The sequence below is a fragment of the Mycobacterium sp. NGS50 genome (assembly GCF_059812545.1).
Map to the genome: position 1 here is coordinate 1 of NZ_JCALCW010000018.1, position 57,671 is coordinate 57,671.

The 57,671-nt window shown below is 67.8% G+C and carries 56 protein-coding genes (1 of these 56 running past the window's edge); 40 read left to right on the plus strand and 16 right to left on the minus strand.

All coding sequences use genetic code 11. The annotated features are described in order from the left end of the window. Positions 1-32: 32 nt before the first annotated feature. Complete coding sequence (locus AC5Y36_RS14125; protein ID WP_500041649.1) at positions 33-710, minus strand: TIGR03089 family protein; 678 nt, start codon at positions 708-710, stop codon at positions 33-35. Between the two features lie 42 nt (positions 711-752). Beyond that, positions 753-2,216: an LCP family protein gene (locus AC5Y36_RS14130; RefSeq protein WP_500041549.1), complete on the minus strand. Its 1,464-nt coding sequence runs from the start codon at positions 2,214-2,216 to the stop codon at positions 753-755. Between the two features lie 63 nt (positions 2,217-2,279). Between AC5Y36_RS14130 and rfbD the strand changes: the two genes are divergently transcribed. The 3 genes from rfbD to manB are packed head-to-tail and all read left to right on the plus strand — an operon-like array spanning position 2,280 to position 5,096. Further along, positions 2,280-3,161 carry a dTDP-4-dehydrorhamnose reductase gene (gene rfbD / locus AC5Y36_RS14135; RefSeq protein WP_500041550.1) on the plus strand — a complete coding sequence of 294 codons (882 nt, stop codon included), beginning with the start codon at positions 2,280-2,282 and terminating at the stop codon, positions 3,159-3,161. Beyond that, positions 3,154-4,029, plus strand: a complete 876-nt coding sequence (locus AC5Y36_RS14140; protein WP_500041551.1) for a glycosyltransferase family 2 protein — start codon at positions 3,154-3,156, stop codon at positions 4,027-4,029. The genes rfbD and AC5Y36_RS14140 overlap by 8 nt, the downstream gene beginning before the upstream one ends. After that, the gene (manB, locus tag AC5Y36_RS14145) at positions 4,026-5,096 is read left to right on the plus strand and encodes a mannose-1-phosphate guanylyltransferase (protein ID WP_500041552.1); all 1,071 of its coding nucleotides are present in this window, start codon (positions 4,026-4,028) and stop codon (positions 5,094-5,096) included. The genes AC5Y36_RS14140 and manB overlap by 4 nt, the downstream gene beginning before the upstream one ends. Here the strand turns inward: manB and AC5Y36_RS14150 are convergent. The 3 genes from AC5Y36_RS14150 to cofD are packed head-to-tail and all read right to left on the minus strand — an operon-like array spanning position 5,093 to position 7,964. Beyond that, positions 5,093-5,632, minus strand: coding sequence for an NUDIX hydrolase (locus tag AC5Y36_RS14150; protein ID WP_500041553.1), 540 nt, complete (start codon positions 5,630-5,632; stop codon positions 5,093-5,095). The two genes, manB and AC5Y36_RS14150, sit on opposite strands and share 4 nt — an antisense overlap. Next, positions 5,629-6,981: a coenzyme F420-0:L-glutamate ligase gene (locus AC5Y36_RS14155; protein ID WP_500041554.1), complete on the minus strand. Its 1,353-nt coding sequence runs from the start codon at positions 6,979-6,981 to the stop codon at positions 5,629-5,631. Before AC5Y36_RS14155 ends, AC5Y36_RS14150 begins: the two co-directional genes overlap by 4 nt. Then, positions 6,978-7,964, minus strand: coding sequence for a 2-phospho-L-lactate transferase (gene cofD, locus AC5Y36_RS14160; RefSeq protein WP_500041555.1), 987 nt, complete (start codon positions 7,962-7,964; stop codon positions 6,978-6,980). Before cofD ends, AC5Y36_RS14155 begins: the two co-directional genes overlap by 4 nt. A gap of 328 nt (positions 7,965-8,292) precedes the next feature. On the opposite strand from cofD, the gene AC5Y36_RS14165 reads away from it, so the two are divergent. Further along, positions 8,293-8,664: a WhiB family transcriptional regulator gene (locus AC5Y36_RS14165; protein WP_500041650.1), complete on the plus strand. Its 372-nt coding sequence runs from the start codon at positions 8,293-8,295 to the stop codon at positions 8,662-8,664. A 147-nt stretch (positions 8,665-8,811) separates the two neighbouring features. Here the strand turns inward: AC5Y36_RS14165 and AC5Y36_RS14170 are convergent, their stop codons facing one another. Further along, the gene (locus AC5Y36_RS14170) at positions 8,812-9,234 is read right to left on the minus strand and encodes a metallopeptidase family protein (protein ID WP_500041651.1); all 423 of its coding nucleotides are present in this window, start codon (positions 9,232-9,234) and stop codon (positions 8,812-8,814) included. Positions 9,235-9,395: 161 nt separating this feature from the next. Between AC5Y36_RS14170 and AC5Y36_RS14175 the strand changes: the two genes are divergently transcribed. The 22 genes from AC5Y36_RS14175 (at position 9,396) to mddA (ending at position 33,365) form a co-directional block, all read left to right on the plus strand. Next, on the plus strand, positions 9,396-9,824 hold the full coding sequence (locus AC5Y36_RS14175) for a DUF3499 domain-containing protein (protein ID WP_500041556.1): 429 nt from the start codon (positions 9,396-9,398) through the stop codon (positions 9,822-9,824). Positions 9,825-9,979: 155 nt separating this feature from the next. After that, positions 9,980-11,380, plus strand: a complete 1,401-nt coding sequence (locus tag AC5Y36_RS14180) for a phosphomannomutase/phosphoglucomutase (protein ID WP_500041557.1) — start codon at positions 9,980-9,982, stop codon at positions 11,378-11,380. Continuing rightward, positions 11,377-12,453, plus strand: a complete 1,077-nt coding sequence (locus AC5Y36_RS14185; RefSeq protein ID WP_500041558.1) for a TobH protein — start codon at positions 11,377-11,379, stop codon at positions 12,451-12,453. Before AC5Y36_RS14180 ends, AC5Y36_RS14185 begins: the two co-directional genes overlap by 4 nt. Before the next feature lie 9 nt (positions 12,454-12,462). Beyond that, on the plus strand, positions 12,463-13,701 hold the full coding sequence (gene manA, locus AC5Y36_RS14190; protein ID WP_500041559.1) for a mannose-6-phosphate isomerase, class I: 1,239 nt from the start codon (positions 12,463-12,465) through the stop codon (positions 13,699-13,701). Positions 13,702-13,778: 77 nt separating this feature from the next. Further along, on the plus strand, positions 13,779-14,663 hold the full coding sequence (locus tag AC5Y36_RS14195; protein WP_500041652.1) for a cation diffusion facilitator family transporter: 885 nt from the start codon (positions 13,779-13,781) through the stop codon (positions 14,661-14,663). A 4-nt stretch (positions 14,664-14,667) separates the two neighbouring features. Beyond that, on the plus strand, positions 14,668-16,164 hold the full coding sequence (locus AC5Y36_RS14200; RefSeq protein ID WP_500041560.1) for an amino acid permease: 1,497 nt from the start codon (positions 14,668-14,670) through the stop codon (positions 16,162-16,164). Between the two features lie 104 nt (positions 16,165-16,268). Further along, positions 16,269-17,480, plus strand: a complete 1,212-nt coding sequence (locus AC5Y36_RS14205; RefSeq protein ID WP_500041561.1) for an alkane 1-monooxygenase — start codon at positions 16,269-16,271, stop codon at positions 17,478-17,480. Next, on the plus strand, positions 17,480-17,653 hold the full coding sequence (locus tag AC5Y36_RS14210; protein ID WP_500041562.1) for a rubredoxin: 174 nt from the start codon (positions 17,480-17,482) through the stop codon (positions 17,651-17,653). The genes AC5Y36_RS14205 and AC5Y36_RS14210 overlap by 1 nt, the downstream gene beginning before the upstream one ends. After that, positions 17,650-17,832, plus strand: a complete 183-nt coding sequence (locus tag AC5Y36_RS14215; protein ID WP_500041563.1) for a rubredoxin — start codon at positions 17,650-17,652, stop codon at positions 17,830-17,832. Before AC5Y36_RS14210 ends, AC5Y36_RS14215 begins: the two co-directional genes overlap by 4 nt. Then, complete coding sequence (gene alkX / locus AC5Y36_RS14220; protein WP_500041564.1) at positions 17,829-18,458, plus strand: TetR family transcriptional regulator AlkX; 630 nt, start codon at positions 17,829-17,831, stop codon at positions 18,456-18,458. The genes AC5Y36_RS14215 and alkX overlap by 4 nt, the downstream gene beginning before the upstream one ends. A gap of 325 nt (positions 18,459-18,783) precedes the next feature. Beyond that, a complete protein-coding gene (locus tag AC5Y36_RS14225; protein WP_500041565.1) occupies positions 18,784-19,848 on the plus strand; it encodes a hypothetical protein in 1,065 nt (354 codons plus the stop codon). Positions 19,849-19,863: 15 nt separating this feature from the next. Continuing rightward, complete coding sequence (locus AC5Y36_RS14230; protein ID WP_500041566.1) at positions 19,864-20,475, plus strand: hypothetical protein; 612 nt, start codon at positions 19,864-19,866, stop codon at positions 20,473-20,475. A gap of 58 nt (positions 20,476-20,533) precedes the next feature. Continuing rightward, on the plus strand, positions 20,534-21,298 hold the full coding sequence (locus AC5Y36_RS14235; protein ID WP_500041567.1) for a hypothetical protein: 765 nt from the start codon (positions 20,534-20,536) through the stop codon (positions 21,296-21,298). A 100-nt stretch (positions 21,299-21,398) separates the two neighbouring features. Beyond that, positions 21,399-22,856, plus strand: a complete 1,458-nt coding sequence (gene ahcY / locus AC5Y36_RS14240; RefSeq protein ID WP_500041568.1) for an adenosylhomocysteinase — start codon at positions 21,399-21,401, stop codon at positions 22,854-22,856. A 69-nt stretch (positions 22,857-22,925) separates the two neighbouring features. Then, entirely contained in the window at positions 22,926-23,555 is a 630-nt protein-coding gene (locus tag AC5Y36_RS14245) for a dTMP kinase (protein ID WP_500041569.1), read from the plus strand. Between the two features lie 48 nt (positions 23,556-23,603). Next, on the plus strand, positions 23,604-24,290 hold the full coding sequence (gene mtrA / locus AC5Y36_RS14250) for a two-component system response regulator MtrA (RefSeq protein WP_500041570.1): 687 nt from the start codon (positions 23,604-23,606) through the stop codon (positions 24,288-24,290). 69 nt (positions 24,291-24,359) lie between these two features. Beyond that, positions 24,360-26,018 (plus strand): MtrAB system histidine kinase MtrB, encoded by a 1,659-nt coding sequence (gene mtrB, locus AC5Y36_RS14255; protein WP_500041571.1) that lies wholly within the window; start codon positions 24,360-24,362, stop codon positions 26,016-26,018. Further along, a complete protein-coding gene (gene lpqB, locus AC5Y36_RS14260) occupies positions 26,018-27,772 on the plus strand; it encodes an MtrAB system accessory lipoprotein LpqB (RefSeq protein ID WP_500041572.1) in 1,755 nt (584 codons plus the stop codon). The genes mtrB and lpqB overlap by 1 nt, the downstream gene beginning before the upstream one ends. Before the next feature lie 111 nt (positions 27,773-27,883). Further along, a complete protein-coding gene (locus tag AC5Y36_RS14265; protein ID WP_500041573.1) occupies positions 27,884-28,522 on the plus strand; it encodes a ComF family protein in 639 nt (212 codons plus the stop codon). A gap of 227 nt (positions 28,523-28,749) precedes the next feature. Next, entirely contained in the window at positions 28,750-29,445 is a 696-nt protein-coding gene (gene hpf, locus AC5Y36_RS14270; protein WP_500041574.1) for a ribosome hibernation-promoting factor, HPF/YfiA family, read from the plus strand. Between the two features lie 202 nt (positions 29,446-29,647). Next, positions 29,648-32,494: a preprotein translocase subunit SecA gene (gene secA, locus AC5Y36_RS14275; RefSeq protein WP_500041575.1), complete on the plus strand. Its 2,847-nt coding sequence runs from the start codon at positions 29,648-29,650 to the stop codon at positions 32,492-32,494. 115 nt (positions 32,495-32,609) lie between these two features. After that, the gene (mddA, locus tag AC5Y36_RS14280) at positions 32,610-33,365 is read left to right on the plus strand and encodes a methanethiol S-methyltransferase (RefSeq protein WP_500041576.1); all 756 of its coding nucleotides are present in this window, start codon (positions 32,610-32,612) and stop codon (positions 33,363-33,365) included. A gap of 8 nt (positions 33,366-33,373) precedes the next feature. On the opposite strand, the gene AC5Y36_RS14285 is transcribed toward mddA, so the two are convergent. Further along, positions 33,374-33,865 carry an Rv3235 family protein gene (locus AC5Y36_RS14285; RefSeq protein ID WP_500041577.1) on the minus strand — a complete coding sequence of 164 codons (492 nt, stop codon included), beginning with the start codon at positions 33,863-33,865 and terminating at the stop codon, positions 33,374-33,376. Positions 33,866-34,006: 141 nt separating this feature from the next. On the opposite strand from AC5Y36_RS14285, the gene AC5Y36_RS14290 reads away from it, so the two are divergent. From AC5Y36_RS14290 to AC5Y36_RS14310, 5 genes are all read left to right on the plus strand, one after another. After that, on the plus strand, positions 34,007-35,413 hold the full coding sequence (locus tag AC5Y36_RS14290) for a WS/DGAT/MGAT family O-acyltransferase (RefSeq protein ID WP_500041653.1): 1,407 nt from the start codon (positions 34,007-34,009) through the stop codon (positions 35,411-35,413). Between the two features lie 50 nt (positions 35,414-35,463). Continuing rightward, the gene (gene ppk2 / locus AC5Y36_RS14295) at positions 35,464-36,333 is read left to right on the plus strand and encodes a polyphosphate kinase 2 (protein ID WP_500041578.1); all 870 of its coding nucleotides are present in this window, start codon (positions 35,464-35,466) and stop codon (positions 36,331-36,333) included. Positions 36,334-36,351: 18 nt separating this feature from the next. Next, positions 36,352-36,867, plus strand: a complete 516-nt coding sequence (locus tag AC5Y36_RS14300; RefSeq protein ID WP_500041579.1) for a DUF6912 family protein — start codon at positions 36,352-36,354, stop codon at positions 36,865-36,867. Positions 36,868-36,953: 86 nt separating this feature from the next. Then, entirely contained in the window at positions 36,954-38,102 is a 1,149-nt protein-coding gene (locus tag AC5Y36_RS14305; RefSeq protein WP_500041580.1) for a ferredoxin reductase, read from the plus strand. Positions 38,103-38,181: 79 nt separating this feature from the next. Beyond that, complete coding sequence (locus tag AC5Y36_RS14310; RefSeq protein WP_500041581.1) at positions 38,182-39,471, plus strand: fatty acid desaturase family protein; 1,290 nt, start codon at positions 38,182-38,184, stop codon at positions 39,469-39,471. Between the two features lie 78 nt (positions 39,472-39,549). Here the strand turns inward: AC5Y36_RS14310 and rsgA are convergent, their stop codons facing one another. Further along, a complete protein-coding gene (gene rsgA / locus AC5Y36_RS14315) occupies positions 39,550-40,524 on the minus strand; it encodes a ribosome small subunit-dependent GTPase A (protein ID WP_500041582.1) in 975 nt (324 codons plus the stop codon). After that, complete coding sequence (aroA, locus tag AC5Y36_RS14320; protein ID WP_500041583.1) at positions 40,521-41,813, minus strand: 3-phosphoshikimate 1-carboxyvinyltransferase; 1,293 nt, start codon at positions 41,811-41,813, stop codon at positions 40,521-40,523. Before aroA ends, rsgA begins: the two co-directional genes overlap by 4 nt. A gap of 40 nt (positions 41,814-41,853) precedes the next feature. On the opposite strand from aroA, the gene AC5Y36_RS14325 reads away from it, so the two are divergent. Together AC5Y36_RS14325 and AC5Y36_RS14330 are read left to right on the plus strand one after the other, a co-directional pair. Then, the gene (locus AC5Y36_RS14325) at positions 41,854-42,636 is read left to right on the plus strand and encodes an SOS response-associated peptidase (protein WP_500041584.1); all 783 of its coding nucleotides are present in this window, start codon (positions 41,854-41,856) and stop codon (positions 42,634-42,636) included. A 92-nt stretch (positions 42,637-42,728) separates the two neighbouring features. Then, on the plus strand, positions 42,729-43,601 hold the full coding sequence (locus AC5Y36_RS14330) for a 3-hydroxyacyl-CoA dehydrogenase family protein (RefSeq protein WP_500041585.1): 873 nt from the start codon (positions 42,729-42,731) through the stop codon (positions 43,599-43,601). Here AC5Y36_RS14330 and AC5Y36_RS14335 read toward each other — a convergent pair. Together AC5Y36_RS14335 and AC5Y36_RS14340 are read right to left on the minus strand one after the other, a co-directional pair. After that, on the minus strand, positions 43,567-45,006 hold the full coding sequence (locus tag AC5Y36_RS14335) for a phytoene desaturase family protein (protein ID WP_500041586.1): 1,440 nt from the start codon (positions 45,004-45,006) through the stop codon (positions 43,567-43,569). The genes AC5Y36_RS14330 and AC5Y36_RS14335 overlap by 35 nt on opposite strands. Further along, complete coding sequence (locus AC5Y36_RS14340) at positions 45,003-46,778, minus strand: DUF3556 domain-containing protein (protein ID WP_500041587.1); 1,776 nt, start codon at positions 46,776-46,778, stop codon at positions 45,003-45,005. Before AC5Y36_RS14340 ends, AC5Y36_RS14335 begins: the two co-directional genes overlap by 4 nt. Before the next feature lie 130 nt (positions 46,779-46,908). On the opposite strand from AC5Y36_RS14340, the gene AC5Y36_RS14345 reads away from it, so the two are divergent. Beyond that, the gene (locus tag AC5Y36_RS14345; RefSeq protein WP_500041588.1) at positions 46,909-48,189 is read left to right on the plus strand and encodes a PucR family transcriptional regulator; all 1,281 of its coding nucleotides are present in this window, start codon (positions 46,909-46,911) and stop codon (positions 48,187-48,189) included. 102 nt (positions 48,190-48,291) lie between these two features. Here AC5Y36_RS14345 and AC5Y36_RS14350 read toward each other — a convergent pair whose 3' ends face one another. The 5 genes from AC5Y36_RS14350 to AC5Y36_RS14370 all read right to left on the minus strand — a co-directional run bounded on the left by AC5Y36_RS14350 (position 48,292) and on the right by AC5Y36_RS14370 (position 51,677). Next, positions 48,292-48,474 carry a rubredoxin gene (locus tag AC5Y36_RS14350; protein ID WP_500041589.1) on the minus strand — a complete coding sequence of 61 codons (183 nt, stop codon included), beginning with the start codon at positions 48,472-48,474 and terminating at the stop codon, positions 48,292-48,294. Positions 48,475-48,505: 31 nt separating this feature from the next. Then, positions 48,506-48,667 (minus strand): rubredoxin, encoded by a 162-nt coding sequence (locus AC5Y36_RS14355; protein ID WP_500041590.1) that lies wholly within the window; start codon positions 48,665-48,667, stop codon positions 48,506-48,508. Beyond that, complete coding sequence (locus AC5Y36_RS14360) at positions 48,667-49,911, minus strand: alkane 1-monooxygenase (protein WP_500041591.1); 1,245 nt, start codon at positions 49,909-49,911, stop codon at positions 48,667-48,669. The genes AC5Y36_RS14355 and AC5Y36_RS14360 overlap by 1 nt, the downstream gene beginning before the upstream one ends. Positions 49,912-50,110: 199 nt before the next feature. Then, positions 50,111-50,302, minus strand: a complete 192-nt coding sequence (locus tag AC5Y36_RS14365; RefSeq protein WP_500041592.1) for a hypothetical protein — start codon at positions 50,300-50,302, stop codon at positions 50,111-50,113. A gap of 193 nt (positions 50,303-50,495) precedes the next feature. Beyond that, positions 50,496-51,677 carry a PucR family transcriptional regulator gene (locus tag AC5Y36_RS14370; protein WP_500041593.1) on the minus strand — a complete coding sequence of 394 codons (1,182 nt, stop codon included), beginning with the start codon at positions 51,675-51,677 and terminating at the stop codon, positions 50,496-50,498. A 103-nt stretch (positions 51,678-51,780) separates the two neighbouring features. Here AC5Y36_RS14370 and AC5Y36_RS14375 point away from each other — a divergent pair, with 103 nt between their 5' ends. The 6 genes in view from AC5Y36_RS14375 to AC5Y36_RS14400 are tightly spaced (at most 51 nt apart) and all read left to right on the plus strand, a layout consistent with a single transcriptional unit that may run on beyond the window. Next, the gene (locus AC5Y36_RS14375) at positions 51,781-53,292 is read left to right on the plus strand and encodes a long-chain-fatty-acid--CoA ligase (protein WP_500041594.1); all 1,512 of its coding nucleotides are present in this window, start codon (positions 51,781-51,783) and stop codon (positions 53,290-53,292) included. Positions 53,293-53,294: 2 nt separating this feature from the next. Then, positions 53,295-54,986, plus strand: a complete 1,692-nt coding sequence (locus tag AC5Y36_RS14380; protein WP_500041595.1) for a PHA/PHB synthase family protein — start codon at positions 53,295-53,297, stop codon at positions 54,984-54,986. A gap of 35 nt (positions 54,987-55,021) precedes the next feature. Beyond that, the gene (locus tag AC5Y36_RS14385) at positions 55,022-55,858 is read left to right on the plus strand and encodes an alpha/beta fold hydrolase (protein ID WP_500041654.1); all 837 of its coding nucleotides are present in this window, start codon (positions 55,022-55,024) and stop codon (positions 55,856-55,858) included. 18 nt (positions 55,859-55,876) lie between these two features. After that, entirely contained in the window at positions 55,877-56,962 is a 1,086-nt protein-coding gene (locus tag AC5Y36_RS14390; protein WP_500041596.1) for a class I SAM-dependent methyltransferase, read from the plus strand. Between the two features lie 51 nt (positions 56,963-57,013). Continuing rightward, a complete protein-coding gene (locus AC5Y36_RS14395; protein WP_500041597.1) occupies positions 57,014-57,607 on the plus strand; it encodes a TetR/AcrR family transcriptional regulator in 594 nt (197 codons plus the stop codon). After that, positions 57,604-57,671 carry the 5' portion of an enoyl-CoA hydratase/isomerase family protein gene (locus AC5Y36_RS14400; RefSeq protein ID WP_500041598.1) on the plus strand. 772 nt of this gene lie beyond the right edge of the window, so only the first 68 of its 840 coding nucleotides appear in the window; it begins with the start codon at positions 57,604-57,606; the stop codon falls past the right edge of the window. Before AC5Y36_RS14395 ends, AC5Y36_RS14400 begins: the two co-directional genes overlap by 4 nt.

Below are 57,671 nucleotides of genomic sequence, written 5' to 3' on the forward strand. Positions count from 1 at the left end.
AGACGCGTCGCGAGATTCCGTCTCGCGAACGGCTACAGCTCGCGGGTGACCTTCTCGGTCTGCATGCGGCGCTGCAGCGCCGACGGGTCGAGGTTGGCGACCTGGACCAATGACGCGCCGGTTGCCAGTGGGGCCAGCAGGGCGTCCACCAGTTGGGTGGCGGTGCTCCACGGCGTCGTCGACAGAATCCGGTCGGCCGATGTCAAACCGCGTGCCGCCGCTGACTTCTCGGCCGTGGCCAGCACCTGATCGACCGACTGCCCGTCCAGCGCCGCACCGGGGTGGCGCTCGGCGTCGATCTGATCGCCGTGCACCCGTACCGCGGTCGCGTAGTCGGTGACCCCGATCGGCAGATCGGCGGCGGGCTTGCCGAACGGGTCCAGCGACAGCACCGCCAGCTCGCCGGCCGCCCGGTCGGCCTCATCGAAGCGGTCGGCGGTGCACAGCGCCAGGTCGGCCGCGATGTCGGGACCGTCGAGCACCACCTCGGCGCCGATCCACCACACCCCGAACAGCACCGCGGCGGTCTGCCAGTGTGCGGGCAGCAGCACCGCGACCCGGCTGTGCGGCCCGGCGCCCAACTCGTCGCGCAGCAGATTGCCGGTCTTGGCTGCCCAATTCGCCAGGGTTGCGGCGGACAGCTCGATGCGTTCCCCGGTGGCGTCGTCGTAATAGGTGATGCGCGGGCCGACCGGGTCGCTGCGCAGCATCGGATCAAGAACGGCGGCGCTCAGGTTGGTCACGCCGCAACGCTAATTGACGCACTGCGGGTCGTCGGAACCCGCGGTGATGATCTGCGAGGGCGCCGGGGGTGAGGCGACATCGGCATTGGATGAAACACCCTGCGCCACCACCGTGCCACCGCCGAAACCCGAGCCCGGGCCGGTGTAGTCGTTGGCCAACACCACCCGCACCGACCCCGGCGGCACCGATGCCGTCGCGACGACCGGCAGGCCGCCGAGTTCCTGCGACACCGCCTTGGCGCCCAGGTCATCGGCCTTGTCGGCCTGCACCTGGCTGCCGGACACGTGCGCGGCGTCGTTGTTGGCCACCGTGCCCACACCGAAACCCTTGGCGGCCAACACGTTGGACACCGCCGCGGCCAGACCGTTGATGTCGGTGTCGTTGAGCACGCTGGCGGTGGTGTGCTCCGGGGCGTAGGCCATCTCCTCGGTCTTGCCCTCGTCCTGCCCGTGCAAAAGGCCGGCCACGTAACTCTGCACCTGCGTCGGGTCGACCCGAACCACGCTGTGCATGCCGTCGTCGCTCCAGCCGGCTTCGTCGAGCACCGGGATGGTGGCGAAGGCGACTTTCCCGGCGGCCAGATCCTGTAGCCGGGTGATGAAATCCATCACATCCCACCCGGAGGACAGCACCACCGAGCGCTGGACGGCCTGCTGCAGCCGCGACATGGTGGCCGGGCTGGACAAGGTGCGCCCGGAGATCACCTTGTGGGCCAGCGACGCCATCACCGTCTGCTGGCGCTTGACCCGGTCCAGGTCGCCGTGCGGCAGTTCATGGCGTTGGCGCACGAAGCTCAAGGCCTGAGGCCCATCCAGCTTCTGCCAGCCGGCCGGGAAGTCCGCCCCCGAAAGCGGTTCGAAGACCTGCTCTTTGAGGCAGACGTCGACACCGCCCAGGGCATCGGTGATCAGCGAGAAGCCGAGCAGCCCGATCTCGGCGTAGTGGTCGACGGTGACGCCCGTCAGGTTGGCGACGGTGGAGATCAGCGCCTCGCGCCCGGCCTCGGTGCCGCGGGCCTGCGCCTCCAATGGTCCGATGCCGGTGGCGACCAGCGAGTCGGCGGTTTCCAGCCTGGTCGCGCCGTAGACCCCGTTGATCTTGGTCTTGGTCCCGTCCGGCGCGGCGACGTAAGAATCCCGCGGAATCGAGATGGCGGTGGCCGACTTCCCGTTGTTGGGGATCCGGACCAGGATGATCGTGTCGGTGTTGGTGGCGTCCTCGTCGCCGGCGCGCAGGGTCGCCAACTCCTCGGGGGTCAGCGGGTTGCCGTGGGCGTCGGTGCGGCTGTCGGAGCCGACCAGCAGAATGTCGACCGCACCGTCATCGCCGCCCTGGCCGAGCGCGGCGGCCGACACGTGGAAGATGCCGTCCTCGAAGGAGCGGATCTTGCTCCAGGCCACCCCGGTGCACAGCACCACCGAGACGGCGGCGACCGTGGCAACAACACGGACCACACGTTCCACAGGCATCACTTCAGGTTACTGGCGACACAGGCGTATCACGGGTAGCTCACCTCGGCGTGCCAGACTCTGACCGTGCCGCAACGGATCGTGATCACCGGCGCCGGCGGACAGGTCGGCCGTTTCCTGGCTGTGCAGGCCGTACGCGAGGGCCGCGAGGTGCTGGCCCTGACCTCGTCGCAGTGGGATATCACCGACCCGGCGGCAGCCCGGCGGATCGTGCAGGCCGGCGACGTGGTGATCAACTGTGCGGCCTACACCCGCGTCGACGACGCCGAAACCGACGCGCAGACCGCCCATGCCGTCAACGCCGCCGGGCCGGGTCACCTGGCGCGGGTCTGCGCGGAAGCCGGCGCGGGTCTGATCCACATCTCCACGGACTACGTGTTCAGCGGGGATTTCGGCGGGTCAGAACCCCGTCCGTACCGCCCGGACGACGAGGTCGGGCCGCTGTCCGTGTACGGCCATACCAAACTTGCCGGTGAGCGCGCGGTGCTCGACGCGCTGCCGGCTGCGACGGTGGTGCGCACCGCCTGGGTGTACACCGGAGCCACCGGAACCGATTTCGTCGCGGTGATGCGCAGGCGGGCCACCGACCCGGCCCAGGGCAGCATCGACGTCGTCGACGACCAGATCGGGTCGCCGACCTACGTCGCCGACCTGGCCGGCGCATTGCTGGCGTTGGCCGACGCGCCGTGCGGCGGGATCGTGCACGCCGCCAACCAGGGCGCGGTCAGCCGCTACCAGCAGGCTCGCGCGGTTTTCGCCGGCGTCGGGGAAGATCCGCAGCGGGTGCGCCCGGTCGCCAGCGCCGACAATCCGCGTCCCGCGGCGCGCCCGGCCTACTCGGCGCTGGCGACCGCAGGTGTGGCCCCGTTACGTGACTGGCACGACGCGCTGATCGATGCGCTGCGGACCGGCCAGGGACCGTCGTCGATAATCTCTAGCCGTGATTGAGGCCCTGCCGGTCGTGACGGTGACCTATTCGCCGGGTCCGCACCTGGACCGGTTCCTGGCGTCGCTGTCGCTGGCCACCGAGCGTCCGGTGCGGGTGTTGATGGCCGACAACGGGTCCACCGACGGGGCGCCGCAGGCGGCCGTGCAGCGCTACCCCGACGTTCAGCTGATCGACATGGGCGCCAACCTGGGCTACGGCAGCGCGGTCAACCGCGCGGTGTCCCGGATCGACGCGGCCGGCGATTTCCTGATCATCGTCAATCCGGATGTGCAGTGGGGGCCGGGCAGTATCGATGCCCTGCTGGAGGCCGCCGAGCGCTGGCCGCAGGCCGCGGCGCTGGGCCCGCTGATCCGCGACCCCGACGGCTCGGTGTACCCCTCAGCGCGACAACTGCCCAGCCTGATCCGCGGCGGCATGCACGCGGTGATCGGCCCGGTCTGGCCCGGCAATCCGTGGACACGCGCCTACCGCCAGGAGCGGATGGAACCCAGCGAACGGCCGGTTGGTTGGCTGTCCGGGGCGTGTCTGTTGGTCCGCCGCGCGGCGTTCGATCAGGTCGGCGGCTTCGACGAGCGCTACTTCATGTACATGGAGGACGTCGACCTCGGTGACCGGTTGGGCAGGGCCGGCTGGCTCAACGTCTACGTGCCGTCTGCGGAAGTGCTGCACGACAAGGGGCACTCCACCGGACGGGATCCGGCACGCAATCTCGCCGCACATCACCAGAGCACCTACACCTATCTCGCTGACCGCCACGCCGGATGGTCGCGGGCGCCGCTGCGCTGGGCGATGCGCAGTGCGCTGGCCGCCCGCGCCCGCCTGGTGGTGCGCAGTTCGCGACGGAAACTGGCGAAAGGGCAGCCGTGAAATCAGACGTCGATGCCGTCATCTTGGTGGGCGGTAAGGGAACTCGGTTGCGACCGCTGACACTGTCGGCGCCCAAGCCGATGCTGCCCACGGCCGGCCTGCCGTTCGTGACCCACCTGCTGTCGCGGATCGCGGCGGCCGGGATCGAACACGTCGTGATGAGCACGTCGTATCAGCCTGGGGTGTTCGAGACGGAATTCGGCGACGGCTCGGAGCTGGGCCTGCAGATCGAGTACGTGACCGAGGACGAGCCGCTGGGCACCGGAGGTGGCATCGCCAACGTCGCGTCGCGGCTGCGTCACGACACCACGATGGTGTTCAACGGCGACGTGCTCTCCGGGGCGGACTTGGGCCAGCTGCTGGACTACCACCATGAGCAGCGGGCGGATCTGACGTTGCATCTGGTGCGGGTCGGCGACCCCCGGGCGTTCGGCTGTGTGCCCACCGAAAACGGCCGCGTGACAGCGTTTTTGGAGAAGACCCAGGATCCGCCGACCGACCAGATCAACGCCGGCTGCTACGTGTTCAACCGTGAGGTGATCGATCGGATCCCGCGCGGTCGGGCGGTTTCGGTCGAGCGTGAGGTGTTCCCGGCGCTGCTGTCCGACGGCGTGGCGGTGTGCGGCTACGTCGACTCCAGCTATTGGCGCGACATGGGCACACCGGAGGACTTCGTCCGTGGCTCAGCGGATCTGGTCCGCGGCATCGCGCCGTCCCCGGCGCTGGGCGGGCATCGCGGCGAGCAGCTGGTGCATGACGGCGCGGCAATCGCGCCCGGCGCGGTCCTCATCGGCGGCACCGTGGTCGGGCGCGGCGCCGAGATCGGCGCGGGCGTGCGGCTCGACGGTGCGGTGATCTTCGACGGGGTGAAGGTCGAGGCAGGCAGCGTCATCGAGCGCTCCATCATCGGGTTCGGCGCCCGCATCGGGCCGCGGGCGCTGATCCGCGACGGCGTGATCGGCGACGGCGCCGACATCGGGGCGCGTTGCGAGTTGTTGCGCGGCGCCCGGGTCTGGCCGGGGGTGGCGATTCCGGACGGCGGAATCCGCTACTCGTCGGACGTTTAGGGCTGCCGCAGCCGCCGCGACACCAGATAGGCCAATGCGGCATCGGCGTCGGGCGGCAGCGCGTCGACCGGCCACCAGCGCAGGTCCAACGACTCGTCACTGATCCCGATCTGTGCATCCGGTGGGGCGGTCACCAGGAACTGCAGATCCAGGTGCCGGGTCGGCACACCCAGCGAGCAGGTCACCGGATGCACGTGCACCGCAGCCAGATCCGGATCGATCCGCAGGCCGGTGATCCCGGATTCCTCGGTGGCCTCGCGCAGCGCGGCGGCCACGATGTCGGGATCGGTGTCGTCGCAGTGACCGCCCAACTGCACCCAGCGGCCCACCCGGGGATGCAGGGTCAACAGCACCTGGGTGCCGGTGTGATCGAGCACCAGCGCCGACGCGGTGATGTGTCCCGCGGCGCATTCGCGCACGCACGCGTCGGGCCGGGCGGCCAGGAACGCCAGCACCGCGTGCCGCAGCGTGTCCTGGGTCGGATCCGGTGCCGCCCAGCCGGTCAGCAACCCCACCGCGGAGTCGTGCACGCTCATTTGCGCACCAACAGCGAGCCCGCCTCGGCCTGGGGCCGGGGTCCGGTTGCCGGTTCGAGGGGATAGCCGATCGCGATGGCACCCAGGGGTTCCCAGTCATCGGGTAGATCCAGCTCGGCGCGCACCAGGTCGGCGGCGAAAATGGTGGAGCCGATCCAGCAGCTGCCTACTCCGCGTACGGCCAGCGCCACCAGCAGCGCCTGCACGGCCGCTCCGACGGCCACGGTGAACATCGTGTGTTCCGCATTGGTGCGGGAGGTGTCCGGGTAGTGGTGCGCGCCGTCAGGCACCATGACCGGGATGACGACTTCGGGTGCGTCGTAGAGGATCTGCCCGCGCGACACCCGGCGTTCGACATCCTCCGGCGACTTGCCGTCACCGGCGAGATCGGCGCGCCACCTGTCGCGCAGCGCATCCAGCAGGCGGATGCGCAGCGCGCCGGTCTGCAGCCAGACGAAGCGCACCGGCCGGGTGTGATGCGGGGCCGGTGCGGTCAGGGCTTCGGCGACGGCGTCCTCCACCAGCTGTGGCGGTACCGACTGATCGCTGAACCGGCGTACCGACCGGCGCAGCAATTGAGCTTGCTGGCGGCCCAATTCGATCGCCTCGTCGGCACCGAGCCAGAACAGGTCCTCGGTGCCGGCCCGCACCAACGTGCGTGCCGTTGAGCCGTCGGCGGCGGTGGCCAGGCCGCGCACCACGGCCACCGGGATCGCGGTGAGCTTGCCCTTGACCAGGTCCGCGGCCGCGGCCACCTCGTCGGCGACCGCGATCTCGGTGACCACCAACTCGTTGCCGTGCGCGTCGATGGCCCCGGCATAGCCTTGCAGCACGGCCAGGCCCGCGGCGCCGATCGCGACGTCGGTCTGGCCGGTACGCCAGGCCCGTCCCATGGTGTCAGTGATGACCACCCCGACGGTGACCCCGGTGCGCGTTTGTAGCGCGGTGCGCAGCGCGGCGGCGCTGGCATCGGGATCGACTGGCAACAGCGCCAATTCGTCGGCGCCGATGTTGGAGCCGTCCACCCCGGCGGCGGCCTGTACCAACCCGATCCGGTTCTCGGTGATCCAGGTGCGCCCCTTGCGTGCCAGTACCCGCACCGCTTCACTCTCGATCAGTTTGCGACGCAGCGCATCCCGTTCTTCAACGCCGCGGGGGGCGGGGACGATCCGTCCCTCGCATTTGGACACCACCTTGCTGGTAACCACGACGATGTCACCGTCTTGCAGCCAGGGGGCCGCGGTAGCGATGGCCTCGGCCAGATCGTCACCCGGCCGGAACTCGGGAAGCCCCGGCACCGGAATGATCTCGACGGTCGATCCGGTGCCGTGCTCAGTCACGGGGTTCACCTGACACCGGCCAGCTCCAGGCCGGCACGAACCATCTCGGCGGTCGCCTGCGGGTCGGTCATCAGCAGCGGGACGGCTCGCACCGCAACGCCGTCGACGTCTGCGTCATCGCCCTCGTGGACCAGCCAGGCGTCGAGGATTCCGGTCCCGCTGCGCGCCCCGTAATGTCGGCCCACCGCCTCGGACGTACTGGCCACCCCGATCACGGACAGGCACTCGTCTGCCATGCCGCGCAACGGCTTACCAGCCACTATGGGGGAGTAGCCGATGACCGGGGCGGGTGTGGAACGCAGTGCGGCGCGGATGCCCGGGATCGCCAGCAGCGCACCGATGCTCACCACCGGATTCGACGGCGCCAGCAGGACCGCGTCGGCCTCGGCGATAGCCTCGGTGACTCCCGGTGCCGGACCGGCATTTTCGGACCCGACGAAGGCAAAGCTGTGGGTGGGGACCTGAGCGCGGTAGCGTACCCACCACTCCTGGAAGTGGATCGCCCGCTGCGTATCGTCGGCCGGGTCGGTGATGACCACGTGGGTTTCGCATCGGTCGTCGCTGACCGGCAGCAGCCGCGCACCCGGATTCCAGCGGTGACACAGTGCTTCGGTGACGTCCGACAGCGGATAGCCGGCCCGCAACATCTGGCTACGCACCAAATGCGTGGCCAGGTCACGATCGCCCAGTCCGAACCAGTCCGGTTGCACCCCGTATCGGGCCAGTTCCTCCTTAGCGTGCCACGTTTCGTCACGGTGACCCCAGCCGCGGTCCGGATCGACGCCGCCACCCAGGGTGTACATGCAGGTGTCCAGGTCCGGACAGATCCGCACGCCGTGCATCCACGCGTCGTCGCCGATGTTGACCACGGCGGTCAGGTCCGCCCCGCCATCGGCGCCGTCAGCAGCGAACTGGCCCAGGCCGAGCAATTGCTGCACACCCAGCAGGAATCGGGCGCCGCCGACCCCGCCGACCAGAACGGTGACCTTCACATTGCACGACAGTACTGCCCCGCCATTACGGGGGTTCGAGGCGGCGGTGTGGCCGACGCAACACGGACTCGCCGGTCACGAACACGCCGAAATCCGGTCACGAGGTGGTAAGGAATCGCCGCGGAACGCTTGACCTGGGCAACGCGGGCGTGTCTAATCACACCAGTGTCATTTCCTGGTTGGCCGGCCGGTTTCGGTGTCGCAGACCGAGATTCGATCACATGTTCGAATCGGGATGGCCGCACATGACAATAGCGGGCGAATTTTTGACGATCAACGAAACCAGGTAAGGAGGCGGAGCATGCCCTACGAGCACCTTCGGGGCGTTATGGGAGGCACACCGCACACCACTACCGGCTCGGCGATGATGGGGGCGACGGGGGTGACGGGGTTGCCAGCACGGCCCCACTTGAGTTTGGTGCCGGACGCATCGGATGCCGTGGTGGCGTTCGAGTCCGCACCGCTGAGTCCGGATTTGACGCCGGATCAGTGGCAGGAGCGCGCATTGTGCGCGCAGACCGACCCCGAGGCCTTCTTCCCGGAGAAGGGCGGGTCGACTCGCGAAGCCAAGAAGATCTGCTTGGGCTGCGAGGTGCGTACCGAATGCCTGGAGTACGCACTGGCGCACGACGAGCGCTTCGGCATCTGGGGCGGACTCTCCGAACGGGAGCGCCGTCGCCTCAAGCGCGGCGTGATCTAAACGGATTCACGCGGGGCCCTTTCGTCCCACCAGCATCACCAGTCCCAGCTTGGCGTTGAGATCGCGTCTGGGGTTGTGCTTCTCGCGGATTCGCAACCCCAGACCCGATCTCAACGGCTTTCTCCCGGGTGACCGGGGAACCGCGGGCTAGTCGTCTTCGATCGTCGGGTCGATGACCGAGGGATCCACGTCGAGATAGGTAGCCACCTGGGCCACCAGGATTTCGTGCAGCAAATCGCCGAGGTCGATGCTGTCGGTAGCGCGACGTTCGATTGGCTTGCGGAACAACACGATTCGTGCACGAGTAGCATTGCCGCGCACGTCGACACCCGCAGGAATCAACCGCGCCAAGGGGATCGGCCCGTCGGCGATCACCTCCGGCGGCCACTGCACGTTCTCGGGATCCTTGGCCGAAATCCGGGGAATCTCGTCGACCGCGATATCGAGTTCGGCCACCCGCTGCTGCCAGCGGCGTTCGATGGGCTCATAAGCTTCCAGCGCCGCCATGTCGAACCGCTCGGCGCGGCTGCGCCAGCCCGGCACCGTCGGCGGCAGCAGCGGCCCCCGCATCTCGCGGCCCCGGCGGGACCCGGTGGTACCTGCCGATCTGGCGCCGCGCCGGGAACTGCGCGAATCGGACACCCGCCGATGGTAACGGTTGGACATAGCGTCTCGGCCGTATGCGCGTGTCCGCTGCGGCAGAGGTGTTCGGCCGCGATAGCCTCGCAGGCGTGAATGTTCCCCGCCGCTGCTGCCGGCCCGGGTGTCCGCATTACGCGGTGGCGACGTTGACGTTCGTCTACTCGGATTCGACGGCTGTGATCGGTCCGCTGGCGACCGCGCGGGATCCGCACGCCTGGGATCTGTGCGTCAGCCACGCCAGTCGAATCACCGCCCCGCGTGGCTGGGAGTTGGTTCGCCACGCCGGGCCGCTACCGACCCATCCCGACGACGACGACCTGATCGCCCTCGCCGACGCGGTGCGCGAGGCTCCCGAAGCGGTGCTGGCCGGTCCGGTGCGGGGGTTCTCCGACACCGAGGCGGATCCGGCGGCGCGTGCCGGCGCTCCGGGTGGGGTGTTGGCCCCGCCGGTGCACCGCCCGGTGAGCAACGGTCGCAGGCGTGGTCATCTGCGGGTGCTGCCCGATCCCGAGTCCTAAACGCGACGGCGTTGACGGCGAAGTAATACCCGGTGTCGGCTGCTGTTTTTGTTGGCCGGTGTTGGGTGAGCGGCGATGTCGGACCGTTGGCTAACAACGACCAACACCAGTTGCAACGGTTAGGCTGACGGTCAAGATTCAACGTCAGGAGCCCCATGTCTCGGCCCGCTGAGGCTGTTCACCGTGTGATCAAGGCGTACGACGTACGCGGACTGGTCGGCCTCGAGATCGACGAGTCGTTCATCGCCGACGTCGGCGCGGCGTTCGCTCGGCTGATGCGCGCAGAGGGCGCGCAGCGGGTGGTGATCGGCCACGACATGCGGGACAGCTCGCCGCCGCTGGCATCCGCGTTCGCCGCCGCGGTGCGCAGCCACGGTCTCGACGTCGTCGCGATCGGGCTGGCCTCCACCGATCAGCTTTACTTCGCGTCGGGCTTGCTGGATTGCCCGGGCGCGATGTTCACCGCGAGCCACAACCCGGCCGCCTACAACGGCATCAAGTTGTGCCGGGCCGGCGCCAAACCGGTCGGAGCCGACACCGGGCTGCGCACCATCGCCGACGAGGTCATCGCGGGGGTGCCGGTCTCCGATCAGCCGCCCGGCAGCATCACCGAGCGGGACGTGCTGGCCGACTACGGGGACTTCCTGCGCTCGTTGGTGGACACCTCCGGGCTGCGGCCGCTGCGGGTGGTGGTGGACGCCGGCAACGGCATGGCCGGGCACACCGCGCCGGCGGTGTTCGGCGCGATCGAGTCGGTCACGTTGCTGCCGCTGTACTTCGAACTCGACGGCACGTTTCCCAACCATGAGGCCAACCCGCTGGACCCGGCGAACCTGGTCGATCTGCAGCAGCAGGTGCGGGCCGTCGGCGCCGATATCGGGCTGGCTTTCGACGGCGACGCGGACCGCTGCTTCGTCGTCGATGAGCGCGGGGAGCCGGTGTCGCCGTCCGCGGTGACGGCGCTGGTCGCCGCCCGCGAGCTCAACCGGGAAATCGGTGCGACCGTGATCCACAACCTGATCACCTCGCGGGCAGTGCCGGAACTGGTGGTCGAACGCGGCGGAACCCCCGTGCGCTCCCGGGTCGGGCACTCCTACATCAAGGCGCTGATGGCCGAGACCGGCGCCATCTTCGGCGGCGAACACTCGGCGCACTACTACTTCCGCGATTTCTGGGGTGCCGACTCGGGCATGCTGGCCGCGCTGTATGTGCTGGTGGCGTTGGGGGAACAGCAGCGCCCGCTGTCGGAGCTGACCGCCGACTACCAGCGCTACGAAGCCTCCGGCGAGATCAACTTCACGCTGAACGGCAGCGTGGACGCGTCCGTGTATGTCGACGCCGTGCTGAAGTCGTTCGGCTCGCGGATCCACTCCATCGACCACCTCGACGGGGTGACCGTGGATCTGGGCGACGGCAGCTGGTTCAACCTGCGCACCTCCAACACCGAGCCGCTGCTGCGGCTCAATGTGGAGGCCCGCACCGTCGACGACGTCCACGCGCTGGTCGAACAGGTCGGCTCCGGAATCAAGACCGCGCAGGCGGGCCCGGCGAGGTGAACGCCACCCGCGCCGCCATCGACCTCGACGACACCGAGGCTTTGATCGGCGCTGACCACGGCAACCTGCTGTGGGCGGCGTCGATGGCGGGTGCCCAGGTGCGCGCCGTGGCGGCCGCGGTCGAGGAGGGGGCGCTGGAGGCACTCGGTGACCGGGACCGTCCACGCACGGTGATCTGGGTCGCCGGCCCGGGGGTGGCCGAGACCGCGGGTGCGATGCTGGCCGCCGCGACGGGCGGTGTCGCCGTCGAGCCGATCGTGACGGCCACCGAGGTGCCCCCCTGGATCGGGGCGCTCGACGTCCTCGTCGTCGCCGGTGACGATCCGGGCGATCCCGCGTTGGTGACCGCGGCGGCCACCGGAGTGCGTCGGGGTGCGCGCGTGGTGGTTGTCGCACCCTATGAGGGGCCACTGCGCGACAGTACGGCCGGGCGCGTGTCGGTGCTGGAACCGCGGCTGGCTGTTCCCGACGGCTTCGGGCTGTGTCGTTATCTGGCGGCCGGGTTGGCCGTGATGAGCCGCCTGGATGCCGGGCTCAATACCGATCTGGCGGCGCTGGCCGATGAACTGGACGCCGAGGCGCTGCGCAACAGCGCCGGCCGCGATGTGTTCACCAACGCGGCCAAGACGCTGGCGGAACGCATCGCGGGCCGCCGGGTGGTGCTGGCCGGTAACTGTGCGGCGACGCTGGCGCTGGCCCGCCACGGCACCACGGTGCTGTTGCGTGCCGCGCAGACGGTGGCGGCGGCCGCCGGGCTGGCCGACGCACTGGTGGCGGTGCACGCCCAGGGTGCCCCGGACACCGCCGCCGACATCTTTCACGACCCGGAGATCGACGGGCCGTTGCCCGATCGGTTGCGGGTGCTGGCGTTGACGTTGGCCGCCGAGCGCACGGTGGTCGCCGCCCGGACCGCCCGGCTTGCCGATATCGACCTCGTCGGGGTCCAAGACGTGCCCGATGCGCCCATGGAGCCAGGTGGCGTCGGTGCAGCCGAAGAGCAGCTGGCAGTATTAGCTGTCCGGTTGGAGATGGCCGCGGTATATGTGCGGCTGATGGCAGAACAACAGGAATAAGTCAGAACAGTGGAACTGCTACGCGGAGCGATACGGACCTACGCTTGGGGATCGCGGACCGCCATCGCCGAATTCACCGGACGCGCGGTGCCGACCACGCATCCCGAAGCCGAGCTCTGGTTCGGTGCGCATCCGGGTGACCCCGCCTGGCTGCAGACCCCCGACGGCGAGGTCTCCTTGCTGGACGGGCTGGTCGCAGATCCCGGGCAGCTGGGTGCGGCCACGCGGGCTCGGTTCGGGGACACGCTGCCGTTCCTGGTGAAGGTGCTGGCCGCCGACGAACCGCTGTCGCTGCAGGCCCATCCCAGCGTCGAGCAAGCCGTCGAGGGGTATCAGCGCGAGGAACGGCAAGGCGTCCCGGTGACCTCGCCGATCCGCAACTACCGCGACACCAGCCACAAACCGGAGCTGCTGGTGGCGTTGCAGCCGTTCGAGGTGCTGGCCGGGTTCCGCGCGGCGGCCCGCAGCGTCGAGTTGCTGCGGTCGCTGGCGGTCTCGGATCTGGACCCGTTCATCGACCTGCTCGGTGCACTTCCAGACGGCGACCAGTCCGACGCCGACGGGCTGCGTGCGCTGTTCACCACCTGGATCACCGCACCGCAACCCGACCTCGACGTGCTGGTGCCCGCGGTGCTCGAGGGCGCCATTCACTACGTCACCTCCGGTGCCCGGGAATTCGCGGCCGAGGCCCGCACGGTGCTGGAACTGGGGGAGCGCTACCCGGGTGATGCCGGTGTGCTGGCGGCGCTGCTGCTCAACCGCATCACGTTGGCTCCCGGCGAGGCGATCTTCTTGCCGGCCGGCAATCTGCACACCTATCTGCGCGGTGTCGGGCTGGAGGTGATGGCCAACTCCGACAACGTGCTCCGGGGTGGCCTGACCCCCAAGCACGTCGACGTCCCCGAGCTACTGCGGGTGCTGGATTTCACGCCCACCACCGAGCAGGCACTGCGCGCGCCCATCCACCGGGACGGGCTGGAACAGGTCTATGAGACGCCGGCTGAAGAGTTCGCGGTGTCGATGCTGACGCTGGACGGCGAGCAGCTGGGCCACGAGGTGGATGCGCCGTGCCAGTTCGACGGCCCGCAGCTGCTGGTGTGCACGCAGGGGTCGACGACGGTGTACGGAAAGTCCGGGGCGCTGACGTTGGACCGCGGGATGGCCGCCTGGGTCGCCGCCGACGACGGGCCGATCCGGCTGATGGCCGCCAAGCCCAGCACCCTGTTCCGCGCGACAGTGGGTCTGTGAGCGACGCCACGGGGCGATCGCAAGCGCCGCGAGGCGGGGCGCAGCGGGTCGACCCACACACCAGCAGCACACGCGCCATCCTGGCGGCGTTGGCGGCGAACGCCGGGATCGCCATCGCCAAGTTCATCGGGTTCCTGATCACCGGCAGCTCGTCGATGGCCGCCGAGGCGGTGCACTCGGTGGCCGACACCTCCAACCAGGCACTGCTACTGCACGGCCAGCGCGCCGCGGCCAAGGAGGCCGACCGGCTCCATCCGTTCGGCTACGGCCGCAGCCGCTACTTCTGGTCGTTCGTGGTGGCGCTGGTGCTGTTCACCCTGGGCTCGGTGTTCGCGATCTATGAGGGCTACCACAAGATCATCCACCCCGAGGAACTGAGCTCTCCGGTGGTGGCGATCGCCATCCTGGCCGTGGCCATCGGATTGGAGTCCTACAGCTTTCACACCGCGGTGACCGAGTCGCGACCGCTCAAGGGCGCCCAATCCTGGTGGCGGTTCATTCGCAACTCCCGCAACCCCGAACTGCCGGTGGTTCTGCTGGAGGACACCGCCGCGCTGGTCGGCCTGCTTTTCGCGCTGACCGGCGTCGGTCTGGCGATGCTCACCGACGATCCGGTGTGGGACGGCATCGGCACCGTGGCCATCGGCGTGCTGCTCGGCGTCATCGCGATCATCCTGATGGTGGAGATGCACAGCCTGCTGATCGGTGAGGGGGCCACCGCCACCGAGGAACGGGCGATCCGCGCCGCGTTGGAATCCACCGCACACGTCGAACGACTGATCCACATCCGCACCCTTTACCTGGGCCCGGACGAGATGCTGGTCGCCGCCAAGGTCGCATTCGCCCCGCAGACGAACCTGGCCACCGTCGCGGCCAGCATCGACGCCGCCGAAGCACACGTGCGGGCCGCCGTTCCGGCGGCCCGGGTGATCTACCTCGAGCCCGACCTGGATCGGGGCTGACCGGATGTCGGCGCGCACGGCGCAATGGCGCATCAAGTCGGTGGAGCAGTCGATCGCCGACACCGACGACCCGGACACCCGGCTGCGCAAGGACCTGACTTGGTGGGACCTGACCGTGTTCGGGGTGTCGGTGGTGATCGGCGCCGGCATCTTCACCGTTACCGCGTCCACGGCGGGCAACATCACCGGCCCCGCGATCTGGATCTCGTTTCTGATCGCCGCCGTCACCTGCGGGCTGGCCGCCGTGTGCTACGCCGAGTTCTCCTCGACGCTGCCGGTGGCGGGAAGCGCCTACACCTTCTCCTACGCCACCTTCGGCGAGGGCATGGCCTGGATCATCGGCTGGAACGTGGTGCTGGAGCTGGCGGTCGGTGCCGCGGTGGTGGCCAAAGGCTGGTCGACCTACCTGGGCACGGTGCTCGGATTCGGCGGCGGCACCGTCGTTCTGGGCGGATTCCCGCTGGACTGGGGGGCGCTGGTGATCGTCACGCTGGTCGCGATCCTGCTGGGGATGGGCACCAAGCTGTCGTCACGGTTCTCCGCGGTCGTCACCGCGATCAAGGTGGCGGTGGTGCTGCTGGTGGTTGTCATCGGTGCCTTCTACGTCAAGGCCGCCAACTACTCGCCGTTCATCCCCCCGTCCGAAACCGGGCGCCGCGGCGACGGTGTCGACCAGTCGGTGCTGTCGCTGTTGACAGGTGCGCCCTCCAGCCACTACGGCGGTTACGGCGTGCTGGCCGGGGCGGCCATCGTGTTCTTCGCGTTCATCGGATTCGACATCGTGGCCACCATGGCCGAGGAGACCAAACACCCGCAGCGCGACGTGCCGCGCGGCATCCTGGCCTCGCTGGGTGTGGTGACCGTGCTCTATGTCGCCGTCTCGGTCGTACTGTCCGGCATGGTGCCCTACACCGACCTGCGGGACCGCTCGGACGGCAGCCACGCCAACCTGGCCACCGCCTTCGTGGCCAACGGGGTGCACTGGGCGTCGGCGGTCATCTCGGTCGGCGCCCTGGCCGGACTGACCACCGTCGTGATGGTGCTGATGCTAGGGCAGTGCCGGGTGCTGTTCGCCATGGCTCGCGACGGCCTGCTGCCCCGGCGACTGGCCCGTACCGGCGAGCACGGCACACCGGTGCGGATCACCGCGCTGGTCGCGGTGGTGGTGGCAGCGACCGCCGCGGTGTTCCCGATGGGCAAGCTCGAAGAGATGGTCAACGTGGGCACGCTGTTCGCCTTCATCCTGGTGTCGGCGGGGGTGATCATCCTGCGTCGTACGCGGCCCGACCTGCCCCGCGGCTTCAGCGCGCCGTGGGTACCGGCGCTGCCGATCGCCTCGATCCTGGCCTGTCTGTGGCTGATGGTGAACCTGACCGCGATGACCTGGATCCGGTTCGGCGTGTGGATGGTGCTGGGGATGGCCATCTACGCCGGCTACGGCTACCGGCATTCACAGCTGGCGCGTCGAACCGCCGTTCCGACGGACATCGGGGCACCCTAAGACCACGACTTTTACAAAAGATACATCTTTGTCTAGACAGCCGACTTGCTAGTCAGTATTGTCAACTGTCAGGTGGTAGAACTCACAACTGACAAGGAGGTCTGATGGCGATGAATACCCAGGCGGCCGCCGCGACATGGCGGGACCGGAAGCGTTATCTGTGGCTATTGGGCCTGATCGCGCCGACCGCACTGTTCATCGTGTTGCCCGTGGTGTGGGCGATGAATCACGCCGGCTGGCAGACCGCGTCGCAGGCGCTGTTCTGGATCGGCCCGTTCCTGGTGTACGTTCTGCTGCCGCTGCTGGACCTGCGATTCGGCCCGGACGGGCAGAACGCGCCCGATGAGGTGATGGAGCGGCTGGAAAACGACCGCTACTACCGCTACTGCACCTACGTCTACATCCCGTTCCAGTACGCGAGCGTCGTCCTGGGCGCATACCTGTTCACCGCGTCGGACCTGAGCTGGCTGGGCTTCGAGGGGTCGCTCAGCTGGCCGGCCAAGATCGGGCTGGCATTGTCGGTCGGTGCGCTGGGCGGGATCGGGATCAACACCGCCCACGAGATGGGGCACAAGAAGGAAGACCTGGAGCGCTGGCTGGCCAAGATCACCCTGGCCCAGACCGGTTACGGGCACTTCTACATCGAGCACAACCGCGGACACCACGTGCGGGTGGCCACTCCCGAGGACCCGGCGTCGGCCCGGTTCGGCGAAACGTTCTGGGAGTTCTTCCCGCGCAGCGTGATCGGCAGCTTGCGCTCGGCGTGGCGCCTGGAGGCGACCCGGCTGCGCCGGCTGGACAAGAGCCCCTGGCATCTGAGCAACGACGTGCTCAACGCCTGGCTGATGTCGGTGGTGCTGTTCGGCGGGTTGATCGCGGTGTTCGGGCCGGCGCTGATCCCGTTCCTGGTCATTCAGGCGGTGTACGGCTTCTCGTTGCTGGAATCGGTGAACTACCTGGAGCATTACGGTCTGCTGCGGCAGAAGCTCGACAGCGGCCGCTACGAGCGCTGCACCCCGGAACACAGCTGGAACTCCGACCACATCGTCACCAACCTGTTCCTGTACCACCTGCAGCGCCACAGCGACCACCACGCCAACCCGACCCGCCGCTACCAGACGCTGCGCAGCATGGACGGCGCGCCGAATCTGCCCAGCGGCTACGCATCCCTGATCGGGCTGACCTACATCCCGCCGCTGTGGCGCAAGCTGATGGACCACCGGGTGCTCGAGCACTACGACGGCGACATCACCCGGGCCAACATCCAGCCGCGCCTGCGCAACAAGGTGCTGGCCCGCTACGGAGTGGCCGCCTGATGGCCGCCTTCCGCTGCCCGGGTTGCGGATACGTCTACGACGAGGCTAACGGCGCACCGCGGGAAGGCTTTCCGGCCGGCACATCCTGGGATCAGGTTCCCGACGACTGGTGCTGCCCGGACTGTGCGGTACGTGAAAAGGTCGACTTCGAGCTGATAGGAGCGAACACATGACCGACTACAAGCTGTTCGTCTGCGTGCAGTGCGGCTTCGAATACGACGAAGCCAAGGGCTGGCCCGAGGACGGCATCGCACCCGGCACCCGCTGGGCCGAGATCCCCGAGGACTGGAGTTGCCCGGACTGCGGGGCGGCCAAATCCGACTTCGAGATGGTGGAGGTCGCGCGGCCGTGACAGCCCCGGCTAGTGTCGCCGGTGTGACACGGGTCCCCTACGCCGAGGCGTCGCGAGCCCTGCTGCGCGACTCGGTACTCGACGCGATGCGGGACCTGTTACTCACCCGCGACTGGTCGGCGATCACCCTGTCGGACGTGGCCCGTGCCGCCGGGATCAGCCGCCAGACGATCTACAACGAGTTCGGCTCCCGGCAGGGTCTGGCGCAGGGGTACGCGCTGCGACTGGCCGATCGGCTGGTGGACGCGGTGGACAGCGCGATCTATAACAACGTCGGCGAGGTGGAAGCCGCGTTCCTGGAAGGCTTCCGGGCGTTCTTCACCGAGTCGGCCGCCGACCCGCTGGTGATCTCGCTGCTCACCGGGGTGGCCAAACCCGACCTGCTGCAGATCATCACCACGGACAGCGGCCCCATCATCACCCGCTGCTCGCAGCGGCTGACCGAGACCTTCATGCACAGCTGGGTGCAGGCCAGTGAGGACGACGCCGGCATTCTGTCGCGGGCGATCGTGCGGCTGGCCATGAGCTACGTCTCGATGCCGCCGGAGGCCGACCACGACGTCGCCGCCGATCTGGCCCGGTTGTTCACCCCGGCCGCCGAACGCTACGGAGTGATCGAGCCGTAGCGACCCAGTGCCGGATGATGGGCTGATAGTTTCGTCGGACAAGCACGCTTGTCGGAGGTGGTTGCGGTTACTGACCTTGTGATCAGTGAAGACGTGGGGAAGGTGCCCGTCGCGCTGAGCGACGTGGGCGACTCGCTATCCACGGTCGACCTGTCGCAGCTATCGGCTGGTTGGCAGAGCCCGTCGTTGGTTGCCGCACTGTGGCTGACCAACGATGTCCTTCCGCAGCTGAATAGCGCGCACGCGACGCGGATATACGCAGTGGGTGATGCGACCGACCATGCTCATCGAACGTTGGTGAACGCAGACCGGCACGGAACGCAGATTGTCTGAGGACGCTGCTACGCCGACGAGAAGCCACCTCGAAGCGGATAACCCACAGCTGGTACTCGCCTTGATCGAGAGCTGGCCGAAATCCGCTGAACGCTTGGCCGACCACGGTGACAGCTATGAGGCCGCGGTGCGCGCGCCTGAGTGGGAGGGCCATACCGCGGGTGGTGTCATCACGACCGCGGCTCGCCACAACGCCGTGATCGGGGACCACCGCGCGACGATCACCACGATGGCCGACACGGCGCGCGCCGCGATGGGTCCCGTCATTTCACATCGCAACCACACCCTCGGCCTGATCGAAGACGCAGAGCGAGACGGTCAGTTCGTCGTCAATGACGATTTGACGGTCGACACCGACCGACTTGCCCAACGCCCGGCAGCTGATCAGCTGCAGGTGCAGATCCGCCAGTCCGCCCAAAATTGGTGGGCCGCCCAAACGGCAGCAGCGGATCAGATGTATGCATCGGGCCGAGGCCTAAGCGAAAGCGCCGGGATTCAACTTGTTGACCACCAGATCCCGCTGTCTCCCGGTAGCCCATTTCCGCAAGACCCGGGTCGCCCCCCTCCGGACCCGGACCACATGACCCGTGCCCAAGCCGCAGCCGGTTTGAAGGATGTAAACAACAGGATCGCTGAGCACAATGCAGATATACCTGTAATTTCCGCGTTGCCGCCGAACGATCCGCGTCGAGCGGACTTCACTTATGAAACGAATTTACTCAACCAGGAGAAACAACATTATCTGAACGTTTTGCCGCCGCAACATCCGCCCCGCGTGGTGGCCAGCCCTAACGGTGTAGATCTTCCTGGTGTGCCGCCTGGGGTTACTTCGCAATTGCCGGCAAACTCTGGTCAGGGTTGGATATATCCCGTAACGCCCAGTCAGCCGGGGATCGACCCACGCGTAGTCTCGATCCGGGTAATGGAGCCGACATCGACATATCCGAACGGTTACGTTAACTATCTGAATGCTCAAGGGCAAGAAGTCGACCCAACTACGGGGCGCACAATTGCACCCTCGAATGATTACGCTCATATCCCGCTGCCACCATCGTGATGATAGGATTCTCGTATGGGTAGTTACTCGATTAATGAACTTTACGAGTTTGCGCCGGAATTGTCGTCTGACCTGGCTGTGCGACGCAATCCACTTACTGAGTTCGGAGCGCTGGGAGAATCGGAGTTCATTGATTTGCGCCTTTCGGCGCAGCGTTCACGCGCCGGTGTCATCATTGACGTTCGTGGTCTCGGTTTCGGGGAGTCTAATACTGCGCTCTTGGTATTGACCGGGGTCGGGAACATTGCTTGGTCCAACGATGACCGGCAACTTCCGTGGCACGCCCGCCGTGGAGGTTGGGAACCGGCCACCTCCCCGTGGACGCAGTTGCCCGGAGTGCGGATGGCCAACGCAGAGCAATGGGCATCGGATACTGCACGGGATGCTGATTTTGACGGTGTCGCGCCTGCAATATCCAATGCTGCGAACAACGAGGTCCTTGAGTATATCTTGAGATTCGAGTCGTTAACTGTCTCTAGTTTGAGTGCTCAAATTTACCTCGGGCAGGTGGAAGGGATGGACGGACCGCCACCGGATATGGGGGAAATGTCAGATCGTGACTTGATTGCCGGGTTTCCGCAATGGTCGTCGATCATGGTGGTTCAGCATCACCACAAATTCCCGTGACCACACTACGCGCAGGCGCGCAGTGTGGTGACGCACGTGCCGTACTGGTGAGGTAGCAATGGCTACGGTGGCGCTGCGCACGGTGGGCAGCATCGAGTTGGCTGATCTGGCCGCGATCTGCGAACTGCAAGGACTGGAATACCTGCCGCATCCGTTCTTTACCCGGGTGTGGCTGCCACGGGGGGACACCAGCGGGACAACCGCGGGGGAGCGCTTCGTCGATGGGGATTTGAGGGTCTTTCAGCGCTGGATCGATGGCTATCGAAACGCTGACATCTGGGTCGAATCCACAGTGTATTTCGCCTCCCGAGAGACCCCGGCTGTGCGAATCCTGGCGTACCGCGCGGGGGAGTCGGGGTTTTTTGCATCCCAACGACCCGGCGAGGACATGATCGATGTGTTCACCCTGTCGCCTTACGAGATAGGCACGGCGGTCGCGGCCTCAGTCGGGTTGACCACACCTGGCAAGCATGCTCGCATTGTTGTTCCCGGTTTTCTCCCGAATCGCGATCGTGCCGCTGTGGACCGCGGATTCACTTTTCCTGACCCAGGTCGCGGCGGCCAAAGCCGCGCCGTGCTGGCCGAAGCCGATGTGACGGCGTTTGGGGTGATCCAATCGCGCTGCCAACCCGCGCGCGAATGGGGGCTCGACTGGGGCACAAGGTACGCGGCGTGGGTTCGGGTCGGCGACGACGGCGAATATGTCTACAGTCCGGATTCCAGTCATGCGACCCCCGTGACGCCAGCTGCTCTGAGCAGGCGGATCGATCAGCTGATCGTTGGCGATGTCGCGGTCTTGCGCCAACGGCGCGAAATCACCTGAGCTGCTGCCTGAGCAGGCTGGTCCGAACCGCTCGCGGGGCCGTGGCCATGCCCGACTACTGTGTACGCGAGCTTGTACGTGAACTGACGAGGGGACCCTAATGACTTTGACCGCGGACGTTGCCAACGGCATCGACTACAAGGTCGCCGACCTGTCGCTGGCCGAGTTCGGCCGCAAGGAGATCCGGCTGGCCGAGCACGAAATGCCGGGCCTGATGTCGCTGCGGCGCGAGTACGCCGACGTCGCCCCGCTCAAGGGCGCCCGCATCACCGGTTCGCTGCACATGACCATCCAGACCGCGGTCCTCATCGAGACCCTCGTCAGCCTCGGCGCCGAGGTCCGATGGGCGTCCTGCAACATCTTCTCCACCCAGGACCACGCCGCCGCCGCGGTCGTCGTCGGCCCGCACGGCACCGTCGAGGAGCCCAAGGGCACCCCGGTCTTCGCCTGGAAGGGCGAGTCGCTGGAGGAGTACTGGTGGTGCGCTGAGCAGGCCCTGACCTGGGACGGCGAGCCGGCAAACATGATCCTCGACGACGGCGGCGACGCCACCATGATGGTGCTGCGCGGCGCCCAGTACGAGAAGGCCGGCGTGGTGCCGCCCGCCGAGGACGGCGACTCTCACGAGTGGAAGGTCTTCCTGGGGACGCTGCGCGACCGGTTCGAGACCGACAAGACCAAGTGGACGACGATCGCCGAGTCGGTGCGTGGCGTGACCGAGGAGACCACCACCGGTGTGTTGCGGCTGTACCAGCTGGCCGCCGCCGGCGAGCTGAGCTTCCCCGCCATCAACGTCAACGACTCGGTCACCAAGTCCAAGTTCGACAACAAGTACGGCTGCCGGCACTCGCTGATCGACGGCATCAACCGCGGCACCGACGCCCTGATCGGCGGCAAGAAGGCCCTGGTCTGCGGCTACGGCGACGTCGGCAAGGGTTCCGCGGAATCGCTCAAGGGTCAGGGTGCGCGGGTCACCGTCACCGAGATCGACCCGATCAACGCCCTGCAGGCATTGATGGAGGGCTACGACGTCGCGACCGTCGAGCAGGCGATCGGTGAGGCCGACATCGTCGTCACCACCACCGGCAACAAGGACATCATCACCCTCGAGCACATGAAGGCGATGAAGAACCAGGCCATCCTGGGCAACATCGGCCACTTCGACAACGAGATCGACATGGCGGCGCTGGAGACCTCCGGCGCCACCCGGATGAACGTCAAGCCGCAGGTCGACGTGTGGACGTTCGGTGACACCGGCAAGTCGATCATCGTGCTGTCCGAGGGCCGGCTGCTGAACCTCGGCAACGCCACCGGGCACCCGTCGTTCGTGATGAGCAACAGCTTCTCCAACCAGGTGATCGCCCAGATCGAGCTGTGGACCAAGAACGACGAGTACGACAACGAGGTCTACCGGCTGCCCAAGCACCTCGACGAGAAGGTGGCCCGCATCCACGTCGAGGCGCTCGGCGGCACGCTGACCAAGCTGACCAAGGACCAGGCCGAGTACATCGGCGTCGACGTCGAGGGCCCCTACAAGCCCGACCACTACCGGTACTGATCCCATGCCGAACGTGCGGTTTCATACGCGACACGCCGTAGGTCGCGTACGAAACCGCACACTCGCGCCGTGCTGATCGCGATCGAGGGTGTCGACGGGGCCGGCAAGCACACCCTGACCACCGGGTTACGGGCGGCGTTCGAGGGTGCCGGCAAGTCGGTGGCGACGCTGGGCTTCCCGCGCTATGGACAGTCGGTGACCGCCGACGTGGCCGCGGAGGCCCTGCACGGTGAGCACGGTGACCTGGCCGGCTCGGTGTATGCGATGGCGATGCTGTTCGCGTTGGACCGCGCCGCGGCAACCGACGCGATCGCCGAACTGTGCGACGGCCACCACGTGGTGATCCTGGATCGCTATGTGGCCTCCAACGCCGCCTACAGTGCTGCCCGCCTGGAGCAGGACGCCGCCGGGGAGGTGGTGGCCTGGGTCGAGGAGCTCGAGTACGGCCGCCTGGCGTTGCCGCGCCCCGATTGGCAACTGCTGCTCGATGTCTCGACCGAGCTGGCCGCCGCACGGGCCCAACACCGGGAGAAGCAGGACGCGCGGCGCACCCGCGACGTCTACGAGCGTGACGACGGACTGCAACGCCGCACCGGTGCGGTGTATCGCGGACTGGCGCAGAATGGTTTCGGCGGGCGCTGGCAGGTGGTCGGCGCCGACGTCGATGCCGCAGCGCTGGCCGCGCAGCTCGGTTCTTAGCCGAAACGCGCGCGTGGTGCCCACGTTTTGTCGCAATTGAGTGACACCATGGAGGCCATGAGGCAAAGGATTCTCGTCGTGGACGACGACGCTTCGCTGGCCGAGATGCTCACCATCGTTCTGCGCGGGGAGGGTTTCGACACGGCGGTCATCGGTGACGGCACCCAGGCGCTGACCGCCGTGCGCGAGCTGCGGCCGGATCTGGTGCTGCTGGACCTGATGCTGCCGGGCATGAACGGCATCGACGTGTGCCGGGTGCTGCGGGCGGACTCCGGAATCCCGATCGTGATGCTGACCGCCAAGACCGACACTGTCGATGTGGTCCTCGGGTTGGAGTCCGGCGCCGACGACTACATCATGAAGCCGTTCAAACCCAAGGAGCTGGTGGCCCGGGTGCGCGCGCGGTTGAGGCGCAACGACGACGAACCCGCCGAGCTGCTGTCCATCGCCGACGTGGACATCGACGTGCCGGCGCACAAGGTCACCCGCCAGGGCGAGCAGATCTCGCTGACCCCGCTGGAATTCGACCTGCTGGTGGCACTGGCCCGCAAACCTCGCCAGGTGTTTACTCGGGATGTGCTGCTCGAACAGGTCTGGGGCTACCGGCACCCGGCCGACACCCGGTTGGTGAACGTGCACGTGCAACGGCTGCGGGCCAAGGTCGAGAAAGACCCGGAGAACCCGACCGTGGTACTGACCGTTCGAGGAGTGGGTTACAAGGCCGGACCTCCGTGATCGGAGAGCGACGCCGATGATCCGCGTCGGCGACGATGCACAGCGTCGCGATGAGGTGGGGCGGCTCCGATGATCTGGGCCTCGCGGCGGCGCCCACGGGGTCGCTGGGGGCGTTCCGGACCGGTGCTGCACGGCATCAACGCACTGGGTCGCGTCGTGGCGGCCGGCTGGCGTCGCTCCCTGCAGCTGCGGGTGGTGGTGCTGACCATCGGCCTGTCGTTGGCCGTCATCCTGGTGCTCGGTTTCGTGCTGACCAGCCAGATCACCAACCGCGTACTCGACATCAAGGTCCGGGCCGCCACCGAACAGATCCAGCGGGCACGCACCACCGTCAGCGGCATCGTCGGTGGTGAAGAGGCCCGCTCGCTGGATTCCAGCCTGCAACTGGCCCGCAACACGCTGACGTCGCGGACCGATCCGACCTCCAGCGTCGGACCGGCCGGAGCCTTCGACGCCGTGCTGGTGGTGCCGGGCAGCGGCCCGCGTGCCGCGGCGACCGCCGGGCCGATCGCCCAGGTGCCGACCGCCCTGCGGGACTTCGTCAAAGCCGGCCAGGTGAGCTACCAGTACGCGACGGTGCAAGCCGACGGGTTCTCCGGCCCCGCGCTGATCATCGGCACCCCGACGTTGTCCAAGGTCAGCAATCTGGAGTTGTACCTGATCTTCCCGCTGGGAAACGAGGAGAGCACGATCCGGCTGGTGCGCGGCACGATGGCCACCGGTGGGCTGGTGCTGCTGGTGTTGTTGGCCGGCATCGCGGTCCTGGTGTCACGGCAGGTGGTGCTGCCGGTGCGGGCGGCGGCACGCACCGCCGAACGGTTCGCCGAAGGCCACCTGTCCGAACGAATGCCGGTGCGCGGGGAGGACGACATGGCGCGGCTGGCGGTGTCGTTCAACGACATGGCCGAAAGCCTGTCGCACCAGATCGAACAGCTCGAGGAGTTCGGCAACCTGCAGCGGCGCTTCACCTCCGACGTCAGCCACGAACTGCGTACCCCGCTGACCACGGTGCGGATGGCCGCGGACCTGATCTATGACCACAGCGAGGATCTGGACCCCACGCTGCGGCGTTCGACCGAGCTGATGGTCAACGAGCTCGACCGGTTCGAGACGTTGCTCGCCGATCTGCTGGAGATCTCCCGGCACGACGCGGGTGTGGCCGAATTGTCGGTGGAAGCAGTCGATTTGCGCTCCACGGTCAACAGTGCGCTGGGCAACGTCGGGCATCTGGCCGACGACGCCGGCATCGAGTTGCAGGTGCGGCTGCCCGATCACGAGGTGATCGCCGACGTCGATCCGCGCCGGGTGGAGCGCATTTTGCGCAACCTGATCAGCAACGCCATCGACCACGCCGAACACAAGCCGGTTCGGATCCGGATGGCCGCCGACGAGGACACCGTCGCGGTCACCGTGCGCGACTACGGGGTGGGGTTGCGGCCCGGCGAGGAGAAGCTGGTGTTCAGCCGGTTCTGGCGTGCCGACCCCTCGCGGGTGCGCCGGTCCGGCGGCACCGGCCTGGGTTTGGCGATCAGCGTCGAGGACGCCCGCCTGCACCAGGGCCGGCTCGAGGCCTGGGGCGAGCCCGGCCGCGGCGCCTGCTTCCGGTTGACCCTTCCGCTGGTGCGCGGCCACAAGGTCACCACCAGTCCGCTGCCGATGAAACCTATTGCGACCGAACGCAATGACCAGCGGGATCGCCAGCATGAGCCGGTCGAGAGGAGCGGCTGATGCGTGGAGGTCTGATTCTGCTCTGGGTGGCGGCCCTGCTGCTGGCCGGCTGCGCCGGGGTGCCGAGTTCCTCGGCACCGCAAGCCATCGGCACCGTGGAACGCCCCGCCCCGTCGAATCTGCCCAAGCCGACGCCGGGGATGGATCCCGACGTGCTACTGCGCGAATTCCTCAAGGCCACCGCCGATCCGGCCAACCGGCATCTGGCGGCACGCCAGTTCCTGACTCAGTCGGCCTCCAACGGATGGGACGACGCCGGCAAGGCGATGCTGATCGACAATGTGGTGTTCGTCGAAACCCGAAGTGCCGAGCGGGTGTCGGTGGAGATGCGGGCCGACATCCTGGGGTCGCTCTCGGATGTGGGGGTCTTCGAGACCAGTGCGGGCCAATTGCCGGATCCCGGCCCGATCGAACTGGTCAAGACTTCCGGCGGATGGCGCATCGACCGGCTGCCCAACGGAGTGTTCCTGGACTGGCAGCAGTTCCAGGCCACCTACAAGCGACACACGTTGTATTTCGCGGATCCGACCGGCAAGACCGTGGTTCCCGATCCGCGCTATGTCGCGGTGTCCGACGCCGACCAGTTGGCGACCGAGCTGCTGTCCAAGGTGATCGCCGGACCACGTCCCGAACTGACCCACACGGTGCGCAACCTGCTGGGCGCGCCGCTGCGGCTGCGCGGTCCGGTGACCCGCGCCGACGGCGGCTCCAGCGGTGTGGGCCGCGGTTATGGCGGGGCGCGTATCGACCTGGAGAACCTGTCGATCACCGACCCGCACAGCACGCAACTGGTTGCGGCACAGATCATCTGGACATTGGCCCGCGCCGACATCAAGGGCCCGTACGTGATCAATGCCGACGGCGCGGCCCTCGACGACCGCTTCGCTCAGGGGTGGACGACCTCCGATGTCGCGGCCACCGACCCGGGCGCGGCCGACGGCGCAGAGGCGGGCGTGCACGCCCTGGTGGGCGGCTCGCTGGTTGGCCTGGACGGGGAGCATTCGACCGTCGTGCCCGGCGCGTTCGGTCGGGCCACCGACCAGATCGCGGCGGCGCTGTCACACAGCGGACATCAGGTCGCCTCGGTGGTGGTGGCTCGTCCCGGCGCCCCGGATATGGAGTCCTCACTGTGGGTCGGCGATCTCGGCGGCGAGGCGGTCAAGGCCGCCGACGGGCACACCGTGTCGCGTCCCAGCTGGTCATTGGATGACGCGATCTGGGTGGTCGTCGACGGCATCAACGTGCTGCGCGCGGTACTGACCGCGTCGGGGGAGCCGGTGCGCATTCCGGTGGATTCCGGTGCGGTTTCGGCCCGGTTCCCGGGACCGATCACCGACTTGCAGCTGTCGCGGGACGGGACGCGCGCCGCGATGGTGATCGACGGGAAGGTGATCCTCGCGGCCGTCGAACAGAACGACACCGGGCAGTTCGCGCTGAACTATCCGCGCCGACTCGGTTTCGGGCTCGGGTCGTCGGTGGTGTCGCTGTCCTGGCGGACCGGCGACGACATCGTGGTCAGCCGAACCGATCCGGCGCACCCGGTGTCCTACGTCAACATCGACGGGGTCAACTCCGACGCCCCCAGCGGCAACCTGCAGCTGCCGGTGTCCACCATCGCCGCCAACCCGTCCACGGTGTATGTCGCCGACCCGCGCGGTGTGCTGCAATTATCCAGCTCGGCCGAGCCCAACCAGGGCTGGTCGGCGGTGCAGCCGTTCATGGTGTCCGGCGCGGTGCCGGTGTTGCCGGGCTGAGCGGTTGGCCGAGTGTCGACTTAGGACACGGCTTTTTGAAATCGGCGTGACACAACCCGACACTCGGCGCGCGGAAAGCGTCCTGTCGGACCCCGCCACCACACTGGCCTGATGCTGGACCTGGCGCTGCCCCTGGAATGCGGCGGATGCGGGGCACCGTCGACCCGGTGGTGTGACGTGTGCGCGGGCGAGCTGGCAACCGGCGCAGACCAGCCGTATCTGATCAGCCCGCGCATCGATCCCGGGGTGCCGGTGTTCGCCCTGGGCCGCTACGCCGGTGCCCGTCGGCAGGCGATCGTGGCCGCCAAAGAAAAGGGGCGAACCGACCTCATCATGCCGCTGGCGCGGGCGTTGGCGATCGGCCTGCACCGCCTGCTCGGATGGGGACTGCTCGAGCTGCCGCTGACCGTCGTGCCGGCTCCGACGCACCGCTCGGCCGCCCGGCGTCGCGGCGGTGACCCGGTCACCCGGATCGCGGTGGCCGCGGTGGCTGGGCACCCCGGCATCGCCGTCGCGCAGGCCCTGCGGATGTCGGCGCTGGCCCGCGACTCGGTGGGCCTGGGCGGCGCGGCCCGCGAGCGCAACATCGCCGGGCGGGTGCTGCTGCACCGCCGGCGGCTACCGAGCGACGCGGAGATCGTGCTGGTCGACGACATCGTCACCACCGGGGCGACCGCGGCCGAATCGGTGCGGGCGCTCACCGCCAGCGGGGTGAAAATCGCCGCTGTGCTGGCCATTGCGGCCGCCTGAGAGCGGCCCGGCGCCCGCTGCGGCGCCCAGTGGTCAAGAACTCGCAACACGTCTGCGGAATTGGTGGCACAGACCCTAGAACAAGGTCTACCGTCGGGGTCAAGCACCCGCCTTAGCGGCGGCGACTCTCCGGGTGGGAGGTGAGTTTTCGACATCTCGTAGCGACTACCGCATGTAATCCAGTAGGTCCCCGCGCGTGCGACGCGATGAAGAAACGAGTGTGGAATATGACAAGCGAATTCGTGGATACCAGCTCAGTGGCGACCGACGCAGACGACCAGGTCGATACGTCGCTGCGCGCCGAGGTCGTGGTCAAGGGCCGCAACGTCGAGATCCCCGATCACTTCCGCATCTACGTTTCGCAGAAGCTGACCCGCGTGGAGCGGTTGGATCGCTCCGTCTACTTGTTCGATGTCGAACTCAAACACGCGCGCAACCGGCGCCAGCGCAAGTCGTGCCAGCAGGTGGAGATCACCGCCCGGGGCCGAGGGCCCGTGGTGCGCGGTGAAGCCCGAGCCAACAGCTTCTACGCCGCTTTCGAGGCGGCCGTCGACCGGTTGGAGAGCCGGATGCGGCGCGGCAACGATCGCCGCAAGGTGCACTACGGCGACAAGACCCCGGTGTCGGTGGCCGAGGCCACCGCGCTCAGCACGCTGCCGGACCCGACCCCGGGTGCCTGGGATCGGGACGCGACCTCACCCGCCGACCACGACGGTGTCGAGTTCGACGGCCCCGAGCGCGAGCCGGGCCGGGTGGTGCGGACCAAGGAGCACGAGGCGGTGCCGATGTCCGTCGATGATGCGCTCTACGAGATGGAGCTGGTCGGCCACGACTTCTTCCTGTTCCTGGATAAGGAGAGCGAACGGGCCTCGGTGGTCTACCGCCGGCACGGCTACGACTACGGGCTGATCCGGTTGGCCTGACGGATTGCCCAGGCGACCCGCAGCGCCCGGCTGCGCCGCCCTCGCGATCGCCGCTGAGGTGTCAGGCGGCGACCCGCAGCGCCCGGCTGCGCCGCCCTCGCGATCGCCGCTCCGGGACGGCTCCTCACGTCGCTTAGGATGGGTGACGTCGAACACTCCGATCCTCCCTGCACGCCGGGAGGTACCCCAAGGGAACATTTCTGTGCTGAGTAAATTGCTGCGCCTCGGTGAAGGCCGCATGGTCAAGCGCCTGCGGCGCGTCGCGGACTATGTCAACACCTTGTCCGACGACATGGAGGCGCTGACCGACGCCGAGTTGCGGGCCAAGACCGACGAGTTCCGCAAGCGCTACGCCGACGGTGAGTCACTCGACGACCTGATGCCCGAGGCGTTCGCGGTGGCCCGCGAGGCGGCGTGGCGGGTGCTGTCCCAACGGCCGTTCGACGTGCAGGTGATGGGTGCCGGTGCGCTGCACTTCGGCAACGTCGCCGAGATGAAGACCGGTGAGGGCAAGACCCTGACCTGTGTGCTGCCCGCCTACCTCAACGCGCTGTCCGGCGACGGGGTGCACGTCGTCACCGTCAACGACTACCTGGCCAAACGTGACGCCGAGTGGATGGGCCGGGTGCACCGGTTCCTCGGGCTGGACGTCGGGGTGATCCTGGCCGGCCTGACACCCGACGAGCGCCGGGTCGCCTATAACGCCGACATCACCTACGGCACCAACAACGAGTTCGGCTTCGACTACCTGCGCGACAACATGGCGCACACCGTCGACGACATGGTGCAGCGCGGCCACAACTTCGCCATCGTCGACGAGGTCGACTCCATCCTGATCGACGAGGCCCGCACCCCGCTGATCATCTCCGGCCCCGCCGACGGCGCCTCCAACTGGTACAGCGAGTTCGCCCGGATCGCGCCGCTGATGCAGAAGGACACCCACTACGAGGTCGACCTGCGCAAGCGCACCATCGGTGTGCACGAACTGGGGGTGGAGTTCGTCGAGGATCAGCTCGGTATCGACAACCTCTATGAGGCGGCGAACTCGCCGCTGGTCAGCTACCTCAACAACGCCATCAAGGCCAAGGAGCTGTTCACCCGCGACAAGGACTACATCGTCCGCAACGGCGACGTGCTGATCGTCGACGAGTTCACCGGCCGCGTGCTGTTGGGCCGCCGCTACAACGAGGGCATGCACCAGGCGATCGAGGCCAAGGAACACGTCGAGATCAAGGCCGAGAACCAGACGCTGGCCACCATCACCCTGCAGAACTATTTCCGGCTGTACAACAAGCTCGCCGGAATGACCGGTACCGCCGAGACCGAGGCCGCCGAGCTGCACGAGATCTACAAGCTCGGCGTGGTGCCCATCCCGACCAACCGGCCGATGGTCCGCTCCGATCAGATCGACCTGATCTACAAGACCGAGGAGGCCAAGTACCTCGCGGTCGTCGACGACGTCGCCGAACGCTACGAGAAGGGCCAGCCGGTACTGATCGGCACCACCAGCGTGGAGCGCTCGGAGTACCTGTCCCGGCAGTTCACCAAGAAGCGCATTCCGCACAACGTGCTCAACGCCAAGTACCACGAGCAAGAGGCCGGCATCATCGCCGAGGCCGGCCGCCGCGGCGCCATCACCGTGGCCACCAACATGGCCGGCCGTGGCACCGACATCGTGCTGGGCGGCAACGTCGACTTCCTCGCCGACAAGCGGCTGCGTGAACAGGGACTGGACCCCGTCGAGACCCCCGACGAATACGAGACCGCCTGGCATGAGGTGCTGCCGCAGGTCAAGGCCGAGGCCGCCGAGGAAGCCGAGGACGTGATCGACGCCGGCGGGCTGTACGTGCTGGGCACCGAACGCCACGAGTCTCGGCGCATCGACAATCAGTTGCGCGGCCGCTCGGGCCGCCAGGGTGACCCCGGCGAGTCCCGGTTCTACCTGTCGTTGGGCGATGAACTGATGCGACGTTTCAACGGCGCGACCCTGGAAGCGTTGCTGACCAGGCTGAACCTGCCCGACGACGTGCCGATCGAGGCCAAGATGGTGACCCGGGCGATCAAGAGCGCCCAGACCCAGGTCGAGCAGCAGAACTTCGAGATCAGAAAGAACGTCCTCAAGTACGACGAGGTGATGAACCAGCAGCGCAAGGTCATCTACGCCGAGCGCGGCCGGATTCTGCAGGGCGAGAACCTGGCCGAGCAGGCGCACGACATGCTGGTCGACGTCATCACCGCCTACGTCAACGGCGCCACCGCGGAGGGTTACGCCGAGGACTGGGACCTCGACGCGCTGTGGGCCGCACTCAAGACGCTGTACCCGGTCGGGATCGACCACCAGGACCTGCTGGATTCCGAGGCCATCGGTGAACCCGGCGAGCTGACCCGCGAGGAGTTGCTCGACGCGTTGATCGAAGACGCCGAACGCGCCTACGCCGCGCGGGAGTCCGAACTGGAGGAGATCGCCGGTGAGGGCGCGATGCGGCAGCTGGAACGCAGTGTGCTGCTGAGCGTCATCGACCGCAAATGGCGTGAGCACCTCTATGAGATGGACTACCTCAAGGAGGGCATCGGCCTGCGCGCGATGGCCCAGCGTGACCCGCTGGTCGAATACCAGCGCGAGGGCTACGACATGTTCACCGGCATGCTCGACGGCCTCAAGGAGGAGTCGGTCGGGTTCTTGTTCAACGTCGGCGTCGAGGCGGCCCCAGCCCCGGCGGTGGCTCCGGTGGCAGCACCGGACGGGCTCGAGGAGTTCGCCGCCGCCGCAGCCGGCGCCGCGCAGCGACAGGTTGCGGGTGCCGCCGGTGCACCGGGAGCGCCGGGCGCACCCGGCGCGCCGGGACGCCACGCTGCGGCTCCGGCGTTACAGGCCAAGGGAATTGACGACGACGCTCCGGCACTGACGTATTCCGGTCCCGCCGAGGACGGCTCCGCGCAGGTGCAGCGCAGCGGTGGCGCCGCCCGGCATGCCGTCGCAGACGGAAGCACCCGCCGCGAGCGCCGTGAGGCGGCCCGCCGCCAGGGAAAGTCGGCGAAGAAACGCTAGGTCCCAGCGCCTTTCCCGCCGAGCAGACGTAAAGTCGCACGCCGCGCCCCAGAATCGTGCGATTTTGTGTCTGCTCGGCATGGATTGACGCCTCGATAGGGCGGACAATCGGGGAATGAAGGGTTTGCTGACACTCGGATACGGGGCCATCAGTTACCTGGCTTTCGTTGCCGCTTTTGGTTACGCGATCGGCTTCGTGGGCAACTTCGTTGTGCCACGGACCGTCGATCACGGGATTGCCGCGTCCGCCGGTGAGGCGGTCGTGGTCGATGTACTTCTGCTGGCCGCGTTCGCGGTCCAGCACAGTGTGATGGCGCGGCCGGCGTTCAAACGCTGGTGGACGCGGGTGGTGCCGCCGACGATCGAGCGCAGCACCTACGTGCTGCTGTCCAGCGCGGTGCTGGCACTGCTGTACTGGCAGTGGCGAACGCTGCCGGCGGTGATCTGGGACGTCACCGCTCCGGCGGGCCGGCTGGGATTGTGGGTGCTGTTCGGGGTCGGCTGGGTGACGGTGTTCGCCGGAAGCTTCATGGTCAGCCACGTCGACTTGTTCGGGCTGCGTCAGGTGTATCTGGCTTGGCGCGCAAAGCCCTACACCGACATCGGCTTTCGCGCCCGCTCGCTGTACCGGCTGGTTCGCCATCCGCTGATGCTCGGGTTCATCATCGCGTTCTGGGCGGCGCCGACCATGACGGTCGGGCACCTGCTGTTCGCGGCCGCCACCACCGGCTACATCGTGATCGCGGTCCGTCTCGAAGAACACGACCTGGAAGCGGCGCTGGGCAGCCAGTACCGCGACTACCGCCGCGAGGTACCGATGTTGGTGCCACTCCCGCACCGGCACCCGACGGCCGCGTCGCCGCAGCATTGACGCGCGCTCTAGCCGATGTGCAGGGCGACGACCTGCCAGGGCGGCCCCGGACTGTCCGGCACGGGCTGGAGTCGGCACGCAATCGCGTGGGTGCGCCGCCCGCGGGTGTAGGTGCCGAACACCTCTGCTGCGCTGGGATTTTCGGGGTGACCGATGGCCTGTAGCCGCACCCGCCGCAGCACCGCAGCTCCGGCGCGGGAACCGTATGCCCCTCGCAGCGCCGACAGGGAGTCGATCAGCCCGGCGGACAACAGCGGATGCAGCTGGGACAGCGGGCGGCGCCGGTCGATGACCTCCAGCACCCGGCGCAGCGTGGCGTCGGCGAACGCGCCGGCGGCCCGCAGGGCGGGAGAGGGCGCTGCGGGAGGGTGCGCGGCCGCGCGCCGCCGCGCCGGACGCGGTGAGCGGGGCGCCACGGGCGGCGCCGGGCGGTGGTGCGGCACAGCGCGAACCGGCGGCTCGTAGTCCACGACGGGGGCGACGACGGATGTGATGCTCACGGCGGCTCTCCAGATCGATCGACGGTGAACAAGCCTGCTGGAGAGTGGCAGAGCGTTGCCGTCATCATCGCACAACAGCGGTGTTCGTGTGTCCCACCCGCGCTGCGGCGCACCCGGGGCGCGGGTTACCGTGAGCGGACCATGGTGACCCGGTTGTCCGCATCGGACGCATCCTTTTACGGTCTGGAGAACACCGCCACACCGATGTATGTGGGGTCGCTGTCGATCTTGCGTCGCCCGCGTTCCGGGTTGAGTTACGAGAAGCTGCTGTCCACCGTCGAGCAGCGGTTGCCGCAGATCCCGCGCTACCGGCAGAAGATCCGGGAAGTGAGCATGGGCTTGGCCCGGCCGGTCTGGGTCGATGACGGCGACTTCGACATCACCTACCACGTGCGGCGTTCGGCGCTGCCGTCCCCGGGCAGCGACGAGCAACTGCACGCGCTGATCGGCCGACTGGCCCAGCAGACACTGGACAAGTCCCGCCCGCTGTGGGAGATGTACCTGGTCGAGGGGCTGGCCAACAACCGCCTTGCGCTCTACACCAAGTCGCATCAGGCGCTGGTCAACGGGATGGCGGCGTTGGAGATCGGTCATGTGATGGTCGACCGCACGCAGCAACCCCCGTCGTTCGGGGAAGACATCTGGATTCCGCGGCGCGAGCCCGGGACCGTGGAATTGGTCATGGGTGCGCTTTCGGACTGGGTGGTCGGCCCCGTCGCATCGGTTGACCGGGTCCGCTCCGCGGTGACCGACATGGCCACCAACGCCGGCTACCTGGCCGATCTGGGCCGCAGCGCGGCCAACGTCGCGCGCACCCTGGTGCGCGGCACCGCACCCAGCAGCCCGCTGAACACCACCGTGTCCCGCAACCGCCGGTTCAGCGTGGCCAGCGCCCCCTTGCAGGACTTCCGCACCGTGCACACCCGCTACGGGTGCGATGTCCACGATGTGGTGCTGGCGGTGGTCGCCGGCGCGCTGCGCAACTGGCTGCTGTCCCGCGGCGAGCCGGTGGCGTCGACGGCGACAGTGCGGGCCATGGCGCCGATGTCGGTTTACCCCGACGACGGAGCGGCATCCGGGCCGGGTCAGGCGATCAGCACGGTGACACCGTTCCTGGTCGATTTGCCGGTGGGCGAGCCCAACGCGGTGATCCGGCTGTCGCAGATCGCGCATGCCACCGAATCGCATTCGGCGCCGGCCAGCACCGTCGACGCCCGCACCATCGTGACGCTGTCGGGTTTCGCCCCGGCGACCCTGCACGCCATGGGCACCCGGGTGGCGACCACCTACTCGGTGCGGGTCTTCAACCTGTTGATGACGAATGTTCCCGGACCGCAGGCGCCGATGTACATCGCCGGCACCAAGCTGCTGGAGACCTACGCGGTGCTGCCGCTGTTGCACAACCAGGTGCTGGCCATCGGCGTGACGTCCTACAACGGCAGGGTGTACTTCGGCATCAGCGCCGACCGCGAAGCGATGAGCGATGTCGACATGCTGCCGGGGCTGTTCGACGAGTCGCTCGAGGAGCTGCTGGAAGCCGCTAAATAACTCGACGGCAATCGACGGTCAAACTCCGCCCATGGACCTACGATCCTGGTGTGAGCAAAGCAAGCGGGGGGCCGGAAAAGGCTCAGCACAAAGACAAGAAGAAATCCACGTCGCCGCGCAAGGTCGCCAACGAGGTGTATGAAGTCGAATTATTCCGGCTGCAAACAGAATTGGTCAAGCTGCAGGAATGGGTGCGGCATTCTGGCGCACGTATCGTGATCCTTTTCGAAGGTCGAGATGCGGCGGGCAAGGGCGGCACGATCAAGCGGATCAGCGAGTATCTCAGCCCGCGGGTGGCCCGCGTCGCCGCGTTGCCTGCACCGAGCGACCGGGAACAGGGCCAGTGGTACTTCCAGCGCTATATCGCCCATCTGCCCGCCAAGGGGGAGATCGTGCTCTTCGACCGGTCGTGGTACAACCGCGGCGGCGTCGAACAGGTTATGGGGTTCTGCACACCCAAGGAACATGCGCTGTTTCTGCGACAGACGCCCATCTTCGAGCAGATGCTGCTCGAAGACGGAATCATGTTGCGCAAGTATTGGTTCTCGGTCTCCGACGATGAGCAGCTGCGCCGGTTCAGAAAGCGGTTGAACGACCCAGTCCGGCAGTGGAAGCTCAGCCCAATGGACTTAGAGTCTGTGTATCGGTGGGAGGATTATTCGCGCGCCAAGGACGAGATGATGGTGCACACCGACATTCCGGCGAGCCCGTGGTATGTGGTCGAGTCGGATATCAAAAAGCACGCGCGACTGAACATGATCGCGCATCTGCTGTCCACCATCCCGTATCACGACGTGGAGCGGCCGAAGGTGGAACTGCCTGAACGCCCGGTTCTGAGCCGTAGCTATCAGCGTCCATCGCGCGACCTGACGACCTATGTCGACGACCATGTGGCAAAGTTGACGGGTGCTCGTAGCTGACCCGGTGACCACTGCCCGATGAGGGTCTATGTCCCGACGACACTGGCCATGCTGCAGCAGTTGGTCGTCGAGGGCTCGGTAAGCCCGGTCAGCGGCACCGCGTTCGCGGTGACCCCGGCGTTGCGTGAGGCGTACGCGCACGGCGACGACGACGAACTCGGCGAGGTCGCGCTGCGCGAGGCGGCGTTGGCGTCGCTGCGGCTTCTGGCCGCCGGGGACGCCGACGCGGCTGCGGGGCTGCCCACCCGCCGCGCGGTGCTGGTCGCCGACATCGACGACCCGTCAGCGGTCACGGTTCGTTCCGACCTCGACGACGCCGTGGTGCGCCTGTCGGGTCCGGTGCGGATCGGCGACGTGGTGGCCACCTACGTCGACACCGCCGCCGCGGAACCCGCCGTCGCCGCCGCGATGGGCGTCATCGACGAGGCCGACCTCGGCGACGAGGACGCCGAACTGACGGTCGGGGACGCCGAGGACCACGACCTGGCCTGGTATGCCACCCAGGAGCTGCCGTTCTTGCTGGAACTGCTGTAAGCGGCTCGCGCAGTGTGACGCCGATTTCGCGGTGGATACGCAACCGTAGGTTACGGTACCGTAGGTTAGTCGAGCAGGAGCCTGCAGTGAGCAAGAAAAACAAGACGATGGCTGCCAATGTGGCCGAAACCCGGCGCCCCAGCGTCGCCGGGGCGGACAAGCATCCGGCCTGGCATGCGCTGCGCAGAATCGCGGCCAGGATCACCACGCCTCTGCTGCCCGACGACTACCTCAAGCTGGCCAATCCGCTGTGGTCGGCGCGTGAATTGCGGGGCCAGGTCGTGGCGGTGCACCGCGAAACCGAGGACTCGGCAACGCTGGTCATCAAACCCGGCTGGGGGTTCAGCTTCGACTACGAGCCGGGCCAGTACATCGGTATCGGGGTGCTGGTCGACGGACGCTGGCGGTGGCGGTCTTACTCGCTGACCTCGGCGCCGGTCGCCGGTGCGCGCACGGTGACCATCACCGTCAAAGCCATGCCGGAGGGTTTTCTGTCCAGCCACCTGGTGGAAGGCCTGGCGCCGGGCACCATCGTGCGGCTGGCCGCGCCCCAGGGCAACTTCGTGTTGCCGGACCCCGCGCCGGCCAAGGTGCTGTTCGTCACCGCCGGGTCGGGGGTCACGCCGGTGATGTCAATGCTGCGCACCCTGGTCCGGCGCGGCCAGCTCACCGACGTGCTGCACCTGCATTCGTCGCCCACCGAGGCCGACGTCATGTTCGGAGCCGAACTCGCCGAGTTGACCCGTCAGCAGCCCGGCTACCGGCTTGCGCTGCGCACCACCCAGGATCAGGGCAGGCTGGATCTGAGCCGGCCCGACGGCCTCGACGCGGTTGCCGCGGACTGGCGGGAGCGTCAGACCTGGGCGTGCGGGCCCGAGGCGATGCTCACCGACCTGCAACGGGTGTGGGCGGGCGCCGGGATCGGTGCGCAGCTGCATCTGGAGCGGTTCGCGCTGGCCCGCGCCGAAACCCGCGGACGCCCCGGCGGGACGGTGTCCTTTGTGCGCAGCGACCGCAGCGTGACTGCGGACGCGGCCACCTCGCTGATGGACGCCGGTGAACAGGCCGGGGTGCAGATGCCGTTCGGCTGCCGGATGGGTATCTGCCAGTCCTGTGTTGTCGACCTGGTGGAGGGGCACGTGCGCGACCTGCGGACCGGAGTGGAGCACGAGCCGGGCACCCGGATTCAGACCTGCGTCTCGGCGGCTTCGGGCGATTGCGCATTAGACATCTGATGCGTGCAGATTCGTAACCTACGGTTTCGTAGGTTACGCTAGCGTAGGTAGCCCTGGACGAGCGAAGGAAGGTAGGACGATGGCAATCACCGACGTGGAAGTATTCGCCCATCTGACCGACGCCGACGTGGAGAACCTGGCCGCCGAGTTGGACGCCATCCGTCGCGACATCGAAGCTTCGCGCGGAGAGCAGGACGCCCGCTACATCCGTCGCACCATCGCCGCCCAGCGCGGCCTGGAGGTGGCCGGCCGGCTGCTGCTGGTCGCCAGTTCGCGGCGCAGCGCCTGGTGGGCCGGCGCGGCGACGCTGGGCGTGGCCAAGATCATCGAGAACATGGAGATCGGCCACAACGTCATGCACGGCCAGTGGGACTGGATGAACGACCCGGAAATCCATTCCTCCACCTGGGAATGGGACATGACCGGGGCGTCCAAGCACTGGCGCTTCACCCACAACTTCGCGCATCACAAGTACACCAACATCCTCGGGATGGACGACGACGTGGGCTACGGCCTGCTGCGCGTCACCCGGGATCAGCCGTGGAAGCGGTTCAACCTGTTCAACCTGCTCTTCAACCTGATGCTGGCGATCGGGTTCGAGTGGGGCGTCGCGTTGCAGCACCTGGAGATCGGCAAGATGTTCAAGGGTCGCGACGACCGCGCGGGCACCCTGGTGCGGCTGCGCGAGTTCCTGTCCAAGGCCGGCCGCCAGGTGTTCAAGGACTACGTCGCATTCCCCGCGCTGACCGCGCTGTCGCCGTGGGCGAGCTTCAAATCGACGCTGACCGCCACCGCGTTCGCCAACGTGATCCGCAACGTGTGGTCCAACGCGATCATCTTCTGCGGGCACTTCCCGGACGGCGCCGAGAAGTTCACCAAGACCGACATGGTCGGCGAGAGCAAGGGCCAGTGGTATCTGCGTCAGATGCTGGGCAGCGCCAACATCGATGCCGGCCCGGCGATGCGGTTCATGAGCGGCACCCTGTCCCACCAGATCGAGCACCACCTGTACCCGGATCTGCCCAGCCACCGGTTGCCCGAGATCGCGGTGCGGGTGCGCGAGATCTGCGACCGCTACGACCTGCCCTACACCAGCGGCCCGTTCCTGGTGCAGTACGCCAAGACGTGGCGGACCATCGCCAAGCTGTCGCTGCCGGACCGCTTCCTGACCGACACCGCCGAAAACGCGCCGGAAACCTGCAGCGAGACGATGTTCGACGTGCTGGATCCCGGTTTCGGGGTCGACGACCCGGCGACCGGCCGGCGGCGCGGGCTCAAGTCGGCGATCGCCGCGGTGCGGGCCCGGCGCCGCGAGAAGCGGGCGCAGACCCGCCCCGAGCCGACTATCGAGGACGACCTCGCGGCGTAAGCCTCTCGTTTTGTCCTGCGAGCGTGCGCAGAATGCCACACTTCGCCGGCTGCGGGCGTACAACTGCGCACGGTCGCGCTAAAGCATGCTGGCCAGCAGCCGTCGCGCCGCGGCAACCCGCCGCCCTGCCGGGCCCTCCAACCCGTCCAAGGCGCACTCCGGATCGGCGGGCGGTCCCAGATGCCCGCAGCCGCGCGGGCATTCCGAGATCGCCTCGGCGAGATCGGAGAACGCCAGCAACACATCGTCGGGCTGGATGTGGGCCAACCCGAACGAGCGGACACCCGGGGTATCGATCACCCAGCCCCCGCTGCGCAACGGCAACGCCACCGACTGCGTCGAGATGTGCCGTCCCTTGCCGACGCCGGACACCCCGCCGGTGGCCCGATCGGCATCCGGCACAAGACGATTCACCAAAGTGGACTTGCCGACACCGGAGTGCCCGAGTAACACGGTGACCTGGCCGACGAGCAGGTCGGCGACTGCCTCCAGCGGGTCGTCGCGGCCCGCGGTGACCACGGTCAGATCGAGACCGGCGAAATGCTCGGCGAACGGCTCGGGTGGGGCCAGATCGGTCTTGGTCAGGCACAGGATGGGTGCCAGTCCGCCGGCATAGGCCGCGATCAGGGCCCGGTCAACCAGCCCGGTACGCGGCGGCGGGTCGGCCAGCGCGACGACGATCAGCAGCTGATGGGCGTTGGCGACCACCACCCGCTCGGTGGGGTCGGTGTCGTCGGCGGTGCGGCGCAACAGGGTTCGTCGGGGCCGGCGCCGCACGATGCGGGCCAGCGTGTCGGGGCGCCCGGACAGGTCGCCGACAACATCGACATCGTCGCCGACGACGATCGGGGTGCGGCCCAGTTCGCGGGCCCGCATCGCGGTGACCGGGTGCAGCGGATCGCCGTCGAGCACACAACCCCACCGGCCACGGTCGACACCGACCACCATCGCGGGTTTGGCGTCGGCGTGCACCGGGCGGGTCTTGGTGCGCGGACGCGACCCGCGCCCGGAGCGGACTTTGACGTCGGATTCGTCGTAGTCGCCGGGTTTCACCCGTTGCGTCCTTGACCGGCCAGCATGTCCGCCCACATCCGCGGGAAGTCCGGCAATGTTTTGCCGGTGGTGGCAATGTCCTCGACTTCCACTCCGGCCACCCGCAGGCCGACGATCGCGCCGGCGGTCGCCATCCGGTGATCGGCATAGGAGCGCCACACCCCGGCATGCAGGGGGGCCGCGGTGATCAGCAGTCCGTCCGCTGTTTCCCGGCAGTCGCCGCCCAGCCGGTTGATCTCGGTGCTCAGTGCGGCCAGCCGGTCGGTTTCGTGGCCGCGCAGATGCGCGATGCCACGCAGCCGTGACACCGAGCCCGGCGTGGCCAGCGCCGCCAGCGCCGCGACCGACGGCGCCAGCTCGCCGACGTCCCCCAGGTCCACGTCCAATCCGTCGAAACCCCGCGAGCCGCTCACCTCGAGGTAGGAGCTGGATTGCGACACAACGGTATTCAGCCGGCGCAGAATGCCCAGAACGGCATCGGTGGGTTGAACGCCGGCGCTGGGCCAGCCGGGGATGCTCACCGTGCCCGCGGTGACGACGGCGGCCGCCAGGAACGGGAACGCGTTGGAGATGTCGGGTTCGATCTGCCACTCGCGGGCCGCGACGCCGCCGGGACGCACCTGCCAGCGGTTCGGGCTGGCATCGTCGACATCGACCCCCGCCTGCCGCAGCATCGTCACCGTCATGGCGATGTGCGGCGCCGACGGTACCGCCTCGCCGGTGTGTTGCACGGTGAGTCCGTCGCGGAACGCCGCGCCGCACAGCAGCAGACCGGACACGAACTGCGATGACGCCGAGGCGTCGATGCGCACCGTGCCGCCGGCCACCGACCCGCTGCCGCGGACCTCGAACGGCAGCCCGACACCGTCGATGCCGACACCGAGGCCGCGCAGCGCGTCCAGCAGCGGTGTGATCGGCCGGGTGCGGGCCTGCTCGTCGCCGTCGAACTCCACCACGGCGGTGCCCAGCGCGGCCAGCGGCGGAACGAACCGCAACACGGTGCCGGCCAGCCCACAATCCACCCGGGCACCCGGTGCGGGGGAGACGGCGCCGTGCACCGTCAGTTCGGTGCCGTTCCCGTCCACCCGAAGGCCCAGGGTGCGCAGCGCCCCGATCATCAGATCGGTGTCGCGGCTGCGCAACGCGCCGCTGATGGTTGAGGCGCCCAGGCCCTGGGCGGCGGCGAGCGCTGCGAGCACCAGCGCCCGGTTGGTCTGCGATTTCGATCCCGGCACCGTGACCGTGGCGTTGACGGGGGTCGACGTGTGCGGGGCCGGCCAGGTGCTCACCGCTCTATCCTGCCCTGTCGGCTCTGCCACCATGGAAGGTATGTGCGGACGCTTCGCGGTGACCACCGACCCGGCCTTGCTGGCCGAGGAGATCGACGCCGTCGATGAGCGGGACCAAGCCGGCGATCCGGCGGGTGAGTCCGGTAATGGCCCGAGCTACAACGTGGCGCCCACCGAGACCATCGCGGCGGTGGTCGCCCGGCATCGCGAGCCCGACGATGTGCCGAGCCGGCGGCTTCGGTCCATGCGCTGGGGGCTGGTGCCGTCGTGGACCAAAGCGGGGCCGAGTGGTGCCCCCGCGGGCAGCGGGCCGCTGTTGTTCAACGCCCGCGCCGACAAGGTCACCACGTCGCCGGCGTTCCGGTCCAGCGCGCGGTTCAAGCGCTGCCTGGTGCCGATGGACGGCTATTACGAATGGCAGGCCGACCCGAGCACGCCGGCCGGTAAGAAGGCCCGCAAGACACCGTTCTACCTGCATCGCGGCGACGGCGGGATGCTCTTCATGGCGGGGCTGTGGTCGGTATGGAGGGACCCGGGCAGCGGTTCGTCTTCACCGCTGCTCAGTTGCACGATCATCACCACCGATGCGGTCGGCGAGCTGGCCGGAATCCACGACCGGATGCCGCTGATCGTGGCCGAAAACGACTGGGACACTTGGCTGGACCCGGATGCACCCGCGGACGCCGCTCTGCTGGCCAATCCGCCCGATGTGCGGGGCATCGTGTTGCGCGAAGTATCCACCCTGGTCAACAGCGTGCGCAACAACGGACCGGAGCTGATCGAGCCGGCCGACCAACAACCCGAACAGGCGACGCTGCTGTAGCTCGGCGAGATTGTCGACGCCAGACAAGCGGTCGCCCAGTTTTGTCGATTGATGACGGTGCCCAACGCACAGACCGAACTAGCATCAGTTCGGTGTCCAACATCTTCACCACACGCAGTTTCGACGACATCAAGGACCGTCCGGTCGCGGTGATCGGGGCAGGAACGCTGGGTCGCCGCATCGCCATGATGTTCGCCAGCCGCGGCGGCGCCGTCCGCCTCTACGGCCGTCGCTCCGAACAGCTCGCCGAGGCAATGCAGTATGTGTGCGACGCGCTGCCGACGGTGGTGCAACAGCGCGGCTTTGGCGAGGTGGGCGTGGTGACGTCGACGACGTCACTGCAAGAGGCGCTCGACGGTGCCTGGCTCGTCGTCGAATCGGTTCCCGAGAAGCTCGAGATCAAGATTCTGCTGTGGGGCCACATCGATCGGGCGGCACCGCCGGACACCATCTTCGCGACCAACTCGTCGTCGTACCCGTCGCGGCTGATGGCCGAAAACATCGGCGACAAAACGCGTTTGTGCAACACGCACTTTTATATGCCGCCCGAGGCCAACGGGATCGACCTGATGTCCGACGGCCAGACCGATCGCGGCGTGCTCGACACACTGCTGGCGGTCCTGCCGGAATTCGGCGTGTACCCCTTCGAGGCGCGCCAGGAGTGCACCGGGTTCATCTTCAACCGGGTCTGGGCGGCCATCAAACGCGAGTCGCTGGCCGTTGTCGCCGAGGGGGTGGCCCGCCCCGAGGACGTTGACGGGATGTACAAGGTCAATCTGCACGCGCCGGCCGGGCCGTTCCAGTTGATGGACCTGGTCGGCCTCGACGTCGCTCTCGACATCGAAAACCACTACGTCGAGGAGTTTCCGCACCTGCCGACCGGCCCGCGGGATTTGCTGCAAACCTACGTCGACGCCGGCAAACTCGGCATCAAGACCGGCGAGGGTTTCTACCGCTATTCCTGAGGTAGGCCAGCGCCAGGTGTGCGGCGTTGGCGCCGCACATTCCGTGCGCTCCGGGACCCGGTGGCGTGGCCGCCGAGCAGATGTACATCCCGGGAATGCCGATCGTGTAGGGCGACAGCGTGACCCGTGGTCCGAACGTTAGCTGGCGCAGATCCTTGGCGCCGGTCATGATGTCGCCGCCGACGCAGTTGGCGTTGTAGGCCGACATCTGCAGGGTGGTGCGGACGGTCTGGCCGACGACGCGCTCGCGGAAGCCCGGGGCGAACCGCTCGATCTGAGCGATGATGGCCGCGGTCGCATCGCCGGTGTACCCGTTGGGCACATGCGCGTACGTCCACACCGGGTGGATATCGCCCACGGAGCGCTGCGGATCGGCAAGATACTGCTGACCAACCAACACGAAGGGCCGTTCGGGCATCCGGCCGGCGTGGACGTCGCGTTCGGTGGCGGCCAGCTCCCGGTAAGTACCGGCCAGATGCACGGTGCCGGCCCGGCGGGCATCCGGGTTGGTCCACGGCACACCGCCCTGCACCGCGAAGTCGACCTTGAACGCACCCGGCCCCCGCCGAAAGCGCTGGTAGGCGCGGGACACCCGGCGCGGTAATCGCTCACCGAGAACGCCTGCCACGCCGTCGGGAGCCAGATCGAAGATCGTCACATCGGCCGGCGGCAGCTGCGAGGGCGCCTCCACCCGGACGCCCGTTTCGATCTTGCCGCCCAGCTCGGTCAGTACCGCCGCCAGCGCGTTGGTGATCGACTGCGACCCGCCGGCGGCCACCGCCCAGCCGTGCCGGTGCCCGGCGGTGAGGATGCCCATCCCGATCGCCGAGCTCATCGGGTAGTGCAACGGCCGAAAGGCATGTGCGGCAACACCACCGAAGAGGGCTCGGGCCTGCGGGGTGCGAAACCCGCGGGCCAGTGCCGACCCGGGCAGCACCGTCGGGGCGCCGAACCGGGCCAGCGCAACCGGATGGTGCGGCACCCGCAGCAGGGGCCGCATGATGTCCTCGGCCAACACATCGAAGTTCCTCGACGTCCGGGCGAACGCCAACCGCCACCGCCAGCCGTCGCGGCCGAGACCTGCCGCGGTCTGCTCCACCGAGCGATGCAAGACCCCGGCACTGCCGTCGTCCAACGGGTGCACGCAGTCGATCTCCGGCCATCGCCACTGCAGCCCGTAGCGCTGCAGGTCCAGACCGGACAGGAACTGCGAGCCGACCGCCATCGGATGAATGGCCGAGCAGTGGTCGTGCAGCAGACCGGGCAGGATCGCCTCGCTGCTGCGGGTGCCGCCGCCGACTTGATCGGCGGCTTCCAGCACGGTGACCTGCACGCCCTGTCGGGCGAGGGTGACCGCGGCGGCGAGCCCGTTGGGCCCGCCGCCGACGACGATCGCGGTACTCATGTCAACAAGCCGTGACCGTACCCCGCCCGCGACCAGCTCGCCTGGGTCGGGATGGGCCCGTTGGGCAGCCATGGCTGCTCTTTGACCGCGTCGGCGACCTTCCAGGTGCCGCGCTCGATCACCCCGAGGGCGGCGTCGATCAGCTTGTAGTACTGGATGCCGCTGCTGAAGGCCTCCGACTCGACCCAGGCGATGACGCATTCGCCCGGCTCGAATCCGGCCTCGCTCTGTACGGCCCGGATGAAGTCCTCGTCGTGCAGGTGGCCGTCGCCGAAGTTGAACCCGATCACCGAGTTGCACAGGAACTCCGCCTCGCGCACGGTGCGGGTGTCGATGTCGGGCAGGTGGGTCAGCAGCAGCGAGAACAGGCCACGCGCCTGGCTGTGCATGCTGCGCCACGCGATCGTCTTCTGCAGGGTGATCTCGGCCCACTGCGGCTCGTAGCCGGCCGCGACGAACTGGTCGATCTGGTTGGGCGCCGAGCGGGTGACCCGGTTCAGCTTGGCCTCGGTGCCGGGCGCGAACGCCCAGATCGCTGAGGCCCAGTTGCCCGCGTACTGCCGCATCGAGGGCAGGAAGGACACCTTGTCGGGTCGCAGGTTGCCCAGGACCGGGTAGAACAGCAGCCCCGCGGCGATGACGACGGCCAGCCACGGCGGGGTCATGTCCCAGGGGGCGTACCCGTTCCCGTTCGGGAAGCCGAGGAAAAGAAAGACGGTGGTGTAGGCGAACACCACGTTCCATTCCAGCGGCACGGCCAGCGGGAACGTCGAGATGATGAACAGGTGGAATCCCACCATGAACAGCGCCGCGGCCAGAGTGAGCCACTTGTTGGTCGAGAAGAACAGCAGCAGCGGGGCGGCGATCTCCACCGTGGTGCCGTTGACGTGCGCCATGAAGTCCGCGACCCGCGACGGTCGCAGATCGTGCGGGAAATCCCGGTAGTGCGCGCGCCGCATCCACTTGAACGTGTAGGGGGTGTTGCTGACCATCGGCGCGATGACATTGGAGAAGTGCTTGCCGAACTTCGAGAAGCCGGCACCAACCCAGACCACCACGATCAGCATCTTCAACGCGATGATCATGTTGGTGAACGGCAGCGCGGCGAAGAAGAACAGCGCCGGCAGGTACTGTTCGCCGCGGGCACCCAGGAATATCACCTTGTCGCGCAGACCAACGAGCACCAGCAGCACCATCGGGGCGACAAGCAGGGCCGGGTTCACCAGCCCGGAGGTGTTGTCCGGTAGGGCGTTCGACAGCGCGTCGCTGTGCACGCCGGGCGAGACCAGCGCGACAACCAGGCTGACAAGCAGCGCCAGATAGAGTCCGACGTCCAACCCCGTGCGCCGGTCGCCGCCGGCGAGCGGAACCCACTTCCACGGCGGCTCCTTGATGGTTCCCGGTCGCGCCCAGAACCGGATACCGCCGGTCATCGGCTTGGCTTTGCCGGCCAACGGACCCCAGGAGCCGGCGACACCGATCGCCTCCAGCAGCACGGTCCACAGGACGACCTTCTGGTAGACGATCGGCTGGTTCCACCATTCGGTCGCATGCCAGAACGCCGGCAGCCCCGATGTCGCTGTCGCCACCGTGATCCCGCCGATCGCGAAGAACACGATCAGCTTCACGATGTAGATGGTGTGGACGATGCGCGGCGAGCCGAAGCCGTTCTCGGCCCAGTCCAGGGCGAGGATGCGCATCCGCTCCATCAGCGGCTTGGTCAGGAATGCGTCCGGGTCGACCGGTGGCAGGTAGGGCTTGGTGAATGCCATGATCGGGGCTCCTTTCGGGGGTGATGACCACGGTAGGAATCCGGTGCGTCAGGACACAGTCGCGCGTCGATAAAAACGCGCCGGGGCGTTATCGCTCATAGACAACGCCGGGCGGTCTAGCGTCAGGGACGTGGACAAACCGCGGCCCGACGACGGTGTCGAGGTAAGTCGCTACGTCGCCGAGATCGCCGATCGGTTGCATGAGCGGCTCGCCGATGTCTCCTCCGTCATTCGTCGCGTCCTCGAGGAGCAGATCCCCGAGTTGCGTGGAGATGCCTGGATCGTGGATCTGCTGGGCGCCAGCGTCGAAGGCAACGTGAACACGATCCTGCATGCGTTGCGTTACGGCATCGACGTGGCGCGCGTCGAGGCGCCGACCGCGGCGCTGGAATATGCCCGGCGGCTGGCGCAACACGGTGTTCCCGTCAACGCCCTGGTACGCGCCTACCGTCTTGGTCAGCGCCGGATGAATGAACTCGTCTTCGCCGAGGTGCGCACCTTCGACATCCCGGAAGCGCTGGGCTACCCGGTGCTGGAGGCGATCACCGCCACGCTGTTCGGGTATATCGACTGGATTTCACAGCAGGTCGTCGCCGTCTATGAAGACGAGCGGGAACGCTGGCTGGAGAACCAGAACAGCCTGCGCGCGCTGCGGGTGCGGGAAGTGCTGGACGCCCACAAGAGCATCGATGTCGACGCGGTGACCACGTCCATCCGGTATCCGCTGCGCTGGCATCACCTGGCGCTGGTGCTGTGGTATCCGGACGCCGGCACCGAGGGCGACGAACTCGACCGGCTGCAGCGGTTCCTTCGCGATCTCGGCCAGGCGGCGGGTGCGGCCGCCAGCCCGTTGTTCGTTGCCGCCGATCGCAGCTGCGGGTGGGGTTGGCTGCCGTATCGGGCCGCTGCGGGTGACGCCGATGTCCTTGCCGCCGTTCGCCGGTTCGCGCTGAGTCGGCCGGATGGGCCCGGGGTGGCGATCGGGACGGCGGGCGTCGGCCTCGACGGTTTCCGGCGTTCGCATCGGGAGGCTGTCGATGCCCGCAGCGTGGCGATCATCAGCAAGCGGCCCGCCCCGACGGTGATCGCCGCAACCGATCCGGGACTGTCGGTGGTGGCGCGCCTTGGCGGTGACGTGGCCGGCACCCGGGAATGGGTGGCCGCGGTGCTCGGCGACCTGGCGACCGACAACGAGAACGATGCGCGGCTGCGTGAGACGTGGCGGGTGTATCTGGGGTGCGGGGCCAGTTACAAGCTGGCCGCCGAAGAACTCAACTTGCACTTCAACTCGGTGAAATATCGGGTGTCGCGGGCGATATCCCGCCGCGGACGCGATATCGGAAGCGACCGGCTCGAGGTAGAACTGGCGTTGTTGGCCTGCCACTGGTACGGCACCGCCGTGCTGCAGTAGCTGTGCCGAGCAGACAGCTGTGCCGAGCGGACAGCTGTGCCGAGCAGACGCAAATGTGCCCCAAAACCTCGGTTTTGGGGCACATTTGCGTCTGCTCGCACGCTAAACCCGGGCGACCTCCACCATCTCGAAGTCGGATTTGGCCGCGCCGCAGTCCGGGCAACTCCAGTCCTCGGGGATGTCGGCCCAGCGGGTGCCGGGTGCGATGCCGTCCTCGGGCCAGCCCTTGGCTTCGTCATATTCGAAGCCGCACTGCACGCAGACGAACAGTTTGTAGTCGGTCATGGCATTGCTCCTTTTCTGGTTTCAGACGTTTTCAGGCCGGTTCGAAGTCGAACTTTTCGCGTACTGCGCAGTCCGGGCAGCACCAGTCGTCGGGAACCTGGTCCCAGGGTGTGCCGGCCGGAAATCCTTCCCGCGGTGCGCCGTTGGCCTCGTCGTAGGCGTAGCCGCAGCCCGGGCAGCGGTAGGCGGCCATCAGGCCGCCACCGCCCCGTAGCGGGCCAGGACCTTCCCCCGAACGCGCGGGTGGATGTTGGCCCGGGTGATGTCGCCGCTGTAGTGCTCGAGCACCCGGTGGTCCATCAGCTTGCGCCACACCGGCGGGAAGTAGGTCACCGCGATCAACGAGCCGTAGCCGGCGGGCAGGTTGGGCGCGCCGTCCATGCTGCGCAGCGTCTGGTAACGGCGGGTCGGGTTGGCGTGGTGGTCGCTGTGGCGCTGCAGGTGGTACAGGAACAGGTTGGTCACCATGTGGTCGGAGTTCCAGCTGTGCTGCGGGGTGCAGCGCTCGTAGCGGCCGCCCTCGGTCTTCTGCCGAACCAGGCCGTAGTGCTCCAGGTAGTTCACCGATTCCAGCAGCGAGAAGCCGTACACGGCTTGGATGATCACGAACGGGATCAGTGCTGGACCGAAGACCGCGATCAGGACCGCCCACAGCACCACCGACATCAGCCAGGCGTTGACCACGTCGTTGGACAGCCACGTCGACGGCTTCCACGGGTTCTTGCCCAACCGGCGGATCCGCTGGGCCTCCAGCTCGACCGCCGAGCGCACGCTGCCGAAGACGGTACGCGGCAGAAACTCCCAGAACGTCTCACCGAACCGCGACGACGCCGGGTCCTCGGGGGTGGCCACCCGCACGTGGTGGCCGCGGTTGTGCTCGATGTAGAAGTGCCCGTAGCAGACCTGCGCCAGGGTGATCTTGGACAGCCAGCGCTCCAGAGTTTCCCGCTTGTGGCCCAGTTCGTGGGCGGTGTTGATGCCGACGCCGCCGACGGTGCCGACCGAGAACGCCACACCGATCTTGCCCAGCCAGCCCAGCGACCCGTCGTAGCCGAGCCAGCCCAGATCGGATGCGGTGAACAGGTAGGCGCCCAAGATGGTGCTGGCGTATTGGAACGGCAGGTACGCGTAGGTTGCCCACCGGTAATAGCGGTCGTTCTCCAGCTCCGGCATCACCTCGTCGGGCGGGTTCTGACCGTCTGAGCCGACCCACAGGTCCAGCGTCGGCAGCAGGACGTACAGCAGGATCGGCCCAATCCAGAACGGCAGCTGCGATCCGGTGTTCCAACCCAGGCTGTTGAGCCCCCACACGATGGGCAGCATCAGGAACAGCATGGTGGGCACGAACAGCCCCAGCAGCCACAGATAGCGCTTCCTGTCGCGCCAAGTGCTCGCCGGGGCGCCGGCGGCACCGTCGGAACGGGTTTGCGTTGTCATGTCGGTTACCTCTCGATACGGGGTTGTCTTGGTGGCTTCAACTCTGGCAAGAGCAGCGCGGCGCGACGACGTCGTGAGCCGATCAACTTCGGGCGTTCTGTTGTCGTCCGGGAACCAAAACGCCATGTCAGGTGCGGACAGGCGACCGGGGCCGCACCTTGTCGGCGCGACCCCGGTCGGGTTCTGGGAAAAGCAGCTGTCAGGCGGTGGCGGGCACGGCGCGGTAGCCCGTGGCCCGGTGGCCGGCCGGCGCGGCGGCGGGAGCGGCAGCGGCCGATTCGGCGCGGGCGGCGCGCCAGCGCAGCACGGCGTGGCCGAGGCTGATGCTCGCCGGGAGCAGGGCGGGGGACAGGACGAGGGCAAGCATTGCGGCGATGGTCAGGTACACCATGATGGGCTCACTTTTCTCCGCGAAGCGCGGGACGACTGAATTCGGGTGCGGAATGTGCTGACTTGGGAGTCGAGGAACGCGGCGCTGCGTTCGTCTTGAAAGCTAATGACGCCGGCCTGACGCAGCGACGTTCCCGATGAACGAACTTCGGATGCGCTGTTGTCTCCGGGCGACAAACCGGCCGGCAGCGGGTTCAGGGCAACCGCTGCTGCACCTCGAACGCCAGGCACAGCTCAGCGATGTCTTTGGGGCGCGATAGCGACCGGCCGGTCAACTCTTCGATGCGATGCAGCCGATGGCGCACCGTATTGGGGTGGCAGAAGACCAGCGTCGCGGTGTCATTGGCCGAGCCGTCGGCCTGCAGCCACGCCCGGAAGGTGTCGAAGAGGATCGTGCGTTCGGCCGCGGGAAGCGCGATCAGCGGACCCAACACCGTGGACCGGACCCGGGTCATGACGTCCGGCGCACTGACCGCCGCCATCGCCAGCGGTGTGTTGTCGAAGGTCGTGACCAGCGAATCTGCCGGTGCCTTCTCGGCGACGGCAAGCCGGGCCAGCCGCAGTCCCTCGCTGGTATCGGTCAGCTCGGCAAACAGCGGACTGATGCCCACCCGGGCGGTCGCGGCGTGGCGCAGCACGTCGACCAGCGTGCCGAGCGTCTCGGAGCTGCGCAGATGGACGATGCCGACCTGCAGATCCGACAGCAATCGCCACGCCGAGCGGATGTCGCGGGCAGCGAGCTTGCTTTCGATGGCAGGCAACACCAGTTTCCCGATCTCCGGGAGTTCGGCCACCACGACGGCAAAGGGGCCCGACGTGGGTAGCCGCAGCATCTGGGCGGCATCCCAGAGGCTGTGCGTGTCGGTGATCCGGTTGAACAGCAACGCCTCCACCAGCGCCGATCGCTCCTCCTCCTGCTCCAGGATCTGCGCGGTCAGCTGCTCGCGGTAGGCGCTGCTCATCGCTTCGGTGAAGGTGTCCTGGGCGAGGAAGACGCGGGCGGCGGCGTCCAGAATCGATTCGGTGGGGATTCCCGCCGCCTTCGCCGCGGCGGCGGCCTGCTCCCACATGAATCGGAAGCCCATCCGGTAGGCGGTCATCACCGCCGGCAGCGGCACGCCGGCGACAGCGCGGGTGGTGCCGGTGCGTTCGGCGACCGACACATCCACGGTGCTGTCCCCGGCCAGCGAGTCGAAGACAAACGTCAGGTTGGCCGCGCAGGTGTCGCGCACCTCGGCCTTGGCGATGATCCTTTCGTCGCGGTAGGCGTCGATCTCCCGGCAGAGCAGGTCGGCCATCGCGGCACCCAGCTCCGGCGCGCGGGCCAGCATGAGTTTGCTGAGCTCGGCGATGTGCGGATCGGGCGCGACGCTCATATCTGGCAACGATAGGCGCCGATGTGCGTCGCCACACCCAAACGGCGGTGCGGTTGTTCGCGCCGACATTGTTCGGGGACGCGGTGCGGATCAGGCTGGAAACATGACCAGCCTGAGCGCGAACCTGACCGCATCCAAGGATCTTCACCCCGACCGGATTGCGGTGCGCTGCGCCGATCTGACGTTTACCTTCGCCGAACTCGACGCGGCAGCGGCCCGGGTCGCCACCGTGCTGGAGCGCGCCGGCGTGCGGCCCGGCGACCGGGTGGGTGTGATGCTGCCGAACACGCCGGCGTTTGCCGTTGTGTTCTACGGGATCATGCACCGCGGCGCGGTGGCGGTTCCGATGAACCCGCTGCTCAAGGCGCGCGAAGTCCAGTTCTACCTGTCCAACACCGGTGCGGTGGCCTTGTTCGCCACCCCGGCCTTCGCCGACGAGGCCCTCGCCGGCGCCGAGCAGGCCGGCGCGCAGTGCTGGGTCGTCGACGACGCCGCACTGGCGACCCTGATCGCCGACCTGCCCGCGCAGGAGCGCCCGGTGCAGCGAGCCGACGACGACGTCGCGGTCGTCCTGCACACCTCGGGCACCACCGGGACGCCCAAGGGTGCGATGCTCACCCACGGCGGTCTGGGCCGCAACGCCGACGTGTGCGTGCGGACCCTGGTGGAAATCGGGCCCGACGATGTCGTAATGGGCTGCCTGCCGCTGTTCCATGTCTTCGGCTTGACCTGCGGGCTCAACTCCGCGGTACTGGCCGGCGCCACGCTGACGCTGATTCCCCGGTTCGATCCGGGCAAGGCACTGGAGGTCATCGCGCGGGACGGGGTCACCGTGTTCGAGGGGGTGCCGACGATGTATTCGGCACTGCTGAGCCTCGCCGATCAGGCCGCGCCGGACGCCTCGCGCAGCCTGCGGGTGTGTGTCTCGGGCGGCGCGGCGTTGCCGGTCCAGGTTCTGGGTGATTTCGAAAAGGCCTACGGATGCCCCGTTCTGGAGGGATACGGGCTGTCGGAAAGCTCTCCGGTCGCCGCATTCAACCATCCGCACCGGCCGCGCAAGGTCGGTTCGATCGGTACCCCCATCGAGGGGGTGCAGATGCGGGTCGTCGACCCGGACGGCTCCGAGGTCGCACGGGGGGAGCCCGGCGAGATCCAGATCCGCGGGCACAACGTGATGAAGGGGTACTGGAACCTGCCCGCGGCCACCGCGGCCACCATCAGCTCCGATGGCTGGCTGTCCACCGGTGATGTCGGACGCATCGATGAGGACGGCTACTTCTACATCGTCGACCGGACCAAGGACTTGATCATCCGCGGCGGGTTCAACGTGTATCCCCGCGAGATCGAGGAGGTGCTCTATGAGCATCCCGCGGTCGCTGAGGCCGCCGTCATCGGTGTCCCGCACGACTCGCTGGGCGAAGACGTCGGCGCCGCGGTGACGCTCAAGCAAGGCGCGGATGTAGCCCCCGACGAACTCCGCGAGTACGTCAAAGCACGGGTGGCAGCCTACAAGTATCCACGTCGGGTGTGGCTGGTCGATGCGCTGCCCAAAGGCCCCACCGGCAAGATCCTGAAACGCGAAATCACTGTTCCCGCAACCGAAAGCACTCGATAACCATGGCAACTCCGATCACCAAACCCGACGAGCTGGCCGCACCGCTGGACCTGCTGCTGACCAGCGCCACCCGGCCGTTTGCGCGCCGGATGCTGCCGGACGCCACCTGGGCGCGGTTCGGCACGAAGCTGGCCCAACAACCCGGCGCGCTGGCCGGTCGCGCCGGCGCCCTCACCCGCGAGCTGGGCAGCGTCGTCGCGGGCCGCTCCCACCGGGCTCCGGACCGCGCCGACAAACGCTTCGCTGATCCTGCGTGGCAACACAATCCGCTGCTGCACCGGATCATGCAGGCCTATCTGGCGGCATCCGAGGCCGCCGACGGGTTGCTGGCCGACGCCGATCTTGACTGGCGCGACGCCGACAAGATGCGGTTCGTGCTCGACAACCTGGTGGAGGGATTGGCGCCGACCAACAATCCGTTGGTCAGCCCGCTGGGTTGGAAGGCGTTGATCGATACCGGCGGGCTCAGCGCGGTGCGCGGCGTGCGGGCCTTCGTTCGCGACATGCTGTCCAAGCCGCGGGTGCCCGCGATGGTCGAACCCGACGCATACGCGGTGGGTGAGACGGTGGCCGTCACCAAGGGCGCGGTGGTGTTTGCGAACTCGATGTTCGAATTGATCCAGTACGCCCCGCAGACACCGACGGTGCGTAGCATTCCGCTGCTGATGGTGCCGCCGGTGATCAACAAGTTCTACATCATGGACATCGCGCCGGGGCGCAGCATGATCGAGTACTTCGTGCAGCAGGGCCAGCAGGTCTTTGTCATCTCGTGGCGCAATCCGCAAGCCCGGCATCGAGACTGGGGGTTTGACGCCTACGGCGCGTCGATCGTGGAGGCGATGACCGCGGTGCAGAAGATCGCCGGCACCGACAGCACACACCTGCTGGCCACCTGCTCGGGCGGGATCCTGGCGGCGATGACGGCCGCGCATCTGGCCGCAATCGGTGAGGGGGACCGGATCGCCGGGCTCACGCTGGCGGTGACCGTGCTCGACGAGACCAAAGCCGGGTTCGCCTCAGCGGTGATGAGCGATCGGGCCGCGCAGGCGGCGATTCGCACCTCGGCCAAGAAGGGCTACCTGGACGGGCGGGCCATGGCCGAGATGTTCGCCTGGCTGCGCCCGACGGACCTGGTGTGGCGCTACTGGGTCAACAACTATGTGCAGGGCCGACCGCCGGCACCGTTCGACGTGCTGTTCTGGAACGCCGACACCACCCGGATGACCGCCGCGCTGCACCGCGACATGGTGCTGATGGGGGTCAGCAATTCACTGGTGACCCCGGGCGAGGCCAGCATGCTGGGCAGCCCGGTGGATCTGTCGCTGATCACCGCCGACGCCTACGTGATCGGCGGGGTGGCTGATCACATCTCCCCGTGGCAGGCCACCTATCGCAGCGCCCGGCTGCTCGGCAGCAAGGACAACCGCTATGTGCTGTCCACCAGCGGTCATATCGCGGCACTGGTCAACCCGCCGGGCAATCCCAAGGCGTCCTACCGCGCCGGTGCGGTTGATGCTGAAGATCCGCAGGAGTGGCTGGATGCCGCAGGTAAGTCCGCCGATTCGTGGTGGCCGGATTACGTCGGATGGCTGACCGAACGCAGCGGAGCCGAGATCGAGGCGCCGAAAGCGCTCGGCGGCAACGATTACCCGCCGCTGGGCCCCGCCCCCGGCAGCTATGTGATGGAGAAGTAGGCGCCGTGGCCGAGTCCAGAGCGCATCGGCGCCGCCTGCGGGCGGTCTCGCCGAGCCAATTCGGTGAAGAGCGCTACATCGCCACCGGTGGACAGCGCATCAGGGTGAACGTGCGGTGGGGTGATTCCGGAGTGCCGCTGGTGCTGTGCAACGGCATCGGCGCCAGCCTGGAGGTGCTGGATCCGCTGGTGGAGCAGTTCGATCGGAAGATGACCGTGGTCCGATTCGACGTTCCGGGGGCCGGAGGATCGCCGACATCCGTGTTGCCGTACGGGTTTCCCTACCTCGCCTGGGTATTGGGCCGGCTGCTGTCGGAACTCGGCCTGGGTGTGGTTGACGTGCTCGGGCTCTCCTGGGGCGGCGCACTCGCGCAGCAGTTCGCGTTCCAGAACCCGCGCCGCTGCCGCCGCCTGGTTCTGGTATCCACGGGTACCGGCGCGCTGATGGTGCCCGCGCGGCCGGCGGTGCTGGCCAAGATGCTGACGCCGCACCGGTTCTCCGATCCCGACTATGCCGCATCCATCGCCGGCGAGCTGTACGGCGGTACTGTCCGTGCGCACGGCGAGGACGTGGCACAGCTCTTCGTTCGTCAGCTGCGCGCCGGATCGAAGGTGGGCTATCTGCATCAACTGCTCGCGGGTGCGATCTGGACCAGTCTGTTCGCGCTGCGCGCGGTGCGCCAGCAGACGCTCATCGTGGCGGGCACCGATGACCCGATCATTCCGGTCATCAACGCGCACATCATGAACGTTCTACTGCCGCACTCCCGGCTGCACCTGCACGGGGGCGGCCATATTGACATCGTGCACAACGCGGCCGAACTGGGGCCGGTCATCGAGCGTTTCCTGCGCGAGCCGGGTGGCCGGCCGTAAGCCCTACTATCGGTGCCCATGACGCGATGTGAGAACGCACCTGGGGCTGAGACCACGGCAGAATTCACCGACCGCATGACCGCCGCGATCGACGGCGCCAGCCTGGCGCTGCTGATGAGCCTCGGGCACCAGACCGGCCTGCTGGACGCGATGGCCGGCCTGCCGCCGTCGACCAGCGGCCAGATCGCCGAGGCGGCCGGACTCAACGAGCGCTATGTGCGCGAGTGGTTGGGCGGTATGACAGTCGCCCGGGTTGTCGACTACGACCCCGCGGCAGGCACGTATCGGCTGCCCACGCACCGCGCCGCCGTGCTGACCCGCCAGGCCGGGCCGGACAACCTGGCGCTGGTGGCGCAGTACGTCCCGCTGCTGGCCGAGGTGGAGCAGAAGATTCTGGCCTGCTTTGACCAGGGCGGGGGTCTGGACTACGGCAACTATCCCCGCTTCCACCGGATCATGGCCGAACGAAGCGGTGCGGTGTTCGATCGGGCGCTGGTCGACATCGTGCTTCCGCTGGTCGACCGACTGCCCGAGCGGCTGCGGCAGGGAGCCGATGTCGCCGACGTCGGCTGCGGCAGCGGACACGCGGTGAACGTGATGGCGAAGGCCTTCGGCGCCAGCCGGTTCACCGGCATCGACTTCTCGGCCGAAGCGATCGAGACGGCCGCGCGCGAAGCCGCCGATCGCGGGCTGACGAATGCGACGTTCGAGAGTCACGACCTGACCGCGCTGGACAAGACCGAAACCTATGACCTCATCACCGTATTCGACGCCATCCATGACCAGGCTCAGCCGGCCCGGGTGCTGGAGAACATCTATCGCGCCCTGCGCCCCGGCGGCATCCTGCTGATGGCCGACATGAAGGCGTCCAGCCGGCTGGAAGACAACGTCGGTGTCGCGATGAACACCTACCGCTACACGGTGTCGGTGATGCACTGCATGCCGGTATCGCTGGCTTTGGACGGCGTCGGGCTGGGAACGATGTGGGGCCGGCAGCTCGCAGTATCCATGCTCACCGACGCGGGGTTCGCCGACATAAGCGTCGTCGAAATCGATACGGACCCCTCGAATTACTACTACATCGCCACCAAGAACGCTCCCTGACCGGCTGTGACCCTTGACAGAGGATCTCTCGGTTCTATTAGAGTAATGCTCGTGTCCAGGCCGAGTCTTCGGGGAACCGACGCGCGCGAACGGCTGCTGGAAGCGGCTCGGCGGCGGTTCGTGGCGACCGGTGCGCTGACCGCGACGCTGGACGACGTGCGGCGGGAAGCCGGTGTCAGTGTGGGTGCGCTGTATCACCACTTCCCGGACAAGGCGGCGCTGGCGGCGGCGGTGTACGCCCAGGCGATGGGCGACTACCAGACCGGATTCACCACCATGCTGCGCGAACATGGCAGCGCCGAAGGCGGCATACGTGGCGGCGTCGCGCACCACCTGCGCTGGGTGGCCGCCCATCCGGGGGAGGCGACACTGCTGCTGGGCGACCGGCTCGACAGTGCGGAATTGCGTGACTCCAATCGCGATTTCTTCGCCGCTATCCGGGACTGGTGGCGCCCGCACCAGGCATACGGGGCACTACGGCCCCTGCAGCCCGGTATCACGGCCGCGCTCTGGTTGGGCCCGGCACAGGAGTTCGCCCGCTATTGGCTTGCGGGCGGCGAATCGAAGCTGCCCCGCGGCGCGATCAAGACGTTCACCGATGCGGCGTGGGCGGCGTTGCGGGCCGGCAGTGAGGAGCACGAATGACCGAATCCCTGTACAACAGCTTGATCGCCGAGGGCGACGATCCGGACGCGCCGCGGCGGGTTCA

Bases quoted from the DNA above. Each gene is read 5' to 3' on its own strand.
- AC5Y36_RS14125 (WP_500041649.1), bottom strand. From the start codon at position 710: ATGCTGCGCAGCGACCCGGTCGGCCCGCGCATCACCTATTACGACGAC.
- AC5Y36_RS14150 (WP_500041553.1), bottom strand. From the start codon at position 5,632: ATGAGCGTGCACGACTCCGCGGTGGGGTTGCTGACCGGCTGGGCGGCA.
- AC5Y36_RS14165 (WP_500041650.1), top strand. From the start codon at position 8,293: ATGGGAGGCACACCGCACACCACTACCGGCTCGGCGATGATGGGGGCG.
- AC5Y36_RS14170 (WP_500041651.1), bottom strand. From the start codon at position 9,234: ATGCGGGGGCCGCTGCTGCCGCCGACGGTGCCGGGCTGGCGCAGCCGC.
- AC5Y36_RS14180 (WP_500041557.1), top strand. From the start codon at position 9,980: ATGTCTCGGCCCGCTGAGGCTGTTCACCGTGTGATCAAGGCGTACGAC.
- AC5Y36_RS14200 (WP_500041560.1), top strand. From the start codon at position 14,668: ATGTCGGCGCGCACGGCGCAATGGCGCATCAAGTCGGTGGAGCAGTCG.
- AC5Y36_RS14205 (WP_500041561.1), top strand. From the start codon at position 16,269: ATGGCGATGAATACCCAGGCGGCCGCCGCGACATGGCGGGACCGGAAG.
- AC5Y36_RS14210 (WP_500041562.1), top strand. From the start codon at position 17,480: ATGGCCGCCTTCCGCTGCCCGGGTTGCGGATACGTCTACGACGAGGCT.
- AC5Y36_RS14215 (WP_500041563.1), top strand. From the start codon at position 17,650: ATGACCGACTACAAGCTGTTCGTCTGCGTGCAGTGCGGCTTCGAATAC.
- AC5Y36_RS14230 (WP_500041566.1), top strand. From the start codon at position 19,864: ATGGGTAGTTACTCGATTAATGAACTTTACGAGTTTGCGCCGGAATTG.
- AC5Y36_RS14235 (WP_500041567.1), top strand. From the start codon at position 20,534: ATGGCTACGGTGGCGCTGCGCACGGTGGGCAGCATCGAGTTGGCTGAT.
- ahcY (WP_500041568.1), top strand. From the start codon at position 21,399: ATGACTTTGACCGCGGACGTTGCCAACGGCATCGACTACAAGGTCGCC.
- mtrA (WP_500041570.1), top strand. From the start codon at position 23,604: ATGGAGGCCATGAGGCAAAGGATTCTCGTCGTGGACGACGACGCTTCG.
- mtrB (WP_500041571.1), top strand. From the start codon at position 24,360: ATGATCTGGGCCTCGCGGCGGCGCCCACGGGGTCGCTGGGGGCGTTCC.
- lpqB (WP_500041572.1), top strand. From the start codon at position 26,018: ATGCGTGGAGGTCTGATTCTGCTCTGGGTGGCGGCCCTGCTGCTGGCC.
- AC5Y36_RS14265 (WP_500041573.1), top strand. From the start codon at position 27,884: ATGCTGGACCTGGCGCTGCCCCTGGAATGCGGCGGATGCGGGGCACCG.
- hpf (WP_500041574.1), top strand. From the start codon at position 28,750: ATGACAAGCGAATTCGTGGATACCAGCTCAGTGGCGACCGACGCAGAC.
- mddA (WP_500041576.1), top strand. From the start codon at position 32,610: ATGAAGGGTTTGCTGACACTCGGATACGGGGCCATCAGTTACCTGGCT.
- AC5Y36_RS14290 (WP_500041653.1), top strand. From the start codon at position 34,007: ATGGTGACCCGGTTGTCCGCATCGGACGCATCCTTTTACGGTCTGGAG.
- AC5Y36_RS14300 (WP_500041579.1), top strand. From the start codon at position 36,352: ATGAGGGTCTATGTCCCGACGACACTGGCCATGCTGCAGCAGTTGGTC.
- AC5Y36_RS14310 (WP_500041581.1), top strand. From the start codon at position 38,182: ATGGCAATCACCGACGTGGAAGTATTCGCCCATCTGACCGACGCCGAC.
- AC5Y36_RS14325 (WP_500041584.1), top strand. From the start codon at position 41,854: ATGTGCGGACGCTTCGCGGTGACCACCGACCCGGCCTTGCTGGCCGAG.
- AC5Y36_RS14335 (WP_500041586.1), bottom strand. From the start codon at position 45,006: ATGAGTACCGCGATCGTCGTCGGCGGCGGGCCCAACGGGCTCGCCGCC.
- AC5Y36_RS14340 (WP_500041587.1), bottom strand. From the start codon at position 46,778: ATGGCATTCACCAAGCCCTACCTGCCACCGGTCGACCCGGACGCATTC.
- AC5Y36_RS14350 (WP_500041589.1), bottom strand. From the start codon at position 48,474: ATGACCGACTACAAACTGTTCGTCTGCGTGCAGTGCGGCTTCGAATAT.
- AC5Y36_RS14355 (WP_500041590.1), bottom strand. From the start codon at position 48,667: ATGGCCGCCTACCGCTGCCCGGGCTGCGGCTACGCCTACGACGAGGCC.
- AC5Y36_RS14360 (WP_500041591.1), bottom strand. From the start codon at position 49,911: ATGACAACGCAAACCCGTTCCGACGGTGCCGCCGGCGCCCCGGCGAGC.
- AC5Y36_RS14365 (WP_500041592.1), bottom strand. From the start codon at position 50,302: ATGGTGTACCTGACCATCGCCGCAATGCTTGCCCTCGTCCTGTCCCCC.
- AC5Y36_RS14370 (WP_500041593.1), bottom strand. From the start codon at position 51,677: ATGAGCGTCGCGCCCGATCCGCACATCGCCGAGCTCAGCAAACTCATG.
- AC5Y36_RS14375 (WP_500041594.1), top strand. From the start codon at position 51,781: ATGACCAGCCTGAGCGCGAACCTGACCGCATCCAAGGATCTTCACCCC.
- AC5Y36_RS14380 (WP_500041595.1), top strand. From the start codon at position 53,295: ATGGCAACTCCGATCACCAAACCCGACGAGCTGGCCGCACCGCTGGAC.
- AC5Y36_RS14390 (WP_500041596.1), top strand. From the start codon at position 55,877: ATGACGCGATGTGAGAACGCACCTGGGGCTGAGACCACGGCAGAATTC.